Annotated in this window: 55 protein-coding genes, 2 pseudogenes and 1 riboswitch (1 of these 58 running past the window's edge); of the genes and pseudogenes, 24 read left to right on the top strand and 33 right to left on the bottom strand. The window is 43.9% G+C overall.

All coding sequences use genetic code 11. From position 1 onward, the window contains the following. The 3 genes in view from G4V62_RS10080 to cydS are tightly spaced (at most 14 nt apart) and all read left to right on the top strand, a layout consistent with a single transcriptional unit that may run on beyond the window. Positions 1-779: the 3' portion of a cytochrome ubiquinol oxidase subunit I gene (locus G4V62_RS10080; RefSeq protein ID WP_165201811.1), read on the top strand. Its footprint begins 550 nt before the window's first position; the window shows 779 of its 1329 coding nt (coding positions 551-1329); its start codon lies beyond the left edge, outside the window; the stop codon is at positions 777-779. Positions 780-791: 12 nt separating this feature from the next. After that, entirely contained in the window at positions 792-1805 is a 1014-nt protein-coding gene (locus tag G4V62_RS10075; RefSeq protein ID WP_165201809.1) for a cytochrome d ubiquinol oxidase subunit II, read from the top strand. A gap of 14 nt (positions 1806-1819) precedes the next feature. Then, positions 1820-2002: a cytochrome bd oxidase small subunit CydS family protein gene (gene cydS / locus G4V62_RS10070; protein WP_165201678.1), complete on the top strand. Its 183-nt coding sequence runs from the start codon at positions 1820-1822 to the stop codon at positions 2000-2002. Positions 2003-2260: 258 nt separating this feature from the next. Here the strand turns inward: cydS and G4V62_RS10065 are convergent, their stop codons facing one another. The 3 genes from G4V62_RS10065 to G4V62_RS10055 form a co-directional block, all read right to left on the bottom strand. Continuing rightward, positions 2261-3016: a 3-oxoacyl-ACP reductase gene (locus G4V62_RS10065; protein WP_165201807.1), complete on the bottom strand. Its 756-nt coding sequence runs from the start codon at positions 3014-3016 to the stop codon at positions 2261-2263. Between the two features lie 65 nt (positions 3017-3081). Further along, positions 3082-4302 carry a CynX/NimT family MFS transporter gene (locus G4V62_RS10060; RefSeq protein ID WP_165201805.1) on the bottom strand — a complete coding sequence of 407 codons (1221 nt, stop codon included), beginning with the start codon at positions 4300-4302 and terminating at the stop codon, positions 3082-3084. A 7-nt stretch (positions 4303-4309) separates the two neighbouring features. Next, complete coding sequence (locus G4V62_RS10055) at positions 4310-4987, bottom strand: FadR/GntR family transcriptional regulator (RefSeq protein ID WP_165201803.1); 678 nt, start codon at positions 4985-4987, stop codon at positions 4310-4312. Positions 4988-5164: 177 nt separating this feature from the next. Between G4V62_RS10055 and G4V62_RS10050 the strand changes: the two genes are divergently transcribed. Next, on the top strand, positions 5165-5674 hold the full coding sequence (locus G4V62_RS10050) for a DUF1648 domain-containing protein (RefSeq protein ID WP_165201801.1): 510 nt from the start codon (positions 5165-5167) through the stop codon (positions 5672-5674). A gap of 122 nt (positions 5675-5796) precedes the next feature. Here the strand turns inward: G4V62_RS10050 and hag (G4V62_RS10045) are convergent, their stop codons facing one another. The 3 genes from hag (G4V62_RS10045) to hag (G4V62_RS10035) all read right to left on the bottom strand — a co-directional run bounded on the left by hag (G4V62_RS10045) (position 5797) and on the right by hag (G4V62_RS10035) (position 8494). Further along, a complete protein-coding gene (gene hag / locus G4V62_RS10045) occupies positions 5797-6636 on the bottom strand; it encodes a flagellin Hag (RefSeq protein WP_165201799.1) in 840 nt (279 codons plus the stop codon). A gap of 58 nt (positions 6637-6694) precedes the next feature. Continuing rightward, a complete protein-coding gene (gene hag, locus G4V62_RS10040) occupies positions 6695-7558 on the bottom strand; it encodes a flagellin Hag (RefSeq protein ID WP_165201787.1) in 864 nt (287 codons plus the stop codon). A 69-nt stretch (positions 7559-7627) separates the two neighbouring features. Beyond that, on the bottom strand, positions 7628-8494 hold the full coding sequence (gene hag / locus G4V62_RS10035; protein ID WP_165201775.1) for a flagellin Hag: 867 nt from the start codon (positions 8492-8494) through the stop codon (positions 7628-7630). 277 nt (positions 8495-8771) lie between these two features. Between hag (G4V62_RS10035) and G4V62_RS10030 the strand changes: the two genes are divergently transcribed. The 3 genes from G4V62_RS10030 to G4V62_RS10020 are packed head-to-tail and all read left to right on the top strand — an operon-like array spanning position 8772 to position 9998. Further along, positions 8772-9314 carry a TetR/AcrR family transcriptional regulator gene (locus G4V62_RS10030; RefSeq protein ID WP_165201764.1) on the top strand — a complete coding sequence of 181 codons (543 nt, stop codon included), beginning with the start codon at positions 8772-8774 and terminating at the stop codon, positions 9312-9314. Beyond that, entirely contained in the window at positions 9314-9631 is a 318-nt protein-coding gene (locus G4V62_RS10025; RefSeq protein WP_165201762.1) for a DMT family transporter, read from the top strand. The genes G4V62_RS10030 and G4V62_RS10025 overlap by 1 nt, the downstream gene beginning before the upstream one ends. 4 nt (positions 9632-9635) lie before the next feature. Continuing rightward, complete coding sequence (locus G4V62_RS10020) at positions 9636-9998, top strand: DMT family transporter (protein ID WP_165201760.1); 363 nt, start codon at positions 9636-9638, stop codon at positions 9996-9998. 30 nt (positions 9999-10028) lie between these two features. On the opposite strand, the gene G4V62_RS10015 is transcribed toward G4V62_RS10020, so the two are convergent. After that, positions 10029-10571: a GNAT family N-acetyltransferase gene (locus G4V62_RS10015; RefSeq protein ID WP_165201758.1), complete on the bottom strand. Its 543-nt coding sequence runs from the start codon at positions 10569-10571 to the stop codon at positions 10029-10031. Between the two features lie 188 nt (positions 10572-10759). Here G4V62_RS10015 and G4V62_RS19870 point away from each other — a divergent pair. After that, a pseudogene (locus G4V62_RS19870) lies at positions 10760-12288 on the top strand (amidase). 269 nt (positions 12289-12557) lie between these two features. Here G4V62_RS19870 and G4V62_RS10000 read toward each other — a convergent pair. Further along, positions 12558-14582, bottom strand: coding sequence for a heavy metal translocating P-type ATPase (locus tag G4V62_RS10000; RefSeq protein WP_165201837.1), 2025 nt, complete (start codon positions 14580-14582; stop codon positions 12558-12560). 288 nt (positions 14583-14870) lie between these two features. Here G4V62_RS10000 and G4V62_RS09995 point away from each other — a divergent pair, with 288 nt between their 5' ends. Together G4V62_RS09995 and G4V62_RS09990 are read left to right on the top strand one after the other, a co-directional pair. Continuing rightward, a complete protein-coding gene (locus tag G4V62_RS09995; protein WP_165201752.1) occupies positions 14871-16253 on the top strand; it encodes a DUF2254 domain-containing protein in 1383 nt (460 codons plus the stop codon). A gap of 85 nt (positions 16254-16338) precedes the next feature. Beyond that, a complete protein-coding gene (locus tag G4V62_RS09990) occupies positions 16339-17772 on the top strand; it encodes an endo-alpha-N-acetylgalactosaminidase family protein (RefSeq protein WP_165201750.1) in 1434 nt (477 codons plus the stop codon). A gap of 168 nt (positions 17773-17940) precedes the next feature. Here G4V62_RS09990 and G4V62_RS09985 read toward each other — a convergent pair whose 3' ends face one another. The 13 genes from G4V62_RS09985 to G4V62_RS09925 form a co-directional block, all read right to left on the bottom strand. Next, on the bottom strand, positions 17941-18429 hold the full coding sequence (locus tag G4V62_RS09985; RefSeq protein WP_165201748.1) for a flavin reductase family protein: 489 nt from the start codon (positions 18427-18429) through the stop codon (positions 17941-17943). A gap of 449 nt (positions 18430-18878) precedes the next feature. Beyond that, on the bottom strand, positions 18879-19034 hold the full coding sequence (locus G4V62_RS09980; protein WP_165201746.1) for a hypothetical protein: 156 nt from the start codon (positions 19032-19034) through the stop codon (positions 18879-18881). Between the two features lie 4 nt (positions 19035-19038). Beyond that, positions 19039-20529, bottom strand: a complete 1491-nt coding sequence (locus G4V62_RS09975) for a tagaturonate reductase (RefSeq protein WP_165201744.1) — start codon at positions 20527-20529, stop codon at positions 19039-19041. A 21-nt stretch (positions 20530-20550) separates the two neighbouring features. After that, a complete protein-coding gene (locus G4V62_RS09970) occupies positions 20551-22047 on the bottom strand; it encodes a UxaA family hydrolase (RefSeq protein WP_165201742.1) in 1497 nt (498 codons plus the stop codon). 323 nt (positions 22048-22370) lie between these two features. Beyond that, a complete protein-coding gene (gene glpX, locus G4V62_RS09965) occupies positions 22371-23339 on the bottom strand; it encodes a class II fructose-bisphosphatase (protein ID WP_165201740.1) in 969 nt (322 codons plus the stop codon). A 603-nt stretch (positions 23340-23942) separates the two neighbouring features. Then, positions 23943-24710 carry a glycerophosphodiester phosphodiesterase family protein gene (locus G4V62_RS09960; RefSeq protein WP_165201738.1) on the bottom strand — a complete coding sequence of 256 codons (768 nt, stop codon included), beginning with the start codon at positions 24708-24710 and terminating at the stop codon, positions 23943-23945. Positions 24711-24727: 17 nt separating this feature from the next. Then, on the bottom strand, positions 24728-26050 hold the full coding sequence (locus G4V62_RS09955) for an ABC transporter substrate-binding protein (RefSeq protein ID WP_312855476.1): 1323 nt from the start codon (positions 26048-26050) through the stop codon (positions 24728-24730). Positions 26051-26078: 28 nt separating this feature from the next. After that, positions 26079-26897, bottom strand: coding sequence for a carbohydrate ABC transporter permease (locus tag G4V62_RS09950; RefSeq protein ID WP_165201736.1), 819 nt, complete (start codon positions 26895-26897; stop codon positions 26079-26081). A 37-nt stretch (positions 26898-26934) separates the two neighbouring features. Further along, entirely contained in the window at positions 26935-27813 is an 879-nt protein-coding gene (locus G4V62_RS09945) for a carbohydrate ABC transporter permease (protein WP_165201734.1), read from the bottom strand. Further along, positions 27771-28859 carry an ABC transporter ATP-binding protein gene (locus G4V62_RS09940; RefSeq protein WP_165201732.1) on the bottom strand — a complete coding sequence of 363 codons (1089 nt, stop codon included), beginning with the start codon at positions 28857-28859 and terminating at the stop codon, positions 27771-27773. Before G4V62_RS09940 ends, G4V62_RS09945 begins: the two co-directional genes overlap by 43 nt. A 200-nt stretch (positions 28860-29059) precedes the next feature. Further along, positions 29060-30199: a sn-glycerol-1-phosphate dehydrogenase gene (locus G4V62_RS09935; RefSeq protein ID WP_165201730.1), complete on the bottom strand. Its 1140-nt coding sequence runs from the start codon at positions 30197-30199 to the stop codon at positions 29060-29062. Beyond that, positions 30196-30987 (bottom strand): HAD-IIA family hydrolase, encoded by a 792-nt coding sequence (locus G4V62_RS09930; protein ID WP_165201833.1) that lies wholly within the window; start codon positions 30985-30987, stop codon positions 30196-30198. Before G4V62_RS09930 ends, G4V62_RS09935 begins: the two co-directional genes overlap by 4 nt. 462 nt (positions 30988-31449) lie before the next feature. Further along, entirely contained in the window at positions 31450-32049 is a 600-nt protein-coding gene (locus tag G4V62_RS09925) for a hypothetical protein (RefSeq protein WP_165201728.1), read from the bottom strand. Positions 32050-32268: 219 nt separating this feature from the next. On the opposite strand from G4V62_RS09925, the gene G4V62_RS09920 reads away from it, so the two are divergent. Next, positions 32269-32826, top strand: coding sequence for a thioredoxin family protein (locus G4V62_RS09920; protein WP_212508734.1), 558 nt, complete (start codon positions 32269-32271; stop codon positions 32824-32826). Positions 32827-32839: 13 nt separating this feature from the next. On the opposite strand, the gene G4V62_RS09915 is transcribed toward G4V62_RS09920, so the two are convergent. From G4V62_RS09915 to G4V62_RS09905, 3 genes are all read right to left on the bottom strand, one after another. Then, a complete protein-coding gene (locus G4V62_RS09915; RefSeq protein ID WP_165201724.1) occupies positions 32840-33691 on the bottom strand; it encodes a GNAT family N-acetyltransferase in 852 nt (283 codons plus the stop codon). 163 nt (positions 33692-33854) lie between these two features. Then, positions 33855-34469, bottom strand: a complete 615-nt coding sequence (locus G4V62_RS09910; RefSeq protein WP_165201722.1) for a protein kinase family protein — start codon at positions 34467-34469, stop codon at positions 33855-33857. A gap of 274 nt (positions 34470-34743) precedes the next feature. After that, positions 34744-35280 (bottom strand): HD domain-containing protein, encoded by a 537-nt coding sequence (locus G4V62_RS09905; RefSeq protein WP_165201720.1) that lies wholly within the window; start codon positions 35278-35280, stop codon positions 34744-34746. Positions 35281-35733: 453 nt separating this feature from the next. Here G4V62_RS09905 and G4V62_RS09900 point away from each other — a divergent pair, with 453 nt between their 5' ends. Genes G4V62_RS09900 through G4V62_RS09880 form a run of 5 tightly spaced genes read left to right on the top strand, consistent with a single transcriptional unit; the run spans position 35734 to position 40577 of the window. Next, a complete protein-coding gene (locus G4V62_RS09900; protein WP_165201718.1) occupies positions 35734-36612 on the top strand; it encodes a carbohydrate ABC transporter permease in 879 nt (292 codons plus the stop codon). Further along, positions 36609-37424, top strand: coding sequence for a carbohydrate ABC transporter permease (locus G4V62_RS09895; protein WP_165201716.1), 816 nt, complete (start codon positions 36609-36611; stop codon positions 37422-37424). The genes G4V62_RS09900 and G4V62_RS09895 overlap by 4 nt, the downstream gene beginning before the upstream one ends. A gap of 21 nt (positions 37425-37445) precedes the next feature. Beyond that, positions 37446-38786 (top strand): ABC transporter substrate-binding protein, encoded by a 1341-nt coding sequence (locus G4V62_RS09890; RefSeq protein ID WP_165201714.1) that lies wholly within the window; start codon positions 37446-37448, stop codon positions 38784-38786. 31 nt (positions 38787-38817) lie between these two features. Beyond that, positions 38818-39549, top strand: coding sequence for a glycerophosphodiester phosphodiesterase (locus G4V62_RS09885; RefSeq protein WP_165201712.1), 732 nt, complete (start codon positions 38818-38820; stop codon positions 39547-39549). Continuing rightward, on the top strand, positions 39546-40577 hold the full coding sequence (locus tag G4V62_RS09880; RefSeq protein ID WP_165201710.1) for a phage baseplate protein: 1032 nt from the start codon (positions 39546-39548) through the stop codon (positions 40575-40577). Before G4V62_RS09885 ends, G4V62_RS09880 begins: the two co-directional genes overlap by 4 nt. 60 nt (positions 40578-40637) lie before the next feature. Here the strand turns inward: G4V62_RS09880 and G4V62_RS09875 are convergent, their stop codons facing one another. From G4V62_RS09875 to G4V62_RS09855, 5 genes are all read right to left on the bottom strand, one after another. Further along, positions 40638-41105 (bottom strand): metal-dependent hydrolase, encoded by a 468-nt coding sequence (locus tag G4V62_RS09875; protein ID WP_165201708.1) that lies wholly within the window; start codon positions 41103-41105, stop codon positions 40638-40640. 149 nt (positions 41106-41254) lie between these two features. After that, positions 41255-42121, bottom strand: coding sequence for an IolE/MocC family protein (locus G4V62_RS09870; protein ID WP_246218373.1), 867 nt, complete (start codon positions 42119-42121; stop codon positions 41255-41257). Next, a complete protein-coding gene (locus G4V62_RS09865; RefSeq protein ID WP_165201706.1) occupies positions 42105-42914 on the bottom strand; it encodes a phytanoyl-CoA dioxygenase family protein in 810 nt (269 codons plus the stop codon). The genes G4V62_RS09870 and G4V62_RS09865 overlap by 17 nt, the downstream gene beginning before the upstream one ends. A 95-nt stretch (positions 42915-43009) precedes the next feature. Further along, a complete protein-coding gene (brfA, locus tag G4V62_RS09860; protein WP_165201704.1) occupies positions 43010-43213 on the bottom strand; it encodes a ribosome rescue factor BrfA in 204 nt (67 codons plus the stop codon). Between the two features lie 23 nt (positions 43214-43236). Beyond that, positions 43237-43593, bottom strand: coding sequence for a glyoxalase superfamily protein (locus G4V62_RS09855; protein ID WP_165201702.1), 357 nt, complete (start codon positions 43591-43593; stop codon positions 43237-43239). Between the two features lie 266 nt (positions 43594-43859). On the opposite strand from G4V62_RS09855, the gene G4V62_RS09850 reads away from it, so the two are divergent. The 5 genes from G4V62_RS09850 to G4V62_RS09830 all read left to right on the top strand — a co-directional run bounded on the left by G4V62_RS09850 (position 43860) and on the right by G4V62_RS09830 (position 49767). Further along, positions 43860-44867, top strand: a complete 1008-nt coding sequence (locus G4V62_RS09850; RefSeq protein ID WP_165201700.1) for a LacI family DNA-binding transcriptional regulator — start codon at positions 43860-43862, stop codon at positions 44865-44867. Between the two features lie 117 nt (positions 44868-44984). Then, on the top strand, positions 44985-45833 hold the full coding sequence (locus G4V62_RS09845; RefSeq protein WP_165201698.1) for a sugar phosphate isomerase/epimerase family protein: 849 nt from the start codon (positions 44985-44987) through the stop codon (positions 45831-45833). An 89-nt stretch (positions 45834-45922) separates the two neighbouring features. Further along, entirely contained in the window at positions 45923-47296 is a 1374-nt protein-coding gene (locus G4V62_RS09840; protein WP_165201696.1) for a glycoside-pentoside-hexuronide (GPH):cation symporter, read from the top strand. A 22-nt stretch (positions 47297-47318) separates the two neighbouring features. After that, positions 47319-48425 carry a Gfo/Idh/MocA family protein gene (locus tag G4V62_RS09835; protein WP_165201694.1) on the top strand — a complete coding sequence of 369 codons (1107 nt, stop codon included), beginning with the start codon at positions 47319-47321 and terminating at the stop codon, positions 48423-48425. 103 nt (positions 48426-48528) lie between these two features. Next, positions 48529-48660: riboswitch (FMN riboswitch) on the top strand. Positions 48661-48804: 144 nt separating this feature from the next. Next, positions 48805-49767, top strand: coding sequence for a DMT family transporter (locus G4V62_RS09830; RefSeq protein ID WP_165201692.1), 963 nt, complete (start codon positions 48805-48807; stop codon positions 49765-49767). A gap of 115 nt (positions 49768-49882) precedes the next feature. Here G4V62_RS09830 and G4V62_RS09825 read toward each other — a convergent pair whose 3' ends face one another. Further along, positions 49883-50206 carry a hypothetical protein gene (locus G4V62_RS09825; RefSeq protein ID WP_165201690.1) on the bottom strand — a complete coding sequence of 108 codons (324 nt, stop codon included), beginning with the start codon at positions 50204-50206 and terminating at the stop codon, positions 49883-49885. A 238-nt stretch (positions 50207-50444) separates the two neighbouring features. After that, positions 50445-51386 (bottom strand): NADP-dependent oxidoreductase, encoded by a 942-nt coding sequence (locus tag G4V62_RS09820; protein ID WP_165201688.1) that lies wholly within the window; start codon positions 51384-51386, stop codon positions 50445-50447. A gap of 248 nt (positions 51387-51634) precedes the next feature. Here G4V62_RS09820 and G4V62_RS09815 point away from each other — a divergent pair, with 248 nt between their 5' ends. Then, positions 51635-52459 carry a DNA alkylation repair protein gene (locus G4V62_RS09815; RefSeq protein ID WP_165201686.1) on the top strand — a complete coding sequence of 275 codons (825 nt, stop codon included), beginning with the start codon at positions 51635-51637 and terminating at the stop codon, positions 52457-52459. An 82-nt stretch (positions 52460-52541) separates the two neighbouring features. On the opposite strand, the gene G4V62_RS09810 is transcribed toward G4V62_RS09815, so the two are convergent. Further along, positions 52542-53876 carry a (Fe-S)-binding protein gene (locus G4V62_RS09810; RefSeq protein ID WP_165201684.1) on the bottom strand — a complete coding sequence of 445 codons (1335 nt, stop codon included), beginning with the start codon at positions 53874-53876 and terminating at the stop codon, positions 52542-52544. Then, positions 53873-55279 carry a glycolate oxidase subunit GlcD gene (gene glcD, locus G4V62_RS09805; RefSeq protein WP_165201682.1) on the bottom strand — a complete coding sequence of 469 codons (1407 nt, stop codon included), beginning with the start codon at positions 55277-55279 and terminating at the stop codon, positions 53873-53875. Before glcD ends, G4V62_RS09810 begins: the two co-directional genes overlap by 4 nt. A gap of 334 nt (positions 55280-55613) precedes the next feature. Here glcD and G4V62_RS09800 point away from each other — a divergent pair, with 334 nt between their 5' ends. Together G4V62_RS09800 and G4V62_RS09795 are read left to right on the top strand one after the other, a co-directional pair. After that, positions 55614-56999 (top strand): MFS transporter, encoded by a 1386-nt coding sequence (locus tag G4V62_RS09800; RefSeq protein ID WP_165201680.1) that lies wholly within the window; start codon positions 55614-55616, stop codon positions 56997-56999. 223 nt (positions 57000-57222) lie between these two features. Next, positions 57223-57574, top strand: a pseudogene (locus G4V62_RS09795) (transposase); the annotation flags it as partial. Positions 57575-57671 lie beyond the last annotated feature (97 nt).

Raw genomic sequence — 57671 nt, 5'->3', positions numbered from 1 at the left:
CTCACGTCCTTTCTTCTGCCTATCTCACCGCTGCCTTCTTACTAGGGGCGATTGCAGCGTTTCATTTGTTGCGAGGTCGTAACAATGCATACCATAAAAAAGCATTGCGGCTCACAATGACTGCTGCTGCTGTATTCGCGATCGCCACCGCACTTATCGGTGACTTTTCCGGGAAATTTTTAGCTGAGTATCAACCAGAAAAGCTTGCTGCTGCGGAATGGCATTTTGAAACGATGGAGGAAGCGCCGTTAATTCTCGGGGGATATCTCGATGAAAATAATAACGTTCATTATGCGCTAGAAATTCCTTACGCGTTAAGTATTCTTGCCGAAGGAACACCTGGCGCCGAGGTTATCGGTTTGGAAGAGTTCCCAGAAGAGTTACATCCGCCGCTTTTTGTCCATTATTTATTTGATTCGATGGTCTTTATCGGGATGTTCTTAGCTTTGGTATCTATTGCTTATGTCGTTCTCCGGCGCTGGCGCAAAGGCAATGAACACAATAAATGGCTTCTTCGCAGCATTTTCTTAGGCGCGCCTTTAGCATTTATTGCCATTGAAGTCGGCTGGATGTTTGCGGAATTTGGAAGGCAACCGTGGATTTTAGTAGACTACATGCTGACGTCCGAAGGGGCAACAACTTCTGGACACGTTGATACGATGCTTTATTTGTTTGCTGGGCTCTATGTCGTTCTTGCGATCTCTTCAACGCTCGTGTTAACACGTATGTTCAAAAAAAATCCGGTCGAAAAAGAATTGGCAGACCGAGGTCTCCTCTAGGAGGGTGCACTTGTGGACTATGAATTAATCGGCATTATCGTACTATGGACCTTTTTGTTTGGCTATGTTATCGTCGCTTCGATCGATTTCGGAGCTGGCTTTTTCAATTTTTATTCGGCCGCAACTGGACGTAAAGATCACATTAACTCTATTATTCAGCGTTATCTTTCGCCCGTTTGGGAAGTCACGAATGTCTTTCTCGTTTTCTTCTTTGTCGGCATCGTCGGATTTTTCCCGACAACTGCGTATTACTATGGGACGGCGTTACTGATTCCAGGAAGTATTTCAATTATACTCTTAGCTATACGTGGATCGTATTACGCCTTTCACCATTACGGCGATAAAGGTAGCCTTTGGTATCAGTTTTTATATGGAGCGACAGGCCTGCTGATTCCTGCTTCGCTCTCAGTCGTACTGACACTGTCTGAAGGCGGATTTATTCAAGCGGACAATGGAGACGTCTGGCTGGACTACGGCGCATTGTTTACCAGCACTTATTCTTGGGCTGTCGTCTTTTTAGCGATCGTCAGCGTACTGTTTATATCAGCCTGTTTTCTAACGGTGTATGCTGCCAAGGCCAATGATGACAATGCTTTTACGCTCTTACGAAAATACGCATTGTTTTGGAGCGGACCTACGATTTTAGCAAGTTTTCTCGTATTCTGGGCACTCAAAGTGCATAACCTTGAACACTTTGCCAACACGTTAGACCTTTCCTGGATGTTTATTTTGTCACTGCTTTGCTTTATCGGGGCAGTCTATCTCATTTGGAAAAAGAAGTATATGGACTGGTCTTTTGTTCTCGTGATTTTTCAATTCGGTTTTGCTTTTTATGGGTACGGTGCTTCACACATGCCGTACTTACTCTATCCGTATTTAACCGTATCGGATGCAGTCGTCAATAGTGTGATGGCACAGGCGCTCGTGTGGGCATTTATTGCCGGCTTACTTGTCCTCTTACCATCTGTATATCTATTACTGCGACTCTTCTTGTTTGATAAAGACTATGTCCAAGGCAAAAAATAAAGGAGGGTGACTGCATGAACTATTTCTTCATTTTTATCGCACCGTTGCTCGTCGTCGTCCTATCGTTAATTTGGCTGTTTACATGGGCTGCCCGCAGCAGTGAGCCTTATGGAAACATGCCGTTGGAAAACTTAGATACGTCCATGCATCAGACAGAACCTGAGCAAGTGTCACCAAACGACAAGAATGCTAAATGACCTATGTATGCGTAAACGGTAAGATCGTTTCAAAGAACCACGTACCGTACAATTAATTGAACTTAAAGGCTTCAAAGTGTAGACAAAACCAGCTTTTGATTTTGTCTGCACTTTTTTTGCGCCCGATCGCAGCTTCTTAGCTTGTTTCAAAAACGCTCGCGAAGGCAAGCCACCTCAAGTTTTTGAGAGGTAGACTCCAGACGAAAGACTCCAAGATATTCTTATCTCAGAGGCTTTATTTTTAAGTATGGTGCTTTTTTATTGGACGGTCCACCCGCCGTCAATCGGCATGACCGCCCCGTGAATAAAGTCCGATTCATCACTCGCTAGAAATAAGGCCAAGTTCGCAATTTCTTCCGGCTGGGCGTAACGTCCGGCTGGAACGCCTTTAATAGATTCCATGACGGGTGCATCTTCGTCTCGTAAAATCTCTTCCGTCATACCGGTCGAGACGGCACCGGGACAAATCGCGTTCGCTTTAATGCCCTTTTTCCCGTAATCAAAGGATAGCTGTTTCGTATACCCGACGAGTCCATGTTTAGAAGCGGTATAGGCCGCGCCACCGCCTCCGGCGACCATGGCGGCAATGGAGGCGACATTCATAATGGTTCCCTTGCCGCGATCAAGCATTTGTGGCAACACTTCGTTTGTCATCAGATAAGCGCCTTTTAAGTTAATTCCGATGATTTTATCCCATAATGCTTCGTCTGTTTCAAGTGTTGGTGCATAATCGTCAAGCACGCCAGCCGTATTGCTTAAGATGTCAATTCGGTCATACTCTTTGAGGGCAAGCTTGACGAGCGCCTGCACACTTTCCTTTTTCGAAATGTCTCCCTTGAGAGCAAGCGCTTCTCCACCATCCGCCTCTATTTGACGAACTGTTTCTTCAACGCTTTGTAAATTGACGTCGACAGCGACGACCTTCGCGCCTTCTTTTGCAAAAAGCAAGGCTTGCGCTTGTCCCATTCCTGATCCGGCACCCGTGATGAGCGCGACTTTGTTTTGCAGCTTCATTGTTCTCCCTCCATTTGTTTGTGATTACCGTTCTATTTCCACATGGAGGGTATTTTTAAAACAGTTCATGATGACATTTGCACAAATCGATTCCTTCCCGCCAGCCATCCTGCAACACATAAAATAAGCGCTACAAGCATGAGTAACAGCAACGGACCATTCCAGTTTCCAGAAGCTTGATATAACGCACCTGCCAGCGCTGGGCCGGCAGCTGCCAACAAATACCCGACCGATTGCGCCATTCCAGACAGTTCCGAGGCTTCTTCTGCATCTTTCGTTCGTAAGCTAAACAGCATCATGGACAAGCTGAACGCACAGCCGCCAGCAATGCCGAGACAGGCGATGGCGACGACGAGCACGGCCATCCCTTGCCCCCACCATAAGAGAGCAATCCCAAAGAGAAACAGTAAGGCACTGCCAGATAAGAGCACACTTTGCTTTTGGAAACGAGACGCAATGATCGGAATGGCAAACGTAAATGGGATGAGCACGATTTGCTGTAATGACAAGAGCACGCCGGCTTGTGCGGCGGTCAATCCTTTATCGATGAGCAAATCCGGAAGCCATGTGATGAGTACGTAAAATAAGAACGATTGCATGCCCATGAAAAAGGTCACTTGCCACGCGAGCGGTGACCTGAGTAGCGCCGTCGACTGCCGAAAAGTTTGTTTGACGGGTTTGACTTGCTGCCTGGAAGCGCGCCGCCATTGGGGCAGCCAAATGATAAAAGCAATGAGCGCTGGAATCGCCCAAAAGCCGAGCGCACCTTGCCAGCTGGTCGCTTGTGCGAGCGGGACGGATATGCCGGAGCCGAGCGCGCCAAAAACGTTCATGACGACGGCGTAAAGCCCGGTCATGATCCCGATCCTCGTCGCAAAATCACGTTTCATTAATGCCGGCAGCAACACATTGCCGCAAGCGATCCCAACGCCGACGAGCGCTGTGCCGAGAAATAAAAACGACAGCCCACCAACGAGCCGTAACAGTAAGCCAGTGACGATCGCAGCTAAGGCAACGATTAAGACACGCTCCATACCGAACCGTTTTGACCATTTAGGCGCAAAAGGAGAACAGATGGCAAATGCCATTAACGGGATCGAGGTGATGAAGCCGGCAAGACTCGCTGGAAGTGACAGCTTCTCTTGAATGATGCCGAGCACCGGTCCGACCGACGTGATCGGTGCGCGTAAGTTTGCTGACATGACGATCATCCCGATCATAAGTAACCATACGGTCGACGTCTGGATTCGTTTCTTTTCAATGTGTTCAAGCGTATTTGGCTGCATCCTTAGGTCACCTTTCGTCGTGTGTGTGTTCGTGAAAATGCTTGATGTATGCGTCAACGATCGCCGCGGTTCGCTCACTGTCACTCGCTTCAATCGCTTGGACAAGCTGTTTGTGGAGTTCGTTTGTAGACGCAGGTTCTCTGTCTGCGCGGCTTGTAGAGGCGATTGTCGTTAATGTATGTTCGGCAATATAGTCATACAGCTCGATAAATAACGTTTGGTGCGAGGCGCGAACGACACCTTGATGAAAGGCTAAATCCGCTTCGACAAACGCGTCAAAAGACGCCGCTTGGTCGCGTTGCGCGAGCAATTGATAGAGCTTTGCGAGGTCTTCTGCTGTATGATGCAGCGCGGCGAGTCTCGCGCTTTCTCTTTCAATCATATGACGGGTCGTCAAAATCTCCTCATTCGGCAACGTTTGAAACCGTTTGGCGAGCGCGGCACCGAGCACGCTCGCCTGCATGACGTATGTACCGTCCCCCGGTTTGGCTTCTAGCAAGCCGGCATGAACGAGTGCCCGTACGGCTTCTCTTAATGTGTTGCGGCTGACGCCTAGCGCTTCCGCTAATTCCGGCTCAGACGGAATTTTGTCACCTACTTGCCAATCACCTTTTTCGATCCGCTGTTCCATTTGCAGTGCCGCTTGTTCGACGAGCGACACCCGATTCGTACGCTGCCATTCCAAGGGAATCCCTCCAAACATCCGATGTTTATACCTTTGATTATAGCTAAGGCAAATGTACTTGTCGAGCGTATTTGCCGTCTTTGTAAAAAAAGCCAATCGGCAAAAGCGCATTGCCTGCGTGATTGAAGTACTGTATATTTTTGATAATGAATAATTTTCATAAAGGGTGATGACAACATGAACGGTTCATGGAAACGCCCAAAGCTTCATATTCCGAAAACGACAAGTGAACGGATATCGGATATCATCGGATACGGTGTGTGGAGCGCATCGATCGCTTTACTCATCTTCGTCTGGAACGATCTCCCCGATCAAGTACCCGCGCACTACAATTTTGCCGGTGAGGTTGATCGCTGGGGCGCAAAATACGAGCTGTTGATCTTACCTGCCATCAGCTTGCTGCTTGCGGTAATGATGCAAATCTTTGAAAAATATCCTGAGACCCACAATTACCCAAGTCGACTCAATGAAGACAACGCCGAAGCCTTTTATCGACTGAGTCGTAAGCTGTGCAATCAAGTGAAAAACATTTGTTTATTTCTTTTTGCAATCACGCAATACGAATCGATCGCCATCGCACTCGGCTGGTCTATGCAAGGCATAGGCCCATGGTTTTTCCTGCTTTTTATAGGGGGAACGATGATACCGGTTGCCATCGCGCTTGTGAAACAACGGAAGATTCAATGATTCAATAAGGAACGAGAAGAAACCGCAACGACACATTGCGGTTTTTGCTATGGAGAAAAAGGACACCAACACAAAAAACGCAGAGAGCCGAAGCCCTCTACGCAGGGATAAAATGAACCAAATTAACGAAGCAACTGAAGAACGCCTTGTGGCTGTTGGTTCGCTTGTGCGAGCATCGCTTGAGACGCTTGAGAAAGGATGTTGTTCTTCGTGAACTCCATCATTTCTTTCGCCATGTCAACGTCACGGATACGAGACTCCGCCGCAGTCAAGTTCTCAGCAGATGTACCGAGGTTGTTGATCGTGTGCTCAAGACGGTTTTGGTATGCACCAAGCTTTGAACGTTCAGCTGATACGGTTTCAATGGCATTGTTGATTGTAGTGATCGCTGTATCTGCATCTACCTGTGTACTAATTCCAGCACCTTTAAGACCATCTACTCCCAATCCTGCTGCATCCATAGAAGCAATATCTAAGCTAATGTTTTGCGTCGCGTTCGCACCAATGTGGAAAACGATCGCCGTACCACCATTAGCACTGTCCGCATCACCATTTAACAATTTTTTCGTGTTAAACTCTGTATCGCCAGAAATACGATCAATTTCATCAACGAGTTCGTTTAACTCTTTTTGCAGCTCGCCACGGTCAGCATCTGTGTTCGTGTCGTTGGAAGATTGAACCGCTAGCTCACGCATTCTTTGCAGGATACTGTGCGTTTCATTTAAAGCACCTTCCGCTGTTTGAATCAAAGAAATACCATCTTGAGCGTTACGAGTCGCTTGCTCAAGACCACGGATTTGCCCGCGCATTTTCTCAGAGATCGCTAGACCTGCAGCGTCGTCGCCAGCACGGTTAATGCGCAGACCAGACGATAGCTTTTCCATGTTGCTTTGTGTTTGTGTATTGTTGAAAGACAATTGGCGATGAGTGTTCAATGCTGGTAGGTTATGGTTAATAATCATTTTTATACACGCTCCATGTGTTTATTAGCACGTCCATGTGCTTTAATTTAATTCAAACTTATCGAAGAAGCTGAAGAACGCCTTGTGGCTGTTGGTTCGCTTGCGCAAGCATCGCTTGAGACGCTTGAGAAAGGATGTTGTTCTTCGTGAACTCCATCATTTCCTTCGCCATGTCAACGTCACGGATACGAGACTCAGCTGCAGTCAAGTTCTCAGCAGATGTACCGAGGTTGTTGATCGTGTGCTCAAGACGGTTTTGGTATGCACCAAGCTTTGAACGTTCAGCTGATACGGTTTCAATGGCATTGTTGATTACAGTAATAGCACTGTCGGCAGCACCTTGTGTTGAGATATCAATCCCAGCCGTCGCTGTAGCAGGCGTAGTCGCATCAGCAGCAGGGGTCCCAGTGCCGTCATCAACACCCAAAGAGTTTGCGTCCATAGCACCAATTGCAAGTGTAATACTCTGACCTTCGTTAGCACCAATATGGAACGTACCGCTAAAATGGCCACCTAATAAATTTTGCGTATTAAACTCTGTATTGTTCGAGATTCGTGTAATCTCTTGTGCCAACTCGTCTACTTCTTTTTGAAGCTCTGCACGGTCAGCATCTGTGTTCGTGTCGTTGGAAGACTGAACCGCTAGCTCACGCATTCTTTGCAGGATGCTGTGCGTTTCGTTTAAAGCACCTTCCGCTGTTTGGATCAAAGAAATACCGTCTTGGGCGTTACGAGTCGCTTGCTCAAGACCACGGATTTGTCCGCGCATTTTCTCAGAGATCGCTAGACCTGCAGCATCGTCGCCAGCACGGTTAATGCGGAGACCAGACGATAGTTTTTCCATATTACTTTGTGTTTGCGTGTTGTTGAAAGTCAATTGGCGATGAGTGTTCAACGCTGGTAGGTTATGGTTAATAATCATGTTTGTTCACTCTCCATGTGTTTGTTTTTGAGGCACGTCCTTGTGCCTGTATTTTAAATCAAACTCATATTAACGAAGTAATTGCAGAACGCCTTGTGGCTGTTGGTTCGCTTGCGCGAGCATTGCTTGCGACGCTTGAGAAAGGATGTTGTTCTTCGTGAACTCCATCATTTCCTTCGCCATGTCAACGTCACGGATACGAGACTCAGCTGCAGTCAAGTTCTCAGCTGATGTACCGAGGTTGTTGATCGTGTGCTCAAGACGGTTTTGATACGCACCAAGCTTTGAACGCTCAGCTGATACGGTTTCGATTGCATTATTCACCGTAGTAATTGCCGCATCTGCATCAGTTTGCGTTAGAATACCACCTGTACCTGTTGACGGATCAACTTTAAGCGTATTTAATGCGACGCCACCACCGCCGCCATCAGTTCCCATCGCTGTCGTATCCATGTTGTTAATCGTTAGAGAAATATTTTGTGTTGCATTTGCACCGATGTGGAATTTCACATCTGCTGCAGAACCATCAAGCAATTTCTTTGTGTTGAACTCTGTATCTCCTGCAATACGATCAATCTCATCGATCAGTTCATTAAATTCTTTTTGCAGCTCGCCACGGTCAGCATCTGTGTTCGTGTCGTTGGAAGATTGAACCGCTAGCTCACGCATTCTTTGCAGGATGCTGTGCGTTTCGTTCATTGCACCTTCGGCAGTTTGAATCATTGAGATGCCGTCTTGGGCGTTACGAGTCGCTTGCTCAAGACCACGGATTTGCCCGCGCATCTTTTCAGAAATCGCAAGACCAGCTGCGTCGTCGCCAGCACGGTTAATACGTAACCCAGACGATAGCTTTTCCATGTTGCTTTGCGTTTGTGTGTTGTTAAAGCTCAATTGACGATGAGTGTTCAACGCTGGTAGGTTGTGGTTGATAATCATAGCCTTTTCACTCTCCATGTGTTTAGTTTTATAGGCACATCCTTGTGCCTATGTATGGCGAACTCTCAAACGAGAGGTTTTCCACCATTCGAGGAAGTACTTCTCACTCTCCTCAGCACTTATATCGTCATAAACGAGCATAGGTTTAGTTCTTTTTACACGTTTTTTATATCTTTTGTTTTCCGTACAATATTTTTTGATTGACAAAACGGACGTTTTTCGTGTATTTTTACTATACCGTCCAGACGGTTTACTTGTATTGGAGGTGAGTTCACTCATGACGAAAAAGGAACAGTTGCTTGAGGCAGCGTCGCGAGTGATTGTCCAGCAAGGGCTTGATCAGCTGACGCTTGATGCCGTTGCACTGGAGGCTGGTGTCAGTAAAGGAGGGCTCTTGTATCATTTCCCTTCGAAAGATGCACTGATTGAAGGCATGAACCGGAAGGCACTGTCGTTTATGAATCAAACCATTCATGAAGAGATTGAAAAGCTCGCAGATGATGACCCTTACCGGTTTACGAAAGCATTTGCGGAAGCGACGTTAGTGAGCCTCGAGGACCCGAAAGAGCTGAATATGAACTTAGCGCTGTTGGCAGCAGCGGCTAATCAAAATACATTGATCTCTTTATGGCAGCAACAGTATGCGGAATGGCAGCAATTTTTAATAGAAGAATCTCGACAGACGCACCTCGCGCTCACGCTGCGTTTTGCTTGTGATGGCTTATGGTTTAGCTATATGTTTGCCTTGGCGCCGCCAGATGCAGACGAAGCACGACAAGTCATTGAAGGAATTTTACACATGATGGAGGTCGAGGCGTAATGAGTTATCTCTTTCTCGGTCTAGCGATTGTGCTTGAAGTCTTCGGTTCGACGATGCTGAAGCTGTCTGAAGGGTTACGTCACATTCGGCCGACGATCGGTTTTTTTCTCGGCTTTGGCCTTTGCTTTTATTTTTTGTCCTTCGCTTTAAAAAGCTTGCCGCTCGGGATTGTTTATGCAACGTGGAGTGGCGTCGGAACGATCTTAACGGTGATGATCGGCGTCTGGTGGTTTCAAGAACGGCTCTCTGCCAAAAATGTATGGGGGCTTTTTTTTCTGGTTGCCGGTCTGATCGTATTAAATAGTGCGAAAGGGTGAGTTGATGCGAGCGGTGATTTATATGTCCATTGCGATCGGGTTTGAAGTCTTCGGTTCGACGATGCTGAAGCTGTCGGAGGGTTTTACAAAACTATGGCCTTCACTCGGCGTGTTTCTCGGGTTCGGTGTCGCGTTTACGATGCTGTCCCTTGCTTTACGTTACATTCCCTTGTCGTTGGCGTATTCGACATGGTCTGGTGTCGGAACAGCACTGACGGCGCTTATCGGAATCATTTTGTTTCAAGAAAGCTTTGGGATCGTTAAACTCCTCGGCCTCTTTCTCGTCATCGTCGGCATCGTCTTACTCAATGCGCGACAGCCTGCACCCGCAGCACAAGAAGTCAACAGAGAAAAAGCCGCGAGCTAAACGTATGCCGCAGCTTTTTTTCGTCTATTTTTACCCTTGCCATTCTTCATCCAGCATGCCATAGACGACATGATCGACGTAACGGGCACCGAGCCGTTCCGCCTGGCGGATGCCCCCCTCTTTCACAAACCCGAGCCGCTCGGGAATGGCGCGGCTTTTTTGATTGTCTACCGCAGCGCGCACCTCTGCTTTACGAAAGCCTAAATCGCGAAGCGCGTAATTCGTTAACGCCCGAACCGCTTTCGTCATTAAGCCGTTTCCTTGATAGCCTTCACCAAGCCAATAGCCGATATGAGCCGTCCGGTTCGTCCAGTCCAGTTGATTAAAGCTTACGACGCCAGCGACTTCGCCTTCAAACTGGATGACAGCTGTTAAACTCTTATTCTCTGCATAGCCCTTTCGACACGAATCGACAAAAGCTTTTGTATCGTCCACTTTTTTCGTGTGATCGACCCATGGTAAATATTCTCGTAAATATGGACGCGACGCATCCGTTAGTGCGAAAAGACATTCTGCGTCTCGTGGCTCGATCAGGCGTAAAGCGACCTTCTCATCAATCTGGTGGATAAACATACAAAAGCCCCCTTGTTGGATGAAATTGGATTCATTTTATAGAAGACTTTATCAAGCGTCAATAGCGAATGAGATAATTTTTTTCTTCTTAGCTGTGAGATGATATGGTGAGAACGACGCCTCTCATCTGTCAGTATAGTATAATAGAATAGATTTAATTAGAAAAATATGAAAGATATGGTGATTCCATGGATTTACATACGTATGTACAAGCCGACGCAACCGAATTAGCCGATTTCGTTCGTCAGAAAGAAGTGACGCCGAAAGAGTTGCTGACACTGAGTATTGAGCAAATGGAAAAAGTGAATCCCGAACTGAACGCCGTCGTCCATGAGCGTAAAGAAAAGGCGTTAGCCACTGCGGACGAGTCCCCATCCAGTGGTCTTTTTGCCGGCGTTCCGACGTTATTGAAAGACTTGTCTCATCAACTCGAAGGCGAACGCATGACGTCTGGTTCGGTGCTTTTTCAACATATGATCGCAGAGAAAAACGCCGCCTTCGTAGATGCATTGTTACAAGCGGGACTCTTGCCGTTAGGTCATACGAATACGCCGGAGTTTGGTTTGAAAAATATTACCGAACCGCGGCTGCATGGGCCGGCACGCAACCCGTGGAACACTGACTATTCTCCGGGTGGGTCGAGCGGCGGCGCAGCAGCAGCCATCGCCGCAGGTATCGTTCCGGTAGCGGGAGCGAGTGACGGTGGCGGCTCGATTCGCATTCCAGCTTCATTTACCGGATTGTTCGGCTTAAAACCGACGCGCGGCCGTACACCGGTCGGTCCAGGTGTCGGCAGACAGTGGCAAGGGGCGTCGATCGATTTTGTCCTTGCAAAAAGTGTCCGTGACAGCGCGGCATTGCTTGATGTGACGCAAACGATCCAGCCCGCCGCTGCTTTTCAAACGCCGCTGTACCCTGGTGTTTACCGTGAGACGATGAAAGAGCCGATCCCTAAACAATTACGGATTGCGTACAGCACCGAGTCTCCTGTCGGCACACCCGTTTCTGAATGTGCGAAGCGTGCCGTTTTAAAAACCGCTGCATGCTCGAGGAACAAGGACACATCGTTGAAGACATGGCGGCGCCAATCGACGGCGTAGACTTAATGAATCATTATTATGTCATGAATTGCGGGGAAATGGATGCAGTCGTTCGCGGGATCGAACAGGCAACAGACCGTAAACTTACAGAATACGATTTAGAAATCGAATCGTGGATGCTCCATACTGCAGGCACACAGATTACAGCCGCAGAATATTCGCTGAGCCTGGCTGCCTGGGATCGTGCTGCAGCAAACATGGCCCACTTTCACGAGACGTACGACTTTTACATCACACCGGCAACCGCCGCGACAGCACCAAAGGTCGGCGAGCTCACCCGTTCACGCGAAGAACAGGAACAGCTCCGTGAACAAATGCGCACTGCCAAGCAAAGTGAGCAGTTGGCGCTCGTTTACGACATGTTCCTGCCGAGCTTGACGTACACACCATTTACACAACTCGCCAATTTAACCGGCCAGCCAGCTATGTCTCTGCCGCTGCACTTATCTGACGAAGGCTTACCACTCGGTGTCCAAGTGATGGCTGGAAAAGGGGAGGAGCATCGCTTACTCAATTTAGCGTATCATCTCGAGCAATCTGACCTATGGCACGGGATGCAAGGAAATCCTTATATGGCGACCGCTGAACAAAGTACCTCACAAACGAATCGTCGCTAGAGAAATCCGCTCAATTCTGCGGGCTTCAATGAGCCTCGGGGGTAAAAAACATGAAGAGCGCATGACATCAAATGTTTAAACCTTGATGTCATGCGCTTGTTTAGTTTATTCAGGTGTAGTTCCCTTTTCTTTTTTAGCACTAGCTTAAGAACGCTTGCCCACTTAAACGCAATATTAGTTTAAGAAAGGACGGGCGACGGATCAACAGCGAAGGTGACATCGGGACATACGAGCGACACCTTCGCTTGTGCATACAAAACGCATCCCACTTAATCCGCCGTTAACATCCGTGCATTAATCGCTACAACGACGGTACTAATACTCATTAGCACCGCACCCACTGCTGGACTGAGCACGATGCCGATCGGCGCGAGAATCCCTGCTGCCAGTGGTATGGCAAGAATGTTGTAGCCAGCTGCCCACCAGAGGTTTTGCACCATTTTCCGATACGTGTTGCGCGACAGGTCGATGATTGACAAAATGTCTTTCGGGTTGCTTTTGACGAGCACGATGTCCGCTGTTTCGACCGCAACGTCTGTGCCGCTCCCGATCGCAATCCCAAGATCGGCTGTCGCCAGTGCCGGAGCGTCGTTGACTCCGTCTCCGGTCATCGCGACTTTACGGCCGTCCGCTTGAATCGATTTGACTTGATCTGCCTTGTGATCTGGCAGCACTTCCGCGTACACTTCATCCATGTCCAGCTGCTTCGCTACCCAGTGGGCGACCTGCTTGTTGTCACCGGTCACCATAATTGAATCAATATTGCGCTCTTTCAACGTGGCGATCGTTTCTTTTGCAGAGTCGCGGATCATATCGGCCAGTGCGATCATCCCTGCCAGCTCACCTTGGACGAGGACGAATACGACTGTCTTTCCTTCACTGGCCATCCGGTCAAACGCCTCTTCATCGTAAGCAATGCCTTCGTCACGTACGTAGCCAGGGCTCACGACGAAAATATCCTTTCCCGCTACACGGCCGCGCAAGCCTTTCCCTGTCATAGAAGAAAAATCTTCGACGGGCTCAAGATCAAGCTCTTCTTCCTTCGCTTTGTTTAAAATGCCTGTCGCCAACGGATGCTCTGAATGCTGCTCCACGCTAGCGGCATATTGCAAAATGGCTTCGTTTTCCTCACCTTCAACAGGAATAATATCGGTCACACCGAATTCGCCTTTCGTTAATGTACCCGTTTTATCAAAAATCACTGCATCAAGCTTTCGCGCGCTTTCAAAAGGCGTCCGATTGCGGATGAGCAACCCTTTTTTCGCGGACAATGATGTGGACACCGCAGTCACGAGTGGCGCCGCTAATCCTAATGCGTGCGGACAGGCAATAATCATGACCGTTACCATGCGCTCAAGCGATGTATCAAATGTGAACCCGAGGCCAAGCCACGTAAATAAAGTGAGAAAACCTGCGGCTAAAGCGATGTAAAAGAGCCACTTCGCTGCCCGGTTAGCTAAATCCTGAGCTTTTGACTTTGACTCTTGCGCTTCTTGAACGAGTGTAATGACATTGGATAAATACGTATCTTCTCCCGTGTGCTTCACTTCAATCGTCAAACTGCCCTCTTTGTTGATCGAACCGCCGATCACTTCGTCGTTTTTCGCTTTTTCGACTGGGACCGATTCTCCGGTCAACATCGACTCGTCAATTGCGGATTGTCCTTCAAGAATGACACCGTCCACGGGCATCTTTTCTCCTGGTTTGACGAGCACATGATCTCCTGCTTTTAATTCGGAAATTTTTACTTCTTCATCTTTGCCATCCTCGCCAATCCGATGCGCTGTGTCTGGCATAAGTTTGACAAGTTCTTGCAAGGCGTTGGAAGCGCCCATGACTGATTTCATTTCAATCCAATGTCCGAGAAGCATAATGTCAATGAGCGTCGCCAGCTCCCAGAAAAAATCTTTCCCCGGCCAGCCAAAGACAACAAATGAGCTATAGCCGTATGCAACGATAATGGCGAGACCAATGAGTGTCATCATGCCAGGACTCTTATCTTTCACTTCATCGATAATCCCTTTTAAAAACGGCCAGCCCCCATAAAAGAAGACGAACGTGGCTAGCGCAAATAAAACGTATTGATCGAATGGAAATGCCAAGTCGATGTTCAGAAACTGCTGAATCATTGGTGATAATAGCAAAATCGGTATCGTCACAGCGACTGAAATGTAAAAACGTTGTTTGAAATCTGACACCATATGGCTATGATCATGCCCTCCATGATGTCCTCCACTTTGGGAATGGTGGTCATTATGGTGATGATCGTGCCCGGTTTGTTTTTCGTCGCTCATTGACTCCGTGCGTCGATTTGCCTTTTGTTCTGTTTTATCTGCACTTTGATGGTTGTGGTGTGAATGGTTTCCATGATGTTGTTTTGTCACATCGGTTCCCTCCTACGCCAATAGATTTTGCGCTGAGCGCTCTCTCTATTCACGTTATACCCTTATAGGGTATACGAAAACATCCTATTTATATTTTCGTAATTTTTCATCTTTTATTAAAACACATTCAAACACATTGAAGAGGTTATTTTCACTAACGATCGGGGTACGTTCAAAAATGATTGAGGTGATGATTATATGCAACACTTTCAAAAATGTCGCGATCAAATAGTATCATTTATTAAAATGTCAACTCGCGAACGACAACAGCTCCTATTTACAAATCTTTGGATGACGCCAGCCCTGTTTTCAGTATCGTCACTGTTTTTATTTGGTGTCATTGCTTGGGCAGACCTAGTCATGAAAGCAGGGGAAAGCATGCCTTCCGTATTAAGCTCGGGCTTTTCGTTAACACAATCTCTGCTTAGTACACTCACCGGTGGATTGCTGTCACTCACGTCCTTTACGTTTTATGGCGTGCTAACTGCCCTGACGACGTTTTCTTCGCAGTTTTCACCGCGCATCTTAAAAAATTTCATGCTCCATCGCATTACACAGCGGACGCTCGGTATTTTTATAGGAAGCTTTTTATTTGTCCTCCTTTGCCTTTTATTTGTTGAAGATGGAGACGACACCCAATACAGTTTAATTCCTTTAACAGCGACGTTGCTTGCTTTGCTATCTTTAAGCGCTTTTGTCCTTTTTATTAACCACATTGTCAATTGGCTGCAGATTACAAATATGACAAGCTCCATGAAGGAAGAGTCGACATCCATTATCGAAACGTCCATGCTTCAAGAACTAGACCCGTATCGTGTGACCAAAGAAAATGCACAGATTGACCACGTGAAGACCGATCATGCCCGTACGTTATATGCCGACCAATCCGGCTACTTAATTACCGTCAATTTTCGTGATCTTCTTAAACAAGCGGAACAAGACAATCTAGTCATCCAGCTTCAATACAACGTTGGCAATTATGTCTTTGGAACGAACCCGCTTTTATTATATTGGGGTGACACAGACATCGACCGCGCTAAGTATTTGTCGTTTTTCCGCTTTGGCAAAAATCGAACGGAAATTCAAGACATCGAATTTAGTCTCAATAAATTCGTGGAAATTGCCATCCGTGCGCTTGGGAACTACGATCCACGTACCGCGATCCGGACATTTTACGAAATCGGCGACTTGCTCATTTACATTTCGCAAAATGTCAATTTCAGTCCTTATTTAAATGATTCGTTCGAAAAGCTTCGACTGATTTTACAGGAACTAAAATTTGAGGATTATTTATATATCGGCTTTGCCTCCATTCGTCACTATGCAAGAGGAAATGTCGTCGTCACTGTCGAATTGCTAAAAATTCTTGATGCGATTGCTAAAGGGGCTTGCAGGCGTGACCATGAGGCAATCTGGAGCTTTGCCGTATATACAGCACGTGGGTTTGAATACGAATATATGCATAACCTGGATAAGCAAAAATTTTACGATGCGCTACATGATATTGCTGAAACGACAGGAAATGCAGAAGGCTTTGAGGAATTACTTGCATATATTCAAGAGAAAAATCTTCAGCAGTGATCGTCGTCAACACCGTTTGGCGACCGACACCCCAAGTTTGCTTTTTAATCCACAGAAAAATGAAGAACCTATATATTCAAGAGGAGTGATCAACATCAAAAATTCAAAGGGAAATAATGATCAATGGCGTCGTATTTCGGGAGATCCATACGACTGGACTTTAACGCTCGCACCAGAGCGACCATACATCCACGATTATACGAACACCTTGACGATGAAGCTGCTCATGTCAGTACCAGACGGTGCAGGCGGGTCAAACGTATTTTGCACATTTGAACGCGCGCTCCAAACGATCAAGGAAACAGACATACTTACAAGACACATCGCAAAAATCGTCTATCTAGTCGGCTGGCAATATAATGGACACGATGACAAATATCCTGCATGGGATGAAGTCAACCCAGCGTTAAAACGACCAGAAGACAACAGTGCACGGGACAGCTATTTGTGGCTTGCAAAGGAAGCGAAAAAATATAATACGACGATCAGTGTCCATACGAATATGACCGACGCTTACGACGACAGCCCCCTATGGGATACCTATGTCACCAACAATGCGATTGCGCACCATTCAGATGGCTCATTGATGCAAATTGGCAACTATAATAACCGACCTGCCTATCAAATATGCTATCACCATGAATGGGAGAGTGGACTGGCGGTACAGCGCATAGATAAGCTCATCGACCTTCTCCAGCTTGACGACGCCGGCACAGTCCACATCGATGCTTATTTCCCAAGAATGAATCCATACTTTGGTATTAGCGAGGAAGAACAATCGAGCTACATGCGTAAAACAATCCGTTATTTTCGGAATTGCAGGATTGATGTCACAAGTGAAAATTTTTCGCATTTACGAAATGACCCTTTCATTGGGCTGCAGCCGTGGTCGTGGTGGTTCGATCAAACACGTGAACAGCATTTCCTTGAAAGGCCAGCGTCCCTCGTAAGTGGCGGATTAATTCGTGATTACACATTGCCTGGCATTCCACATCGGATTGACTTAGCGTTTTTATTTGGTACGAGTATGCATGGTGAAGATATTTTTTATGACCACGAAAGGACGGCGTTTCGTGATCAGTGGCACGCGTTATTTATAGAAAGATACTGCCTCACGACTCTACGTTACCAATTTTTAAACCAGCTCCAGCGGATCAAACTGGATGGTGAAGCAGAGCGTCGCGTCATATCCTATTCAAACGGAGTGACCGTTCACCTTTACGATCAAACGATTCGACAAAATGGTCGCTTGCTACAGCAAGGAACCAACCTTATTCTTCCAGCCCTCTGGAAAGATGATATTGAATGTATTGCCTATAGCAAGGACGGCTATGACACGAAGACTTGGTCACTTCCCGAAGAGTGGGAACATATCGACTCAGTCAGCATATATCAAATAACACATCAAGGGCTCGTCCTCATCGATCAAAACCGCTCGCTTCATGAGGGTACGCTTGAGCTATCATTAGAGCCAAATACAGCAGTCGTCATTCGCCCTTCAAATGCGCCAATGGACTGAAACGCACCAAAAAAGGAGCGCGTCTACGTGTAGATACGCTCCATCTTACTGTTGGGAAAAGACCTCACACTTGGCAATCATGACCTCATACCCGAGCTTCTCTTCGGATTTTTGCTCGATTACATTTCGAGCTTGGCTGAGGAAAGAACGACTCAAGTCCTTCAACCTCTATGAATGCCACTCACCAGGCATTTTTCGGATACCACGGTGATAATACAGCATTGGATTCTTCTTATTGTTCTGAATATCAATGACACGACCGATGAGAATGTTATGGTCACCAGCATCGACGACTTGATACGTTTCGCATTGGAATACGGCGGCAGCACCTTCGAGCACCGGAAGTCCATGTTCAGAGACATTCCACGCGCACGAGGCAAAGCGATCAATATCTTTTTTAGCAAATGTCCAACAGACGTCCTCCTGATCCTCGGCAAGCACGTGAATAGCAAAACGCTTTGCCTGTAAGAAAGTCGGCCTGGAATTTACATTGTGATCGATTGACCAGAGCACGAGCAACGGATCAATCGAAACAGAAGCGAATGAATTAACGGTTAAACCAACCGGTGAACCCCCCTCTTCTTGAGTGGTCACGACGGTTACACCCGTCGGATATTTAGACATGACATCCTTAAAGGTTTGTTGATGATCTGTCATCGAAAAAAACTCCTCCCCTCTTACTGACTATGTATACACGAACCGCTCAATATTGTTATATATGGTTGCGATTCAAACGTGTGATTGAAAATTAATCTCAATGTAAGTTATATCAAAGTTAACTAGACAATTGCAAAAAAGAAGACTTATTGAGACAAAGAAGCTAAATTAACGTTATCCCATCTACTTTCTCGGGTTTATTTTATCTTAATTGAACCACTACGTGCAACTTTTTCTTTTTATATAAAGAAAAAGAGTGAAAATCGTCATTGATTCTCACTCTGTCAATCTAAAGAATACTTTCTCTAATAAACTAGCCAGTATGAATTTTAACCGAAATTCTATGTCTATTTACTTACCATCGTATCAATCTCTTGTCTCCGGTTTACTAGTATTCTGGCAATACAAATTCATCTTCTGTTTCTATGATCCATTTTTTCAAAGATCATTTATTTTTTTCTTTCTTTTTTATATAAACTATTGTGAGCTAAATTCACTTGTTCATAGGGATCTTCATTCAGGTTGAACATTAACCATGGTACACCTTCAAAACAGACATATTTCCATCCATCCACAGTAACGACTCCTCTCCATGGTTTATCCACGTTGTCAGCTCTTCAGCCGTTTCTCAATCGCTCCCCGCACTTTTAACCTTCTAATATCCTCCAGTCCTGCAGTGACCGTTTCAGATAACCCTTCCACATCAGCTAACGACATGCCCCATAGCTCTTTGGCCGCTAAAATCGCCTGAACGAGCTCACGAATGGTCAGTTCACCTTGGTCATATAAGCCCCATTGCTCCTCAAATAAATCGATCGCTGCGTCGCTATCCCGAATTTGATACGTATCACTGCCACGTTGTCCTTTTAAGAAGGCGCCCTCTCTTGCGATCGGCTTTTCATAAGCGATCAATCCGGCGAGCGACAAGGACAGGAGCGGCGGAATTGCGTCGTATTTTGACACATAGGCATGAAATAAAGGCAGTACTCTTGTCCGCCATTTTTGCGTCGCATTCATCCCTAAGTCGGTAAGATTGTGTTTCGTAAATGGATTTTCAAAGCGCTCCAACACGGCAACGGCAAATGCTTCTTTTTCCGTCGCTTCTGCCTTAAAGACAGGAATCAGTTCTTTAGACATCGCCTCTTCAGTAAACGATCGCAGCAATGAATCGTTCATCACTTCCCCGACGGTATCAATACCGGCAAGATAGGCTAACGCAAACATTGACGTGTGTGGGGCGTTTAAAAGCGCCACCTTCATGTCACGATACGGCTGAACGTCTCCGTAATGGACGTTGATGCCCGCTGCTTTTAAAGGCAGCACATCCTCCAATCGCTTTTCATCATCATCAATCGCAAATAAATGATACGGTTCACCAATCACGATAAGATCGTCTTGATACCCTAGCCTTTTTTCATACGCTTCTTCTTGCCCTTTTGGAAAACCAGGAACGATTCGGTCAACGAGTGTGTTACAAAATGTGTTTTGAACAAGGAGCCATTCGACAAACCCGGCAGATAACTCCCAATCTTCTGCCTTCTTTAACACGATTTCTTTCAATAAATCACCATTCCCTTCAACAAGCTCACAAGGAATGATAAACACTCCCGACAGACCTTGCTGAAAGCGGTGCTCTAGTGCAAGTGTCAACTTCCCAGGAAATGACAAAGGCGCTTTCCCGGGCTCCATATCTTCTTTTTCATAAACAAGGCCTGCTTCGGTCGTGTTGGAAAATATGACGCAGATGTCGGGAGAAGCAGCAACGTCAAGGACGGACTGCCACGCTTCGTATGGGTTAATCCCTCGGGAAATGGCTGTGATCACTTCTGCCTGGTCGACTGTTTCCCCTTGATCCATCCCTTTTTGAACGAATGTATACAGCCCTTCCTGCGCATTCAGCTTCGGCACGACTTTTCCATGTGGTGTCGGCTGTATGGCGACAATCTGCCCTTGAAAAATGCCTTGTTTGTTCATCTTCTGAACCATCCAGCCTGTGAAACCGCGTAAAAAATTCCCTTCGCCAAATTGGAGGATTTTTTCTGGATACGACGGCACAGGCTCTTGTTTCAATGTTTCATACACTTGTTTATTTAATTGCATCATTCAATCCCTCCATGGCGATTATAAAATAACGCCGTCTTTAAAAATCGATATTTCTTTGTAGCCATATTCTTCATTTCGCGCCAAAACATCTCCGGAGGCCAAGGCAATGAGATAATCGAGCAAATCGTTTGTCACCTTTTCGACCGGCTGACCGTCTAAAAGTACCCCCGCATTAAAGTCGATCCAATGTTTTTTCTTCTCGGCAAGTGCTGAATTGGTCGACATTTTAACAGTAGGCACCGGTCCCCCAAAAGGTGTGCCGCGTCCAGTCGTAAAGATGACAATGTGAGCGCCTGAAGCAGCGAGATTGGTGACCGATACAAGATCGTTCCCTGGTCCTTGCAATAGGTTAAGCCCTGGCGTCTTCAACCTTCCACCATATGGAAGGACATCGACGACTTCAGAAAAACCGCCTTTTTGCACACAGCCTAAGGATTTCTCCTCAAGTGTCGTGATGCCGCCGTCTTTATTTCCTGGCGAAGGATTTTCATATACTGGCTGATCGTGCCGAATAAAATACTGTTTAAAGTCGTTAATGAGTGTAACGATGTTATCAAATGTTCGTTCATCCTTCGCTCGTTCCATGAGGATCGTTTCAGCACCAAACATTTCTGGTACTTCGGTGAGCGCAGTCGTCCCGCCATGTTCAATTAATACATCAGACAACGCACCAACCAAAGGGTTCGCGGTAATGCCGGAAAAGCCGTCTGATCCACCACACTTCAAGCCAACCTTTAATTTGGACAATGGAACAGGCGTACGTTCAAAGGTGCGCGCATACGCCCAAAGTTCATCGAGCAGATCCAACCCTTCGGTAAATTCATCGTCACTGTCTTGAACGCCAAGAAATTTTACCCGCCTCTCATCTATATCACCGAGAACATCCTTAAATGCACTTAGATGGTTGTTTTCACATCCAAGCCCTAAAACGAGAACCCCCGCTGCATTTGGGTGATGGACGAGGTTACTCAAAATGGTTTGTGTGTATAACAGGTCATCGCCAAGCTGTGAACAGCCAAAAAGGTGGGCGTAATGATAAACGCCGTCCACCCCTTGGCCGCGCATTTTCCGATCAGCCATCGCCGCCAGACGTTCAGCCGTTTTGTTGATACATCCGACGGTATTTATGATCCAAATTTCATTACGAACGCCAACGTCCCCATTCGGACGCGGGTATCCGATAAACGTTCGTTCACTCGTCTTAGTCTTCGCTTTCTTTGTGCTAGTAGGAGTATAATCGTATGTCAACGTGCCTTCCAGCTTCGTTTTCATATTGTGGGAATGTACCCACTGCCCTACCTGAATCACTTGTTCCGCTTTGCCAATTGGATAACCGTATTTTATGATGTCATCATCTGCTTCTATCTGATCAATGGCAATCTTATGTCCTGCGGGGATGTCTTCCTGTATGGAAAATGTTCGTTCGTCCATCTGGAATGAAGCGCCTTTTTCCATAGGAACAAGCGCCACAACAACATTATCACGATCGTTGACTCGGAGAACACATTCTTTCATATTCACACCTCCATAAATTGGCCGAAATCGATTTCATTTTCATGGATGTACAGGAGCAATGTCCTTACTTAGAAGATTCTCTTCACAGCGATCAGCTTCACGTTTCTCTAGTAAGTTCCTATTCTAAACATTTTTCTTCAAAGATCACACTTGCACGATCGTCTTTTTACTTATATCTATTATAAAGTGGTCACGGAGAAGCTATTTCGCAATACCGTTTTAAAACTGAGCCGACTCGTGAACCGGCTCAGCTTGTACCCGCTTTCACAATCATTGCTAGACTAACGACATGAACACTTCGTCAATGTATACTATTAGTTAAATCATGGCTTAATGACAAGGTCAGGCTTCTTTTTCAAACTATGCTTTCCTTCAATAAAACGCAGCGTTCCAGATTTAGCGCGCATGACGAGAGAATGAGTTGTTCCACTGCTTCCTTTATATTGGACACCTTTTAAAAGCTCGCCATCCGTAATACCTGTCGCAGCAAATATAGCATCATCGCCACGAACGAGGTCATCCATAAGCAAAACCTTTTCAGGATCATCCAGCCCCATACCTTTACAGCGTTGCCATTCCTCATCGGTCTGTGGCATCAGCTTTCCTTGCATTTCTCCACCAAGGCATTTCATCGCTACAGCAGCAATCACACCTTCAGGAGCGCCTCCAGATCCGAGCATAATATCGACACCCGTGTCATCAAACGCTGTATTAATTGCCGCAGCGACATCCCCTGCACCAATGAGCTTAATGCGCGCACCGGTATCCCGCACTTCTTGGATCAGCTCTGCATGACGTTCTCGTTCTAGAATCGTAACGACGAGATCATCAACATCTTTGTTTTTGGCCCGTGCTACAGCACGCAAGTTGTCGATTACAGGCGCATTGATGTCGATTAAACCGACTGCTTCTGGACCAACAGCGATCTTTTGCATGTACATATCTGGCGCATGAAGCATATTTCCATGATCCGTCACAGCAAGCACAGCTAACGCATTCCATGCTCCTGTAGCTACAAGCTCAGTACCTTCGACTGGATCAACGGCTACATCTACTCTCGGACCGTAGCCTGTACCTAGTTTTTCCCCGATATAAAGCATCGGAGCTTCATCCATTTCTCCCTCGCCAATCATGACGGTTCCTTTCATTGGTACTGTGTCAAATACATCCCGCATGCTACTCGTCGCAGCGCCATCCACTTCGTCTTTTAACCCAGTCCCCATCCAACGCGCAGCAGACAAAGCTGCCGCTTCTGTAACACGAACCAACTCCATTGATAGACTTCGTTCCATTTGCATAAACCCTTTCTTTCTCATAGTTCAGACAATGAGGTTTTTCTTGATTGATCGAGGGGTACATTCTTGTGTGGTATTATACCATGGATGTGTACAGCAATCTCTTGCATGGACAAAAAACTTCATGATTTTCACTACCCTACATGATGCCTAACCTAAAGTTAACAGCTTTATCTCCATCTAATTTCTACAAGTTTCCATTTTCTCTGATCCATGGAGCAAAGAAATATAGCACCCTCTCTTCTTATTTCTACAATTTCCCCGGAAATAACTTACGTTTATTCTCATGAGAGAGAGTCTAAAAACTGAGAATGATGTTGAACTAAAGAAAACCAACATGTTTTGGTTCCAATTGAGCCAAAAATGTTGGTTATATTATCCTCTTTCATGGTAAACCGAAAAATCGTTATAGACGTTCGTTCACTGCCATTATTCAGATGATAAATGAATAACCGTCTATTGATTAGCTACTTGTCTGTCTTAGGTTTCAATTGAAATAAAACTGTGCCTATTTTAATTCGTAAAGCTGAGAAAGATGTAGATTCAATTGTTATTTAGACTTGGTCATGAATGTGCCCAAAAGAAGCGCCCTTTCGTTCATTATCCTTCATCTCGAATGATTCGGCGAATCTCCAGCGCTGGTGTGAGGTTGTTGACAGTCATCAATTTCACACCGCATCCAAGAGCATAATAGACTTGCTGTTCACTATCTGGGCAATAACACCAAGCAAGGATGTCTCGCTCTTCAAATTCTTGAACGAGCTTTGGTGTCAGTAAATCCATACTGATTCCTGCTGCCCACATCTTAGAATACGTACCTTCGTCCCCATGAACGAAATGCAACATCTGATTAGCGGGAAATCCTTGGGTTTTCAAATGATATTCGTCATAGATATAACTCAATATATTTGCATCAAAAGAGGTGAAGACGCAACGCGACAGATAACCATACTCCCCTAAAATGGCTATCGCATCATCCGCTGTTTCTTTAGCACTTGGGTCTGGCTTAATCTCAACATTAAATAACACATTAGGGTATTGTTTAAGAAACTCGCATACTTCTTCCAAAGAAGGAATTTTTAAGCCCTCGTACTCTTTGGCAAACCAACCGCCGGCATCTAACTGTTTTAGCTCATTCAAAGTGAATTGATCGACGCTGCCAGAACCGTCTGTTGTACGGTCGACTGTTTTATCATGCACTACGACGACAACCCCGTCTTTTGTACGTCGAAGATCAAACTCCAACATATCTGCTCCAAGCGCTATTGCTTTTTTGAACGATAAGATCGTATTTTCCGGATACTCTGATTTCCATCCTCTGTGAGCCGCCAAAATCATAGAAGTATGATGTTTAAGCTGTTCAATCATTGAGCTTCATCCTTTTGTTATGAATTCAAAAGCCTCTCTGCTTCTTTTTTGAAAGCATCAAGCGTTGGTTGAATGGGTTCATCGTCATACATCATCGCTTCAATCGCCTTGAAAAATTCCTGCATCACTTGTGGCCAAGCAACATGTTTATTCGTATCGATCGCATATTCAAGTTGTTCATAACCGGTCTTACGTAAAGGCTCCTCATCCCACACTGCTTGTACTTCCGGTGATTTTGCCATTGTCTCTGTAATTGGGAGGTAACCCGTATCAATAATAAATTGTTGTGACCCACCTGCATCTGTCATCATCCAATCAACAAATTCCCAAGCCGCTTCTTTATTTTTGGAATCCTTCATCATAGCGATGTTTGCCCCTCCTGTAGGAGCTGCATACACTTCGTCCTTTGGCAACAAAGCGGTAACATAGTCAAAGTCTGCGCTATCCAATAGACCACCAATGGCACCAGTAGATTGAAACATTAAGCCTACTTTACCACTAACAAACATCTGATTAGCAATATTTCCAGAGTCTTTAGCAGGTGGATAATATAATGCTCCTGTACTCTGCAGTTCCTTCAAAAATTCAAACACCTTTACTCCTTCGCCTTGGTCAAAACCGATTGACGTTCCCTCGTCATTAAAAAACTTACCTTCCGCCTGTGTAATCATTGCAATTGGGTACCATGTGTCATAAGGCATCGTTAAGCCATAACGCTCAAACTCACCATTTTCTGCTACGACTAGTGCATTCGCAACATCTTTCAACTCTGCCCACGTTTGTGGAATTTCCAGTCCTTGTTCATCAAGCATTGTTTTGTTCACATGAAGAATTGGTGTTGAACGATTGAGCGGCAAAGATACTAATTGCTCATTAAAAATTGAATGCCCCATTAAACCAGGTATAAAGTCATCGACATTTAAGTTTGTTTTTTCCATATGAGGCTGTAAATCTTCTAAAACGTCTGATTCAGCAAACATCTGTACGTAAGCACGCTCTAACATCGTAACGTCTGGGGCTGTTCCTGCAGCAACCCCTTGCTGGAGCTTTGTCACATTATCATCATAACTGCCTTGAAAAGTACCAACAACTTCAATTTCATCCTGCGATTCGTTAAAACGTTCAATGGCGTCATTCAAGAAATCACCAGTTTTGCCACCTGCAGAGTGCCAAAACTCTACAGTTGTTTTTCCCTTGCTTCCCTCAGCACCTTCAGCTTGCGTTTGCGCTGCTTCTCCGCTAGATCCCTCTGTTTTTTGACCAGAGCAAGCTGCGAGTACACCAACGGTAAGTATCAACATCGTCATCGCCAGAAAGAGTCTTTTAAACTTATTGTTCACGCTATTTCCCTCCTGTTTTTCATCGTTGTTATTTTATTCCTGAATACATAAACGCCTTAATGATATGTTTAGAACAGAAAAAGTACATGATAAGCAAAGGGACAACCAATACGACGTTACCTGCCATAATAATGTGCCAATTACTAATTCCTTCTGTTTCCCTCAGCATTTCAATTCCTAATGTAAGAGGGCGGACTTCAATTGAATCAGTCATGACTAAAGGCCAGAAATAATCGTTCCAATGGCCGACAAAGCTAAACAATGCGATTGTGGCAAGGGCAGGTAATGACATGGGAACCATTATTTTCCAAATTATTTTCGATTCCATAGCATTATCCAAGCGAGCGGCTTCGATGATTTCCTCGGGAATTTGTAAAAAGTATTGACGTAAGAGGAAAATCCCGAATGCATTCGACATAAACGGAACAATCTGCGGCAACAATGAATCAATCCAGCCCCACTCCGCCATCATGAGATAAACCGGTATAAAAGTGACTTGCCCCGGAATCATAAATGCAAGTAAAACAAGACTAAATAAAGTTCTCTTTCCACGGAATTGATATTTCGCAAAAGCATAAGCAGCCGGGATCATAACGATCATTTGCAAGACCAATATACTGAACGTGATAATGAAGGAGTTCATCCCATAAATGTGAAATGGCCCGGAAGTCATCGCGTCTACAAAATTTCCCCACTGCAACGACTCTGGAATGAGCGTAGGCGGAAAAGCCATTGTCTCTTCAAAGCTCTGTAATGAAGTAGAGATCATCCATATAAATGGAAAGATAAAAATGAGCAAAATAGCTATTTTCAATAAGATGCCTATAATGTTCTTCAAAGGCTTCATCTCCAAGTGCGCCTCCAATCCCTCCAAAGCATATAACTTATTGGTAATGCACTTTTTTAGCCAACAAGCGGAAGTAAATGATCGTCAACACTGAAATAATGATCATCAAAAGTACTCCTGTGGCTGAGGCATAACCTATATTGTTCGTTCTAAATTCATAAATATAATAGACAAGAGTTGATGTAGAATCGTTTGGGCCACCGCCTGTCATAATATTAACGGTCTCAAATACTTTAAAGGAACCGATCGTCATAATGACAAGAATAAAGAACAATTGCGGTGAGATCATTGGTAAGGTAATCTTTGTAAACACACTCATTCGCTTACCATTGTCCAACGCCGCTGCCTCATAAATACTCGGTGAAATGCCTTGTAAAGCAGCAATAATGATTAAAGCAAAATAACCGATGTTTCCCCACACAGCTACAATAATGACTGACATTAAAGAAGTGCTTGAACTTTGTAACCATGCAGAAGAAGGCAATCCTAAAGTTGTCAAGCCAAAGTTTAGTAGCCCGTGATTTGGCTCCATCATTAACATCCACACTAATGAAATTGAAACGGTAGAAATAATATGAGGTGTAAACATTCCCGCTTGGACAACTCTATTAAAGCGAGATTTCTGGTTAAGCCATATCGCCACGATAAGAGCTAACCCCATCGTTATAAAAACGACGGCTGCAGTATAAATCGCAGTATTGGACAACGCATTATAAAAGTCGCCACGAGTCAAAACTTGTTTGAAATTTTCCAGCCCAATAAATTTGCTCTGATCTGGATTAAGCAAGTTGTAGTCATGCATACTTAAATTCATCAAGTAAAACACCGGGTAAATCACAAACAGGATAATGCCAACCATAGCGGGCGTAATCATTACGTATGGACGAGCAATTTCCCATGCGCTTTTTTTATGCAAGTTTCTTCACTCCTTAACACGTCTAAGTACTCCTTATACCGAGCTTGATCACCACCTATCCGTTGTTCATCAGCAGCAAAGAAATATATTTTCGAGGCATCAACACCTAAGTACACTTCCTGATCTACAGAAAAAACATTTTCTGCACTCTTGACCATAAAAGTATGACCATTGCTTCTCACTTGATAGAGCGTTTCAGAGCCGAGCATTTCTCTAGTGACAATCACCCCTTTCACAGAATAATGAAATTCTCTTGGTTCACTGGACAACACTGCGCTTTCCGGACGAAAGCCGAATTTGACATCATCGACGTGCAAGTCAGTGACATTCATCGGTGGCATTCCGATAAATTGAGCAGAAAACAAATTGTTTGGCGTATGGTACATTATTTCTGGTGGAGCCACTTGTTGTATCTTGCCTTGATTCATGAGGACCACTGTATCAGCCATCGACATCGCTTCTACTTGATCATGGGTGACGTAAACAAAAGTTGTTCCAAGTTTTTTGTGCAACTCGATTAACTCAAGTCTCATCTGTGCACGAAGCTTAGCATCTAAATTAGATAGGGGCTCATCCATCAAAAATACTGAAGGCTTTTTAACCATCGCACGTGCCAAAGCCACCCGCTGACGCTGACCACCTGAGAGCGTAGATGGTTTGCGATCCAAAAACTCATACAGGCCAACCGTTGCACTCACACTCTCTACAAGCTGTGTTCGTTCTGACTTAGGTATTTTATTATTCTTTAAGCCAAATTCAATATTGTCGCGAACTGACATTGTTGGATATATCGCATAATTCTGAAAAACCATTGCCACGCCCCTTTTACCAGGAGCAACACGAGTGACATCTTTGCCTCCAATAAGAACGGATCCAGATGTCTGAGACTCGATTCCCGCAATCATGCGAAGAAGCGTCGTTTTCCCACACCCCGAAGGACCTACCAGTACGGTGAACTTGCCATCCTCAATATTTAAATCCAAATCTTGAATGACTGCTTTTTTATTAAACGATTTCGTCACTTGTGCAAACTCAATTGATGACATCTCCGTTCCCTCCTAATCACTTATGCAGACAAAACCATGCTTTGCAAAACAGATTGAGAGCATGGCCCAATGATACCCAAACTGCTAACAACACCGACTCCTCCGACTGCTTTTTTTTGTTGGAATTTGCTTATTCACGCTCGTTATTATATAAACATTTTTTCAATGAGGTATTGTGGTTACGTTAAGAGTAAGTAAATTTAAAATTTCTCGTTATAAGCTCTTAATAGTGTATATCTTTTCGGTCGAACCAAATGGGCTTCGCGCAAGCTTCTCTCAAATAACTCCTGGCTAAGAGTCAGTTCTTCCGGTGTTGTAGGATTGCCTACTTTAAGTAATAAATGTCTAAGGTTTTCTTCGGTTGGTATAATCAATATATCTTGATAAATATCTTCCCAACATTTACGAACGATGCCACTCCATGTTTCAGGACCTTCTTTTGCTATCAAATGATACAATTTAGCAATTTCCATGCAGGCAACTCCTACTTTAGCCCCGTGCAACAACTGCTTTTCACCTTTGCGAATATACTCTTCCTCCCAATAATGCGAGAGATGATGTTCGGCACCAGAGGCAGGGTGGGAGCGACCAAAAAGCAACATGGCCAAACCAGAATTAATTAAGGAGGTCATTAAGGTATGTATCCCTTCCTCTTTCATCGCCGCGATGTCATCTACCTGATCTACGCATTGTTGTAACGCAAAAGAAGTGATCTCCGCCGCTTCCTTCATGTACGGTTCACCCGCTACCAAATGTCCAAACTTCCAATCAAATAAAGATGTGTATTTTCCAAGAATATCACTAAAACCTGCAGCAACCATTTCTTTTGGAGCTTCCATCAATACCTCAAGATCTGCAAAAACGGCTCTGGGACAAACGGCTTGAATTGTTGTTTTTCTTCCTCTGAGCAAAATTGGAGCTCCGATAGAATTAAACCCATCCACGGAAGGCGCCGTTGGGTAGGAGATAAAAGGTCTTTGTGTCGTATAAGCAGCATAGCGTGTAATATCGTGTATCGTTCCACCACCTACAGCGATCAGCACCTGTGGAACATAGAGTTGAACATCTAGGATCAGCTGTATAAGTGATGCTTCATTAGCGATGATATCTCCATGTTCATTAGGCTTTATTTCTGTTACACAAACACCGATCCCAATACCTTCCAAGTGGTTCTGCAACATTTCACCAGCCGCCAAATATGTTGTAGCATCAGCAACAATCATGACTTTTTTATAATTTTGTTCAAATAAATATTCACTTGCTAAACGAGTAGCTCCAGCCTCAATTTTTATGGCGTCTACATCTACTATTTTTTTTATTTTTTCTAAAACTGCTGTCATAGGCATTTCCATCCTGTTGTTAAATATTCATTCAAATCACCCAAATAATTCCAAATCCAATCTGGCTGCCACTTGCTCTGTTTCACATTTTCTAGCTGCACTGAACCCGATAAAACAAGAGCTGTCTTTATCCCAAAACGTTTTCCTAAACAAATATCTGATGCTAAGCTGTCTCCGACGACCAGACACGATTCAGGTGACTGCCCTAACACTTTCAATGCCGCTTCCACCATGTAGTGAGATGGCTTTCCAATCACTACATCGACTTCTTTTCCTGTTGAAGCGACGACCGCGCCAATCATTCCAGCAACATCAATTGAGTCTCCATCTTCTGAAGGAAAATGCGTATCCGTATTTGTTGCTATGATTCGCGCCCCGTGCCTAACAGCGCGAAAAGCATCATTCAAATCTTTATAAGTGACCGACTCGTGCAAAGTAATTAGTAACCAGTCCGCTTCCTCCGGACGACTCGCTATCCTTACCTCAGCTTCAATCAGTTCATCCTTCAGTCCTTGTTCCCCAAAAACCCAGACCGCACTTGAAGCAAAATAAGCCTTCAAATCGTTTGCTGCTACAGTAGACGAAAGAAGAATCTTCTCTTCCGATACATCTAGCCCCATTTGACACAACTTGCTATAGCACATTTTTCTTAAGATATTGCCCCTGTTACTTAAAAACACAACTTTTTTTTCTAGTTTTTTCAAATGAAAAATCGTTTCGAAAACCCCATCGATGAGGTTATTGCCTCTGAAAACTGTTCCACCCAAATTAATGATAAATCCGTCTATTTTCTACTCTCTCCCAACATTTTTGTTTATTATTGCTTATTCATGCTCTTTAAGGATCGATTAAATTATATATTTGCAACATTTTGCTCATATTAAATTGAAGTTAACAGTTTGTAAAGATATATCATCACCTTTTCGAATGATTTATTAAAATAAACCATTGGCAAGCACACCCATCCATCATCCGTTAACTGTCTCTTTTTTTAGAGAGAATATTCAATCTCTTTAACTTAGAATGACATATGTTATCAAGCCATGACGAACATGAGCAAGTTGATAAGCTTGATGTAAAAACTCTTGCAATAATATGTGGTTTGACAGTACCGCTAAATCCTCTTGGTTAACTATGACCATGCAGCAGCTTTGACAATAAAAGTGTCCCTGACATAGAAAAAACGCCTACAACAAAAATCTGCCCCGATGGAAGCCTTCCGGACAAATTCTAATGTTGGCGCCTAAGAGTCAAAGCCCTTGCAAATAAGCAATACTCTGCTCAATGCTTACATGAATATAATCTAGCATGCCTTCCCATGACAAAACTTCAAGTTGTGTATCGTCTTCTCTATGTAAATCTTCTTCTAATCTTTGATATGTTAATTGCATTTGTAATTCATCGATATGACTAAATATGGTCAAAATCGGCTGTTTTAAAACGTCATTTAAGCTCTCGCTTAGAGCAAAATGATGTAGAAGTGGCTGATTTAGTCTCGTAAAATCACGATGGTACATGTCCGTTAGCTCACTGATCTTTGACGTCTGATTTCGTAACCATGGATGATAGAGGTGCGTCAACCAAATGTGGTCAGTGACAAGGTGAGTAGCGTATCCTTTCAATTCAGGATGGCGGCTAATGTCCATATAACGCTTAGCAAATGAAGAGAATGAAATAAACTTGGTGTCTTCTCCACCGTGACGATCATAAAAATGTAAGGCTTCCTTCTCCCTTAGAGTTGAAGCAGCGCTCGGAGCAAGTGCACCAGCAAAAAAGGTAGACAGATCCGTTTCTTTTCTTCTTCTAGCTACCTCTAACGCAACAATTGCATGCATAACTCGTGAACCCACAGTGACCCTCCTACATCTCTATTCAGTATTAAAGCACTTAAAAGACGACGCCCGCTCCATTTACGCAACAAAAAGCGCCATATGCTGTGTTTGTTAATAAATACACAGTACCACATTATTGAGCTTTTTTTGAAGAATTTCTCAAAAACACATCCTTTCACCTATTCTTTTAGACACATTTCACCTAAGATAGAACGAAGAGTGAAAGGAGTGACAAACATGGAATTAACAGATTGGTATGAGAAAGGTACATCCTTTTCTAAGTACGTTGAAGAAATGAGTGTCAATAAAGACGCGCTGAACCAGATTTATAAGCACGTATCTTTTACACCTGAGGATGAAATGGTGTTTCAACAGATGAGAGGCAAAGGTTGGAGAGGGATTGTCTTAACAGCAGATTGGTGCGGTGATGCGTTGCTGAATATTCCTATTTTTCAACGCATTGCTGAAGAAAGTGACATAACGTTGCGCTTTTTAATTCGTGATGAGAACCTTGAGTTAATGGATCGCTATTTAACAAATGGCACGTCTCGTGCGATTCCTAAGTTTATTTTTATCAATTGTGCTGGTGAAGAGCAATTTGTTTGGGGGCCTAGGGCTTTAGATGTTCAAAAACTTGTTGTTGCTGAAATGTCTTCTCTTCCTCCAAAAGAAGACCCTAGCTTTAGCGACAAACAAAAGCAGCTGATTATGAAAATAAACGAACGTTACACGTCTGATTCTTCCCTTTGGCGGGCCGTCATTGACGATATCAAGCAGTTTTTCACTACAAAATAAAAAACCAGCGGCTTTAAGCTTCTGGTTTTTTGTATTTTTGGTTATCATTTTCACTTTTGTAGTAATAGTGCTGAGCACCAAACTGCGTGAAGCCTGCAGACGTGTACAAACGTAGGGCTTGCTCATTTTCAGCAACGACTTCTAAGCAAATTTGCCTGCCTTGTTCGACTTCCTGCTGAACAAGGGCTTGCAAAGCTGCCCGTCCTAAGCCGCGCCCACGCTGTTTTTGATCAATAACGAATCCGTATAACCATGTCTCATGCTCAAGGTGCTCGAGCCTCATTTTCCCGATTAGACGATCGCTCTTCTCAATGATAAAAGTTCCCTCATATACATTTTCATGGACGGTATATAATTTTTTCGCCTCTTCATAAGACATAGCAAACCCTTGTTGATCCATTTCGAGAATAAACGGGATATCACCCTCACTCGCTTTACGCAAAAAAACCTTGTCTTCATTGCTTAAATCATCGATTTGTGAACAACTCATTTCATACTCCGTGAAATCAAGGGACCATTCTAAAGCTTTCACAAATGCTCTCCCACTCTTTGACCCTTCAGGAACGTTCAAGAGCTTGCGCTGCGGTACATTAGCCCAACCAAGAAGCGCTTGATTAAGTAAACGTTTGCCAATCCCTTGGCGGCGATTGTTCGGATGAACCATTCCACACATTTCAAGCTTATTCCCAAAATCATACACACCTAAAAAGCCGATGAACTGTGCGCCGTCCCAGGCAAAATAATCATATGTATCGTCACTCGGCCGCTCGCTCAACATGTCCCAGTTTAATTTCAATGAGCAACGATCATGCTGCTCAACCATTTGCTGCAATTCGCGAACCTGTGCTTGTATCGTTGTTTCCATATATATACTAACCTCCACTTCTTGCGCTAAAAGGCGAGTGAAGACAACGAGCGTAATATCGTTTAATAGATGAAAGCCTAGCAAACAAAAAAATTACCGCTGCCTCTACGCGTTTACACAAAATAACTTTGAAAAAACCCTTCGGCAGCACCGTTCACTATATTTAGCGAAAACGGGGCAACCTTTTTTTCTTATATAGCTCAGCGACGATTCTCATCACACGAACTGGCCACTTTTTCGGCACATACCGCTTTTGGTACAACTGATAAAATGCTTTCTTTAAGTGCGACCATTGCTGACATTTTTTCTTTTGCCTAAATCTTGCAACATCAATCAATTTTACACTTCCGTCAAGGGTAACAATTAAATTTTGCAGATGAATATCCGAAGGGTTTAAGCCACGCTCACGTGCTCCCTGTAAAGCTCGATCCACTTCTTTGATATGCGCCTCTGTAACCCGCCGACCTGTTGCCATACATGTATAAAACGTAAATCCTTCTACATAATCAATGACAAGATATCCCTCGCCAGATTCATGCAAAGTCGGAAAATACGAAATGCCGGCAAGCTGTTGATAAATCTCAGCCTCCTCTTGCGCTATCTTTACAAAAGGTGGGTAAAACACTTTTAGCACACGATTGGTACCAGCAATCCGAAAGACACAGGCGCTTCGCCCTTGCCCTACAAGCTGCAGCCGTGCGTCTTTTTGTTCGACAACCCAGCTTTTACCTTCAAATTTAAAAAGAACACTACGCACTAGCTGCTGTGTCGGTTTCATCACTGACACCTCTTTCACTTTCAGTCTCCACAACGCAAACGTTTTACATCTATTCCATTCTTATGCCACCCAGAAAAGACCTCACAGGTATGCCTAAAAAAAGAGACCTCACCGAAAAAACGGTAAAGGTCTCGCAAACAACAAACGTTGCCAGCAACGCCGGGGATCGCTCCCGAATTGACGACGTTACTGCAAGAGCTACTCCCCTATACAAAGGTTCCGAACTAATTTTTATTACTATATCGAAAAATCATAATGGCGTCAATAAATCCATTCAGCTCGTTTGCTGCTGCCTAGCGTCTGTCAGCGAACGGTCAACTAGTCGATCAAGGTGCCGAATGCGCTGCAAGGCTGTGGTCATATCGGTACGACGATAATGATGCGCGCCTCCTGGCTCTTCATCTGCTTCATCCGCTTCATGAACGATCCGCTGCAATGGACTCCGTTCAAAAGATCCTTCCGGCAAATATGAATCTGTATGCAAAAGGATAGCAACAGCAATGGCCTTTGCGTCACTCGGTTTTTCACCCAGCTGGACAAGCAATTTATGCGCTCTCGTCGCGCCCTTAATCGCATGAATATCATTTTGACGATATAGCTGATAGTCCCATTGCCCATCTCTATACCATTGGTGATGTCCTATATCATGAAGAAGGGCTGCTTTCACCGCTAAGTCAGTATTTTCACCTTCTCGAAGAGCGCGTCTCAAGGCATTTTCAGCTACAGTGATCGCATGAGCGATTCCCGAACGCCCAAGATATTTCTGTGCCACCGGATGTAAAAACACTTGTTCCAGTGTAACCTGTCTCATAGCTTGGCCAACCTCCTTTCTCTATAGTATATTCACAAAGCTCGAAAAGTGTATTAAGATATTTTAACACTTTTTCGATCATTAAACAATTATTTTTGATTTTACTTTGAATGAACACCTTATCATTCGTTACCCTTGATCGACCTTAAACAAAACTGGACATTGTAAGCTTATGATAATGCAGGGCATCCTCATTTTATATGGATATAAGTAACAAAGAAGCGAATACATTGACAAACGCTGCAAGACAAATATTCGTTTATGGTTGATTTATCTTTTCATTAAATTGTTTAGACAATTCATTGACATCATATAGGTGCCCAGTTAAAATGAGTTTAAATGAACATTTAAGAACATTAATAAGCACATATTTGCATATAAATCTCAAAAAAATCTTGAAATGATTAAAAATAAACAATCAACTTACTTTGGATAGAGAGGATGCCAAGGATAATGAATTCAAAAAGAAAAGATTTTCGTAGCGCTTTGCTTTACTTATCACCTGCATTGCTTATCTTTATTATTTTTGTATTTTACCCAATATTGAAAACTTTTTATTTAAGTTTTTTTATTACGGATCGGCAGAGAAATCCGGTGTTTTTTAATGGCATACAAAATTATGTTGATATGCTCCAATCGCCTGATTTTATCGAAACGATGATCGCTACGCTGCTATTTATTTTATATATTGTCCCTGGAACAATCATGATTTCATTGTTTCTTGCCGTCTTGGCACACGGCAAATTCAAAGGAGCAAAAATATATAAAATCATTTTTTCGTACACATTAGGGGTTTCAGTCGCTGCAAGCGCTGTTATCTTTCGTTTCTTTTATCACCCCGAAAACGGCTTGTTTAATGAGGTGCTAAGTTGGCTAAAAATTGAAAAAATAGGCTGGCTGATCGATTCAAATTGGGCGCTTTTCTCGATTTCTATCCCAACCATTTGGATTAGCATTGGTTTTAATTTCATCGTACTCACCGGAGGATTACACAATATACCAAAAGAGCTGTATGAAAGTGCACAAATAGACGGGGCAGGCTGGTGGAGACAATTCAAAAATATTACAATCCCCCAGCTTTCACCGGTTTTGTTTTTCGTCACTGTCATTTTAGTCATTAGCTCCTTTCAATCATTTGCGCAAATTGATTTGATGACTGGCGGAGGACCTTCAGGTTCAACCAACCTTATCGTTTACTCCATTTATCAAGATGCATTTGTTCGCTACGATGTCGGTTCTGCTTCTGCACAAGCGATATTCCTTTTCTTAGTCATTTTAATTGTCACGTACTTTCAATTTAAATTTGGAGAGAAAAAGGTGCATTATCAATGAGTTTAAAAGAAAAAGCCCTTAGACAGACATTGCTATTACTATCTGCAGCCATCATGCTCTTTCCCTTTGTCTATGCATTTTTAATCAGCCTCATGAAACCGGATGCGTTTAATAATGCGATATCTCTGATTCCTTCCGAACTGACCTTGCAAAATTATTTTGATGTCATCATTGATGTACCGATTTTAAAGTTTATTGTAAATAGCTTCTTCTTTGCATCTATCGTTACAATTGGTCATTTAATCACTAGCAGTTTAGCAGCATATGCATTTGTCTTTATTCCCTTTCCTGGAAAGAGTGTTTTCTTTATGCTCGTTTTATCAACAATGATGATTCCGTGGGAAGCGACGATAATTCCTAACTATGACACGATCATCACACTCGGGTGGATCGATTCTTTCACTGGCTTAATTGTTCCTCATTTAGCTCTCACATTGGGAATCTTTTTATTAAGACAGCATTTTATGACGATACCTAAGGAGTTGCACGAAGCATCGCAATTGGATGGTTGTTCACGCTTCCGCTTTTTTTGGCAAATGGTCTTGCCTTTGTCCAAGCCTATGCTTGCCGCCATTGGCACATATTCTTTTATTACAACGTGGAACCAATATTTATGGCCGTTACTTGTGACAAATAGTAATGAGATAAGAACCGTGCAAATTGGCTTAAAAATGCTTATCTCACAAGAAGAGCAAAACTCTTTTCCTATTATTATGGCCGGCATCATTCTCATTTTACTCCCGACCTTAATTATATTGCTGATAGGACACAAATATTTACAAGAAGGCTTGACGACGTATTCTCAAAAATAATCCGCTGGAGGCTTGATGAAAATGAAATTGCAGAACATTGTTGGATTGCTGGTTTTTACGCTACTGCTCGCTGCCTGTGGTTATCCCTCAAGCAGTGAACCGATGACAGAGGATGGAAAAACGGTCGTCACTTTTTGGCACTCAATGAGCGGCAACAATCTTAATGTGTTAGAAGACATCATTACAGATTACAATAGTGAACAAAGTGAAGTCATTGTCAAACCAGTGTTTCAAGGAACGTATCGTGAGGGCTTCAGTAAAATTAACTCAGTGATTGGAACAGATGACGTCCCAGCACTTATGCAATTAAACGAGGAATCGACCAAACCGATGATCGATATGGGTGAAATTAAACCGATGCAAGACTTTATTGATCAAGATAACTTTAATATAGAAAACTTTGAACCTGCGATTCTCGGCAGATATGAAGTAGACGGAAAGCTGTACTCTATGCCATTTAACCCTTCTGTTGCGGTTGTTTATTACAACAAAGATGCTTTTAAAGAAGTCGGCCTTGATCCGGAAAATCCACCACATACGTATAGTGAATTTGCCGAGGCGGCCGAGCTGCTCACGACGAAAAATGGCTCTGAAGTTGAACGCTATGGGATTAATATCCGTAATTACGGCTGGCATTACGAACAGCTTGTCGTTAACCAAGGCGGATATACCGTTAACAATGAAAACGGGAGAAGCGGTACACCGACAGAAGCAACAATTCATAATGAGGAAATGAAACGAGCGATCACGTGGATTAAGGAGATGTATGATCAAGGAACTTTTGTAAACCTTGGACGGAATAATGATGACGTCAAAGAATCATTTTTCGCCGGGAAGGTAGCGATGATCGTTGATACATCCTCCAATGCCGTTCCAGCAATTGAAGATGCATCTTTTGATCTCGGCATTGCAAAATACCCTGTTGCTGACGGGGTTGAACCGCACGGATCTGTCATTGGCGGCGCATCTTTATGGATTTTTGACGACATTCCAGAAGAAACCCAACATGCCGCTTGGGACTTTGTCCAATATTTACTAGAGCCGGATACACAAGTCAAGTGGACAACAAATACTGGCTATTACCCTGTCAGTACCGATGTATATGAGAATGAATTGTACAAAACACATTTAGAGAATTATCCACAAGTACAAGCAACCTTAGACCAGCTTCACTTGGCTGAGGTCTCCCCGGTAACACAAGGTGCTTATATCGGCGTCTATCCTGATATTCGCATTATTATTGAAGATCAGGTAGAAAAAATATTAGAAGGCTCTCTCACGATTGATGAAGCCCTTGATCAAGCCAATGATGAAGTGACAGAAGTTTTACAGCAGTATCAAAAGATCCAAGAAAGCCAGTAACCAACAACCTCTATAAAAAGGATGATTAACCTTGAAAATTAAAGCACTTGCGCACCGTGGCTACCCGACGAAGTACGCTGAAAACACGCTTTCAGCGTACCGGGCTGCTTTTGACCTCGATTTTGAATATGTAGAAATTGATGTTCATTTAAGCAAAGATGGCGTCCCTATTTTAATGCACGATATCACTGTCGATCGGATGACGAATGGACAGGGCTTTATAAAAGATTTCACATATGCCGAATTACAAGCGCTCACTGTCGGAAGCGATGAAAAAATTCCGACGCTTAAGGAAGGCTTGATTTTTTGTAAAAATCGTATGAAGGTTGCCGTTGAACTAAAACAACAAGGGGATCGTTATCCTGGCCTGGAAGAAGCAGTGCTTAAGGAGATTACGGATGCAGGTATGCTTGATCAAGTTTATGTCAATTCCTTTGATCATTTCGCGATTATGAAAATGCGTGAGCTTTCAAACGACATCGAATTGGGCATTATTCAAACAGGAGCCACTCCGGCGGTCTTCCCATTTATGAAGGAAATAAACGCGACATACTTATCGGTTCGAATTGAATTTCTAACCGATGAATACGTTCAAAAATGTAGAAATGAAGGCGTGCAAATCGTCGTCTGGCCTGTCGATGCCGATTGGCAGTTTGAGATTTTCAGTCGACATCCTGATATCTTATGTACGACGAATGACTTAGCAAAATTTAAAGAAATGTATGTACGATGGACGTCAGCATTAAAGGAGCAATCTTTATGAAAAAAATCTTCAGTTACAGCATGGCTGCACTTTCACTACTGTTTCTACTTCCAAACACAGCATTGGCCATGCCACCAATTGAGCAGTCAAAAATGTTCGATTTAACTTCAGAAGACACTGAATTAATTCGCGAAAAAGCGTTGCACAATAACACTGTCATTCAATCGTTCGCTTTTGATCATGTGAACAAACACATCTATACCGTGCAGTTGATGGCCGGTGGGCAACAGCTGCCCGACGAGGATGAACCAGTAAGTGGTCGCGACCGCGACTTCCGAGGAGATCTCACGTTAACGAAATTGAACTTGCAGGGCGAAATAGAAGGACATATGTTTTTAAAAGAATTCGGTCACGGTGTTTCTATTGGTATTGAAACAGAAGGAGACAACACGTTTATTTGGACGGAAACCGACGCCATTTCTAATGATGGCAAACACGGATGGGGATCAAAGCTAGCAAGATTTCCTTTTGAAGATGGGCAAATTCTACATGCTGACAACCCTCAACTGGAAAAATTCGAGCTTATCCCTGACGTTGATCGTACGACCGTCAACATTGATATGGCGTATGGAAACTTAACGATGCGTTACCGAGAAAATGGCCAATTCAACTTTGCTGTCTTCCCCTTGGACCAAGTAAAACAGCATAACGATACGCCGATTTACAATGTCGCTCAGCCAAGCGGTCTCGGGACTTTTCAAGGCTTTGCTTCCTATGGACGATTCTTATACTTATTAGAAGGAAATGCCTATGGAAAAGGAGATTCCGAAAAACCAACTGGCAACACGAAAATCACCATTGTCGATCTTGCTGATGGATCCGTCGTCGATCAGCACTTGATCTCAGCTGGAAGCGACCTTCGTTTTCGCGAACCAGAAGGAATGAGCATTTATCTTCCAAACCCAAATACGCCAAATCGAGCAATGTTAACCCTCGGTTTTGCATCTACCGTTTCCGAAACCAATTCGGCAAAATTAGCGAGCATCTATGGTTATGATCAACTCATCCGTGTGGAAGCACAAAAATAGCGTTAAATTGTTGTGATATAAAAAAACAGGTCCTTCGTATTGAAGAGACCTGTTTTTCCATTATTGTACAGCTAAACCCGCATAGCCGATATAGCCAATTAAAGCCATGAGCACGAACCACTCCACGACCCCACCTGTTTTCGTGTACAGTGGAAAACGAATCCGCCAAGGAATAGGCCAAAAGAGCTGAATTCCCTTTGCCGTCAATGCATCCAGCAACAAATGACTGCTGACACCAGCTGCGTAGCCGTACGCATAGGCCGGATCAGGGGCAAATAAATAAAGTAGCCAGCTGCCCACGCCGAGGAAAAGCAAGCTGTGCGTCACTGTTCGGTGACCAAAAAGGCTGCTAACGAGCCACGAAACAATTTTCAGCTTGCGACCGATACGGGACCCTCTGTGGCATATATCTGGCAGCAATGCACAGAGTGTACTTAAAATTAATACCGGTCCGGGCGCTGCATCTGTCACTTGAATGACTGCAACCCCTGCGGCAATTCCCCCGAACAAATGTGTTTTTCCTGTCATACAGAACGCCCCTTCTAACACCAATACGTTTCTCTTTTCTATTGAAACAAAGGGCCTTGCAATTCAAAGAAAGGCACATATGTTCCCAAGAAATTGTACCGTACATTTCCTGTTTTGGGAAGCAGCTTTTGAAGAGTTCATCTCTATCTTTATACGCTCACTGAGACTTCCTCATCAATGTCTTTCCATAGACGTCTAGCGATGTCTGCGAGCTGTAAAGATTGTTTCCAACGAATCGCCTTCTCATCCGTCGCTTCGTCAACCAACGCATACGGTGGCGGACCTAATTCACAAACAAAGGGAAAACACCCTGAAGAGTGACGGGTTCGCCACGCTCTCATTCCAGATTGCCACCAGTGTGAAAAGTCGTTTAAACGTTCATGTCCACCGTCCGCGTTCAAACGAACTTGAATCTGTTCACCGTTTGAAATTCGCCCATGGATGCACTCAGTCTGCTGTAACAACCGTTGAAAATACACTTCTGCTTCTTGAGAGACGACGTGCATTTCTCCTGTCAGTACGTAATGAGAAAAATCAATCGTTAATGGCAGGTCGGGTAGTCTCTCTACATACTCTACCGTTCGCAATAGGTCTTGTGTAATTGTTCCACGGTGTGTTTCTACCAAGACAGGCAATTTCGCCTGTCTTGATAATGTGTGAATTCGGTCGAGAAGTGCAATCGCATGTTCTCCTGTACAAAAAGGGGCCTTCACTTGTGCATTGATCAAGCTAATGTCTCCCGAATATTCAAGCGCCTTATCTAAAAAAGCTTCCATGTCATGGGCATTGGTCGGATAGGCATTGATACTGAAAGTAAGGCTATGCTGTTCCATCCATTCCTGCCATTGGCTTGCCTTTTCCGGTGGCGGCAAAAACCCATTGATCCCCGTAAATCCATCTTCTGCCACACGCTTGATTTTTTCTTCATCACTCCACTCGCCCGCTTCATCCCCCATGCCAGAGAGCGTCCACCAAGCCATTTGAACGTCTAGTTTTTGCTTAATGAGGGTAGACATCTTCAAATTCAACACCACATGGTCCGCCGTCTGGGTTCCCTTTTAAATCGAGCGTTTGACCATCTCTTCTGTACAGCGGGTTATAATGCTTGCTAATTTCTTCGGCTGATCCATTCGCATAATGGCAAATAAAAGCTCTCCGGTAACGATCCTTCGTTTTATTACGATAAGAACCGTGGATTAAGTTGCCGTTGAAGAAAAGCACATCACCAGCTTTCATATTCACTGGTACTGCTTTCTTTCCTTCAGGCGGCTTCACATAATGATGGGTAAATGATTCAGAACGATCAGCCAATTCTGGGCAGACAATCTCATCCTCATTCGTTTGCGGCACAACGAGTAGCCCGCCATTTTCTTCATCAACATCATCAATTGCCGTCCACGCAGCCACACAGTTCCCTGGCTGCACTTTCAAGTAAAAGTTATCTTGGTGCAGTGCCTGCCCCTTAGAGCCTGGTGGCTTATAATAAAACATGCTCTGAGCGGCGAGCACATCCTCTGCATACAAATCTTCCAACACATCAAACACTCCAGGATGAAGCATATAATCACGTGCTACTTCGTTAAAGCGATGTGGATGCATCACACGCGGATAACGTTTTAGCGGATCGTTCTGTTCTGCCGAAAAATCAGGCTCAAAATGCCCTGGAATGGTTTGATGACTGATCTCTTCAAAAAGGTCATGAATGCGCTTAACATCTTCCTCAGAAAACAAGCCGCGAATGATGACATACCCTTCTTTTTCAAAGGCTTCCTTCTCTGCAGTCGATAGTTTTTTCAAAGCTTGTGTCACAGTTGTTTCCTCCTTTTTGTCTATGTTGAGCTTATTGTAGCGTGGCAATTTTCTTAAAAAAACCACAAATCTGGCTAAGCTTTTTCGGAATCTGGCTAACCTGCAAAATAAAAAAACTCATCCTTCTCCTGAGAGTAAGAATGAGTTTTATGCTTCGATCGATATAAGTAGTCTCTCTTCGTTTTTGTTTTCCTCGTGCGCAAGTCTTGAAAAGCATACGCACTACGGTTGCTTTCCGGGTTCCTCCACCCTTCTCGAATCCTTTTTTTGCGTTGTTTTTTTGCTTTTGATTTTGCCATGCCATTTCCACTCCTTTTGTATATCATTCAATTTTGAAAAAGATCAGACGGTTCCCTGAAGGATCGGTGACAATACACTCTTTCCCTCCTACTCCGTCTTGAAGCCCAGGCCGTGCAAAGGCAGCCTGTTGTCGAAGGAGCGCTTGTTGAAAAGCTTCCACATCTTCAACACCAATACGTAAGGTTGAGCCAGGAATTGCATCACCATAATGCTCAGATAAATGTAACACACACTTCCCTTGCGATACTTGCATATATAGAGGCAAGCCTTCTTCAAAGCGATGCGTCCAATCGACTGTGAATCCAAGGAAGCGTTCATAAAAAGCAAACGTACGCTCTTCATCAAAAAACCGCAAAATCGGAACCGGGGCATCGAGCATAGGGTACCCTTCCTTCCTAAGGATATGTCGTTTACACACCATTGGCATTTGCTGCAAAAAAGCTGTTTCTTTCTTCTTCGTTTTCTGCAGACCAATGAAATCATCTAAATTTCACAAAACATCTCCACCTAAATGTAGCTCAACTGACACCATAGATCAAACCTACTTTTTTTGCTTCGCAACTGCAGAACTACATTCTATCAACTATACTTATACATACACATTGATTTGACAATACTTAGTGTTTTTAGTTTGGAGATGAACACATGGAAAAATCTAATATGACGATTCGTGACGTTGCAAAAAAAGCAGGTGTCTCTGTTGCAACCATTTCTCGCGCATTAAATAATAGTCCTTTAATCAAACAAGAGACGAAAGAAGACATTTTAAAACTGATTGACGACCTAGGCTACACGCCGAATTCCCTCGGACGTGATTTACGCACAGCGAAAACAAAACGGATTCTCGTCCTCACACCTTTACTTGTCTGGCCAATTTTAAGAGATGTCTTTGATGGAATTGAGACAGCCGCACGTCAAAAAGGATACACACTAATCGCTTGCCCGACCTCTTCAAATAAAAAGAAAGAATGGGAACAACTGCAAATGCTGCAAAACCGGCTGGTCGATGGTGTCATTATCTTAAACTCAAGTTTATCGAAAAAAGAGCTGACTGATCTCGGTAAAACTCATCATGTTGTCCAATGCTGTGAGATTAAAGAGACAGATTTTACAGTTTCGATTTCAATCGATGAGGAGCAAGCAGCGTATGATGCTGTGAAATATTTACTTTCATTAGGTCACGAAAAGATTGGCATGCTGTCAAGTAAATCGGTCAATTCAGCACGGCTGCGGCTGAAAGGTTACAAAAAGGCGCTTGCCGATCATAAAATCTCTTTTGATGAACAACTGATTCAGTACGGGCAACTGTCCTATGAAGACGGCGTCCACCTGACAGAACGTCTACTTCACATTCATCCGCGACCGACAGCGCTTTTTTGCATTAGTGATGTGCTCGCCACTGGAGCCGCAAAGACTCTGCAAAAAGCTGGTTTCAAAGTACCTGAAGAATTCTCCATTGTAGGATTCGATAATACACAGGAAGCTGTTATGGCATCGCCGGAATTGACGACGATTTCTCAACCGACATTTGCTATCGGTACGGAAGCTTTTAATACGCTGTATCATAATATACATTCAGAGACAAAAAAATATCCTACGATTAAATTACCCCATCAGCTTATTGAAAGGTCATCAACAGCTCCTTTGCAATAACGACCCACTGTTTGCATTGCAATTAATTAGATTTCCTTCTTGCAATGACAAACAGTGCAAGTTATAATTGTAAACGATTACAATTTGTAAACGTTTACAATAAAGGAGGTTTTTCAAATGGAGCTTGGTTTACAGCTGTATTCTGTCAGAGAAGAGCTTGAGAAAGACTTTTTAGGGACTCTTGAGAAGGTAGCACAAATCGGTTATACCAATGTCGAACTCGCATTCCACAACGTAGAAAATAACATTAATATCGGTGGAATGACAGCTAAAGAATTTAAAGAACAGTTAGACCACTTTGGGCTTAAGGCCGTATCAAGCCATGTGCACCCAATTGAAAAAGTGAATTGGAGAGATATGATCGCTTTTAATCATACGATTGGGAGCTCTGCACTTGTTTGCCCGATGAAATTTTTTAAAGACAGAGATGACGTTCTGCGATTTTGTGAAAATTTGAATGATTACGGAAACCTCTGTGAAAAAGAAGGGATTTCATTTTACTATCATAATCACTTCCAAGAATTTCAAAAGTTTGGTCAAGATAGCGCCTTTGACATAATGATCGACAATACAGACCCTAGTCTCGTACGGTTTGAATTTGATACGTATTGGGCCTTACGCGGTGGTGTTGACCCGATCCACTACTTAAAAAAGTTGGACTCAAGATGTGACCTCATTCATCAAAAAGACTTACCAGCCGGTGTTTCACCAGTCAATGCTTTTGAACGCTTAGATACAAACGAGCCAGTATCGATGGAGACATTCATTCCTTTTTCCAAGCAAGAATACTTTACAGAAGTCGGTCATGGTGTAATGAACATTGATGATATTTTACAGACAGCAAAAGTTCTTGGTTATGCAAAGTATGTTTTTGTTGAACAAGATTTAACATCGTTAAATCAAATCAAAAGTGTCGAAAAGAGTTTTAAACATTTAGCTTCGCGAACCCACTTTTCATATAAATAAAAACATTTTCATTGAAAGGCAAAGCACATCCGTATTCCACCTCAGACTGACTGCTTTTCATAAGGCTAAGCATAGAGGAGATGAAATCAATGAATGTTTCACAAAACTCATTTAAACAACCGTCGAAAAAACTGTCTTTTATAGAAAAGTTAAGCTACGGATTTGGTGACTTAGCTTCAAACTTTGTCTGGGGCATGACAACGAGTTATTTACTCTTTTTTTACACTGATATTTTCGGTCTTGCTGCCGGTGCTGTTGGTACACTCTTTCTGTTAACAAGAATATGGGATGCTGTGAATGACCCGCTCATGGGCATTCTTGTTGACAAAACAAACACAAAACATGGAAAAGCGCGACCATATATTCTTTATTTGGCGATTCCTTTTGCGATCATTAGTGTACTAACATTTATTACCCCTGATTTTTCTTATACAGGTAAGCTCATTTATGCTTATGTCACTTACACATTACTCGGCATGATCTACACAGCCATTAACTTACCATATGGTGCATTAATGTCAATGATGACGCGAGATTCTGAGGAAAAAGCTAAGTTAAGCAGCTTTCGCATGATGGGGATGGCGACAGGGGCTATTCTCGTGTCTGTGTTAACCCTTGAGCTTGTCGATTTTTTCGGTAATGGCAATCAGCAGTTAGGATTTCCTATCACGATGGGGGTCTTTTCACTCATTGCGATCGGTTTGTTTATGATGACATTCCGCCACTGTAAGGAACGATACGCTGAATATCAGACAGCGGATCATGAAGTTGATGTCAAAAAGTCTATGACCAGCTTGATGAAAAACGGCCCTTGGCGCATCGTTTCATTAAATGCCTTAATCTTATTTCTCCGTGTGGGTGCCATGTCAGGTGTATTAATTTATTACATTACCTACGTTTTAGAACGTCCTGGATTGGCTCCCCTTTATCTTGGACTGTTAAATGCAGCATATTTCGTTGGTGCTTTTTTCGCTCCTTCATTGCTGAAAAAGCTTGGCAACCGAAACGGAACCATTGTCGCTACCTCAATGGCGCTTTTACTATTTATTTCCTTAATTTTTCTTGAAAGTGCACCACAATTGTTATTTGCAAGTCTCTTCTTTTTAGCCAACGCTGCGATAGGGATCGGCAATGCTGCAACACTTGCGATGCTGGCGGACACTGTTGACTATCAGGAATATAAATTCGGCACACGGTCCGAAGGCACTTTATACGCCTCTTATAGTTTTGCAACTAAATTAGGCATCGCCTTAGGCTCAGCATTTGTTGCTTATGCTCTTGACTTTGCTGGCTACACCCCTGAGGCCTTAACAGAAGGTGCTCTATCGATGATTCGTTTTCTCATGTTTGCTGCCCCAATTGTCTTTACTGCTCTACAAATTTTCGTTTTATTCTTTTATAAGCTCGATCGCACACATGCAAAAATTGTCCAACATCTTAAAAACAATACAATAACATCCTAAATCCAGAAAGGTGATACACAAGATGAAAAAAGTAAACATAGGTATTATTGGCTGCGGAAACATTAGTCCGATTTATTTTGAAGCTGGACAAAAATTTGACATCTTAAACATTGTCGCTTGCGCTGACCTCGACTTAGAGAAAGCTCAAGAAATGGCAAAGCGATATAACGTTCCAAAAGCATGCTCAGTTGACGACATTCTTGCTGATTTAGAAGTTGAAATTATCATCAACTTAACCATTCCAGCGGCCCACGCAGACATTCATCGAAAGGCGCTTGAAGCTGGGAAGCACTCCTACGGTGAAAAGCCTTTGGCCATTGAGGTAGACGACGCAAAATCCTTAATCCGACTCGCTGAGGAAAAAGGACTGCGCCTCGGCTCTGCCCCGGACACCTTTTTAGGCGGAGGTCTTCAAACGGCTCGAAAGCTTATTGATGATGGTTGGATTGGCGCCCCGATTGCGGCTACTGCTTTTATGACGCATGAAGGACCGGAAATTTTTCACCCTGGGCCTGACTTCCTCTACCAGTATGGCGCGGGACCAATGTTTGATATGGGGCCTTATTATTTAACAGCACTTATCCACTTAATAGGGTCTATTCAACGGGTTACAGGGTCTACGGCTACACCTGTCAAAGAACGAATGGTTAAGAACGGACCGGATTATGGCCGCACGTTTCCTGTCGAAACACCAACGCATATTGCTGGTGTGCTCGACTTTGAAAATGGTGCAGTGGCAACACTTGTAACAAGTTTTGATGTTAAGGGGAGTAAACATCCATTTCATATTGAAATTCACGGTACCGACGGCTCTATGGTTGTTCCTGATCCAAACACCTTTGACGGACCTGTCTATGTAAAAAAATCACACCATAAAGCTTTTATCGAAGTGCCGCTTACTCATGGATTTACTGAAAATAGCCGAGGTCTAGGGGTATTGGATATGGCTTATGCAATTCAAAATGAGCGCGAGCATCGAGCTACAGGTAAATTAGCACTACACGTCTTGGAAGCGATCCATGGGTTCCATATAGCCTCAAACAACGAGAAGCATTACCATATGACGACAAAAGTCGAAAAGCCGACCGCATTTCCACTTGATCAGCCTGTCAACGGGTTAAAAGGATAAATGTCAGCAGTTCCAGTTTTCGCTATTTGAAGCAAAACACTGGACAAATAAAAGATTCACACATATGATGGTATTACAAATTTAAACTAAATCACATTTGAATATGGATCTTCGGGGCAGGTGAAAGTCCTGACCGGCGGTGACAGCCCGCGACTCCAATGAAGCGATGTTTCATTGGACTGATCTGGTGAAATTCCAGAGCCGACGGTAAAAGTCCGGATGGGAGAAGATCAAAATAAACGTGTACGCTCGTCGTGTATCCTTTTTTAAGGTTGCTGCTAGCGACAGGTTTATTTGGTCAGCTCTGTTTCCCCGTGAAGCAGAGCTGTTTTGATTTTCGAAGAAGCCGTATTCAACCGAAAGGGTTGAAGACACCAAGATGGAAGAAAAAACACGTCATCACATGTTCTGGCTCATTGTCCTCGGCGCTGCTTTTTGGGGTGCTACTCCCGTCTTTCGTATGTTTCTGTTGGAATCGATGACTTCTACACAAATTGTGCTTGTCGAGCATATCATTTTGGCACTTGTGACAGCACCAATCTTGTATAAGCATCGAAAAGAGCTGTCCCGTCTCAGTTTGAAGCACTTAGGTGCGCTGCTTTTTATCGCTTGGGGAGGCTCGGCGTTCGCATCGCTGCTATTTACAAACGGTCTCACTTATGGTGATATCAATTCTGTCTTGCTACTACAAAAAATGCAGCCCATCTTTGCTATTTTACTGGCAAGGATCGTCTTAAAAGAAAAATGGCCGCGTCGCTTTTCATTTCTTTTTCCAGTAGCCCTGATCGGAACATACTTTTTAACGTTCGGCTTTTCTCTGCCGCTGTCTGATTGGCGTGACGTGTTAAATATCGGTAGCTTATTTTCATTAGGGGCGGCTGTCCTTTGGGGAGGTTCCACAGTGATGGGACGTGTTCTTTTGACAACCCTCTCCCACGAAACAGTTACATCGTTGCGGTTTCTATTAGCGCTTCCCCTTCTCGCCATTTTAGCTTCATTTTCAGGAGAAGTTTGGGCGTTGCCTGCAGACTCGTTTGCACAGGCAATGATCGTCACCAACCTCGTGATTTCAGCGCTTATCCCAGGACTGTTCAGCATGCTTCTTTATTATAAAGGGCTTGGCACAATGAAAGCTTCTGTTGCGACATTAGCTGAATTAAGCTTTCCAATGACTGGCTTGCTCGTTAACTGGCTTGTTTTCCAACAAGTGGTTACACCTGCACAACTGCTCGGTTTTATGCTCATCTGGCTGTCTCTCTTCTTTCTGTCACGCCAAAAGGATGCTGCCCAGCCTGCTGAACAAATTCCAGCAGCAAAATCACTCGCAGCCTCTGCCCGATAAGATCGTGTCATAGAATATGTCTAGATGCTAAAAACAGCCTTTGCGACTGCTAGGCTGTTTTTTTCATTTAGATACAATCGTTTTGTCTAGCTCATTGATTAAAAGTACTACGCTATTATGGCTGCCGTTCAAAAGAGCTATATGTCTTCATCGGTTTTTCTTTTACGCCTTCAAAGATCAGTACAAAGGCACTGATGATATGCATAATCATGCCGACAAACGGAATCCAGGCGATACATGACGTTACAATCCCAAACAAACTGCCTGCTGTAGGACCGCCTTCTTTTCGTGCAATCGCAAGTGTAATAACATGAAGGATTAAGCCGACAAATAAAGGCGTGTAAAGAAAGCCTACGACGATCAAACCACCAAGAATCGGGATTCCAAGAAGAGCCTCATAAATCCCCGAAATCAATTTCATCAGCCGGTACCGTTGCATGATTAAGTAAATCCCCTTTCCACTCCACAGAAGCCACAAAAGCCCATCTATCATCGTTTCTACTATAGTATATACGAATCTAAATTGTATTTGGTTGCAAACCCTCTAAAATTTCTTTGTAACAAAATGAGGAAAAACGATAAAAAGCCAGCCATAAAACACTTAGGCTGGTCATTTTTATCGTGATTGATCTTATTAAAAGATTTAGAGCTGTAAAACATAATGGCATGAATACTTATTATCCCTGCATAGCAATTATAATTTTTCCGCGAGCGTGCCCCGTTTCACTTAAAGCGTGTGCTTTTTGCACTCCTTCACTTGATAACTCAAAGGTTTCTGCAATCAACGGACGAAGCGTCCCATTCTCTAAAAATTTTCCTAGTTCCTTGAGCTGTTCTCCATTTGGTTGTAACCAAAACCCACTTGCAGAAATTCCGGCGTTTTTAGCCTCATCAGCATCCGGTTGTCCCGTAATTGAGATGAGACGACCGCTCCCTTTTTTCAACACTTGAAAGCTTTTATTCATGACTTCGCCACCAACAGTATCAAACACGACGTCCACGTCGTTCACCACTTCTGAAAAATCGGTAGTTTTGTAGTCTATCACTTCATCAGCCCCGAGTTCACGGACAAATGAGGCGTTTTTTGCACTGCATGTCGTGATGACGTAAGCACCCTTTGCCTTTGCCAGCTGAATTGCCAAATGACCAACACCACCTGCACCTGCATGAATAAGAATCTTTTCGCCTTCTTTAAGGGCGGCATGATCAAACATACCTTGCCATGCTGTTAACCCAGCAAGTGGTACGGCAGCAGCTTCTGTCATACTCACATGTTGAGGTAATTGCGCCAAAAGATGAGCATCGACAACTGTAAATTCTGCATACGTCCCGAAGCGTGTTGTCTGAGGTCTTGCAAACACCTCATCCCCAGGCTTCCATTCGTCTACGCCTTCGCCTACCTCTTTAACAAATCCAGCGACATCCCACCCTAAAATTATGGGAAATTCCCAGTCCATCATCGATTGTAAATAACCTTCGCGAACCTTCCAATCGATTGGATTGACTGATGTTGCCTTAACTTCTACTAATACTTGGCCTTTACCTGGAACTGGCTTTTCTATGTCACGTTCAACTAATTGTTCTTTGCCACCGTACTGCTCAATTACGACCGCTTTCATGGGATATTCACTCCTCTTTTTAATGCAATATTCTAAAATAGTTTTCCCTTGTTCACTCAAATTCAATCTAAACGAAGATCACAATTTTGTGTCAAAGCCGTGTCAATGTTAAAATCAAGTCAGCACTACGACACAGCTTCATTCATATCAACAAGGGAAAACCGCTCGAATGTAGTACAGACTGTTTAATGATATAATATTAGCAGAGATTTTTCTTCATATAGGCTTCGTAAAAGGGGGAAGCGTTCGTGACTGACATCAGCCAAACGATCTTAACTCGAAAGGGCGCTCGAAAAGGGAGTGAGCTCGCGCAAAATGTGCTCGTATTGCTTAATGAAGGAAAAATAGAAAGCGTCAATCTTGTTGAATGGCAAGCGGTTCACCACCCAACTTTATTAAAACACGTCCTTCCAACTCAAGTGACCGCTGAAGAGCTTGCAGCCATGTCCTCTGAATTGACTGCTCAGAAAGCCGAAACAGGTCTAAAAGCGATTCGTCTTATCGGACAGCAGCTTCATCAAATCATGAAAGATCAAAGTTTACATAAACAGGAAGCATTGCTTGCCTTTTGCTCCAAGCATACTTCAGACAGCGTTCGTTGCTGGGCTGCCTTTTTACATCAGTTGCAACATCATTCATTAGAAGAAAAACTAGCGTACATCTACCCATTTGCAGCAGACCATCATTTCGGTGTACGAGAAATTGCTTGGATGTCCGTTCGGCAAAATCTTGCTGATGAAATGGACCGGAGCATTGCACTGTTAACCAAATGGGCGCAAAGCGATGATGAAAATATTCGTAGATTTTCAAGTGAAGTGATTCGTCCCCGCGGCGTATGGACAAAACATATTGACCTGTTAAAACAACAGCCAGAGAAAGCTGCCCCTATTCTCGAGCACCTCAAATCAGACCCTTCAACTTATGTACAAGATTCTGTAGGGAATTGGCTGAACGATGCGAGTAAGACACAGCCTGAATGGGTGCTGCACCTGTGTGAACGATGGGATAAAGAGTCGAAAACAAAAGCAACCGCGCGCATCATTAAAAAAGCGAAGCGAACGATTGAAAAATAATACGAGGGCTGCAACATACACGGTATAACGTACGCTCAGCCCTTATGTTGTTACTCGGACATGGTGAGACAGCGGTCAACTTTTATGCAAGCAGCTGTACCTGCTCGCGCACATCCTTAGCAATACACTCCCACAAGAAGTCTGCTAGATGGAGCGCTTCGACGTTCTCATCCTCACCATGCTGCTCAATGCCAGCCTTCATTTGTAACAGACAGCCAGGGTTCGCAGTGACGATGATTGCTGCTTTCGTCTCATTCGCATGCACCATTTTATCAGCGAGAATAGACGCCGCCATATCTGGCTGAACGATGTTATAAATGCCTGCAGAACCACAGCATGTGTCCGCTCCTTGCATCTCAACATATTCTGTGTGCGCAATTGACTGGAGAAGAAACCTTGGCTCTTTAAACACACGCTGACCGTTGCGCAGATGGCAGGAATCTTGAAAGGTGATCCGCTCACCTGTGCCTTGAAGGGGCACCTTTTCCGTAAAGTCGTGCAAAGTCAGGATGCTCGAAAAATCGTGCATTTTGCCGGTAAACGTCTGTGCCCTTCGTCGCCAATCTTCTCCTTCCTGGGCAAGCAACGTATCATACTCTTCAAGAAATGCACCACAGCCGCCAGCATTTCCTACGATATAATCCGCTTCCGACTGTTCAAACGCTGCGATGTTCCGCTTTGCCATAGCGATCGCTTCTGTTTTTTCTCCTGCATGACCGTGGAGCGCACCACAGCACCCTTGTTGCTTTGGCACCGTCACCTCACAGCCTGCAAGCTGTAACAGATGAATCGTATGCTTGTTCGTTGCATGGAAGAGCGTATCCATCAAGCAGCCTGCGAAAAAAGCGACTTTGGCTTGCGTTTCCCCGACAGCCCGGTATACCTCCGCATGCTGTCGTTCCGTTTTCGGCAACACGTCCGGAAGCGTTTTTTCCATCTCCTTCATCCCAGCAGGAAAAAGGGAGAGAAAACCTAGCTGACGTGTCAACTGTTGGAGGCCCGATTTCTGATAGAGCCGTAACGCCCCTACGGTTTGCTCCATCCGTTTCTTTTTCGGAAATAACTCTTTAAAAACCATTTTCTTGAGCGGTCCTTTCGCTTCATACTCGGCAAAAATGGCTCTCGATTCTTCAAGCAAATGACCATACGTGACACCGGCTGGGCAGGCTGGCTCACACGCCCGACAGCCTAAGCAGACGTTGAGCGATTCTTTCATTTCCTCCGTCGGCATCATTTGCCCATCATGAACAGCCTTCATTAAGGCAATTCGTCCTCGAGGAGAATGCAATTCATCTCCACCCGTTTGTAAATACGTTGGACAAGCCGGTAAACAAAACCCGCATCGCATGCAGTTCATCAGTTCTCCTTCATCCAACCGTCTGTTAAATGCTTGTTGGATGTCCGCTGCGTGTTTCATGACAATACCACCCTTTTACGCTCTTCTTTCGCAAACATTTTTCCGGGATTCATGATGTTTTGCGGATCAAAGCTATGCTTTAACGACTTCATCACCTGTACCCCTGCGTCACCTACTTTCCAAGCTAAATAGGGTGACTTCATTTCACCGACGCCGTGTTCGCCGGTAATCGTCCCACCAAGATCAATCGCCTTGGCAAAAATATCTTCAAACGCCTGCTCTACACGCCCCATCTCCGCTGCATCTCGAGCATCGGTTACGCACGTCGGATGTAAATTTCCGTCGCCTGCATGCCCAAAAGTACAAATCGCCACGCTGTGCTGTTTAGCAATCTCGGAAATCGCATTGACCATTTCAGCCACGCGTGCTCGCGGAACAGTGGCATCTTCTAAAATGGTCGTCGGACGCAAACGGGCTAGCGCTGATAAGGCACTGCGCCGAGCCGCGCGCAGCTGTTCCGCTTCGGCTTCCGTTGTCGCAACAGATATATTCACGGCTTCAGCCGCACGGCAAATGGCTATCATCTGTTCGATATCTCTTAAAACGACGGCTTCGGCACCATCTTGTTCAATCAATAACACCGCCTCAGCTTCTGTTGGGAGTCCTACATGCGTGTACGCTTCAACAGCTTTCATCGTCCCTTGATCCATAAATTCGAGCGTCGCTGGTATGATTTTATTTGCAATAATCTGTGAAACAACTCGTCCCGCCGCCTCAATAGAGGTAAATGAAGCCAATATCGTTTTCTTCGTTTCAGGGACAGGCAATAATTTTAATGTCGCCTCGGTCACAATACCTAAAGTGCCTTCTGATCCGACTAACAATTTGGTTAAGTCATAGCCGGCAACATCTTTCGCCAGTTTCCCCCCTGTCCGAATGACGTTACCATTCGCAAGGACAACTTCCAAACCTAGGACATAATCTTTTGTGACGCCATACTTGAGTCCCCTCAATCCGCCAGAATTTTCATTAATATTGCCTCCGATCGTTGAAATAGACTGCGATGACGGATCAGGCGGATAAAATAGACCTATGTGTTCTGCTGCCTGATGAATCTCTTTCGTAATGACTCCTGGCTGAACCGTCATCGTTAGATTTTCCGGATCAAGCTCAAGAATTTGCTTCATGCGCGTAAACAAAAGGACGACGCCACCTCGTGTTGGGCACGTCCCGGCACTCAAGTTCGTGCCTGAGCCGCGAGGGACGATAGGAATGCGGTGTTTCTGACAATAGCGAACGATCGCAGCAACCTCTGCTGTCGTTTCCGGAGACACGATGCAATCAGGCATTGCTTGAAAACCCGGGGTGCCGTCGTATGAATAAACGAGACGATCTGCCTCAGAAAAACGGACGTGTTGTTCTCCGAGCAATTCCGAAAAATATTGAATAGCTTCTTCATGCATGAGAACAGCTCCTTTCAATAATTCTTATACTTCAGATAATAACTTATAGCTCTTGTCCGAAAATCAGTTTTATCAAAAATATATGAGAATGATATTTTATTTCATTATACCTCGTTTAACGATATCGCAGATAGAATAAACCTTTAAAAATAACAAAACGAAAATCCAACGAAGCTTTATTGACATCTTGCCATATGATACGATTCATACTAAGGTATTTGAATTAGAACGGACGTCGTGTTTTGTTGCTTAAAAAATCAGTAGAGGTGTAGGCAGTGGTAAAAACAATTGATGTAACCTCCTAAAAATACACATATTTTTTAGGAGGATATATATGAAAATACAACATCATAAATTATTGATTTTCGTGCTTGCTGCATCTGTGTTACTATCCGGTGTCTCTGTTGATATGGTCACTCCCGTTCTCAGTATGATTGGTGGAGATGTGGGCGGCTCTGAATCGCAAATTAGTTGGGTTGTCAGCGGGGTAGCGCTCGTCTTGGCGATCGCCATTCCATTCTATGGACGAATCTCTGATTTCGTTGAAGCTAGAAAGCTCTTTACAATCGGTGTCTTGATCTTAACGATCGGCAGCTTGATTTGTGCATTGGCACCAAACCTAGCTGTATTGGTTTCTGGAAGAATGATTATGGGGGCTGGAATGGCGTCTATATCGGTCGTCTCGATTGTCGTCATTTCACGAGTATATCCCCCTGGACAGCGTGGTGCTGTTTTAGGCATTATTGCTGGAAGTATTGGAATCGGGACAGCGCTCGGTCCCATTTTTGGCGGAATCGTCGGGCAATGGTTAGGCTGGCAGTCACTATTTTGGGTCACTTTTACAATAGGCATTTTGCTTGTAATCGGGGCGCAAATTTCCATGCAAAAAATCGAACCATTAGATGCTGAAGATCGCTCATTTGACATGATCGGCGGCGTTTCTCTTGGGCTTGCCATCGGCTTATTTTTATATAGTGTAACTTTAGCCGAAACAAGTGGATTTTTCTCAGTTTCTACGATCACGAGCCTCAGTGTATCACTGCTTGCTTTTATTGTTTTGACGATTCGGATAGCAAAAGCACAACGTCCATTTATCCCACCTGTCTTATTAAAAAACGGGATGTATGTTCGTGCGGTGTTTATTATCTTCTTAGCAATGTTCGCGTATTTTCCGATCCTTGTTTTTATCCCGCTGCTTGTCGTGGAAGTTCATCATTTGGCACCAGCAGAAGCAGGGTTATTACTCCTTCCAGGTGGAGCTACGGTTGCGATTTTATCACCTATCGTCGGTCATTGGTCAGACCGGATTAAACCAAAATATCTATTAAGTGCAGGTTTAATCACAATGGTCGTGTCTACGCTTTTCATGTCATTGTTTGCTGGAGCTTCTCCACTATGGATGGCTGTTGGTGTATTCGGCGCCGGGCTAGCGTATGCGCTAATTAACTCTCCTGCGAATAACTTCGCCGTATCAACCTTAACAAAGGAACAAGTTGGGGTCGGGATGGGTTTGTTTCAAAGTGCGTTATTTCTCGGGACAGGTGTCGGCTCGGCTTTAATCGGCGCCTTTCTCTCAGCTCGTCGGGAAGCAGAAAGTGCATTAAACCCGCTTTATTCCTTTGAAGCTAGCCATTATTCGGACTTGTTTTTAGCGATTGCTTGTGTCGCCGTCGTCGCGCTATTCATTACACTGAGTTTACCAAAGCATCAACCAGATTAACCTTAAATAAAAACGTCGATTTCCGTATGTGCAGGAAATCGACGTTTTAAATTTACATCTGACTAGCTTGACAAACAAATTCCATTCAATTCTACGATCTGAGCTCCTACGAAAAATATGAAATCGCTTGTTAGTGATGAAGTGTATTGGGCAAAGAAGCTACGGAGACGTGCGTGGGTTTGAAGACAAGCTTACTGTCATTGGCGACTTCATTAATCATTCATTAGAAAAAACAGGTTCTTCTGTCGGTATTGACGTTGGTCATATTTGGCAACCCTCAATGGTTTCGCACATTAGAAGAAAAACTAGCAAAAGAACAACGTATTCTGTCTAGACGACAGAAATTAGCATTAAAACGAAAATGTAAATTAGATGAAGCAAAGAACTATCAAAAGCAAAAACGTAAAGTAGCGCGGATTCACGAAAAAATAGCGAATGCAAGAACAGATTATTTGCAAAAAATCTCGACTGAAATCATCAAAAACCACAAGTTAGCTAAAGCGATCAGCGAAGTATCATGGTCACAATTCAGAGCAATGTTAGAGTATAAATGCAAATGGTATGGCAAACAATTAGGTCGTGTCTGAAAACTCGTCACTGTGTCAATTTGAAAATTGCAGCTACGTATACAAATGCTAGGAAGGACGTGGCCAACTTGTCGTAACGAGTAGC

This window comes from Litoribacterium kuwaitense, assembly GCF_011058155.1.
GTDB lineage: Bacteria > Bacillota > Bacilli > Bacillales > DSM-28697 > Litoribacterium > Litoribacterium kuwaitense.
This window is presented reverse-complemented; position numbering and strand designations above follow the sequence as displayed.

What these genes read in the sequence shown, in the direction of transcription:
- cydS (WP_165201678.1), top strand. Translation starts at nt 1,820, where the DNA reads ATGAACTATTTCTTCATTTTTATCGCACCGTTGCTCGTCGTCGTCCTA.
- G4V62_RS10065 (WP_165201807.1), bottom strand. Translation starts at nt 3,016, where the DNA reads ATGAAGCTGCAAAACAAAGTCGCGCTCATCACGGGTGCCGGATCAGGA.
- G4V62_RS10060 (WP_165201805.1), bottom strand. Translation starts at nt 4,302, where the DNA reads ATGCAGCCAAATACGCTTGAACACATTGAAAAGAAACGAATCCAGACG.
- G4V62_RS10050 (WP_165201801.1), top strand. Translation starts at nt 5,165, where the DNA reads ATGAACGGTTCATGGAAACGCCCAAAGCTTCATATTCCGAAAACGACA.
- hag (WP_165201799.1), bottom strand. Translation starts at nt 6,636, where the DNA reads ATGATTATTAACCATAACCTACCAGCATTGAACACTCATCGCCAATTG.
- hag (WP_165201787.1), bottom strand. Translation starts at nt 7,558, where the DNA reads ATGATTATTAACCATAACCTACCAGCGTTGAACACTCATCGCCAATTG.
- hag (WP_165201775.1), bottom strand. Translation starts at nt 8,494, where the DNA reads ATGATTATCAACCACAACCTACCAGCGTTGAACACTCATCGTCAATTG.
- G4V62_RS10030 (WP_165201764.1), top strand. Translation starts at nt 8,772, where the DNA reads ATGACGAAAAAGGAACAGTTGCTTGAGGCAGCGTCGCGAGTGATTGTC.
- G4V62_RS10025 (WP_165201762.1), top strand. Translation starts at nt 9,314, where the DNA reads ATGAGTTATCTCTTTCTCGGTCTAGCGATTGTGCTTGAAGTCTTCGGT.
- G4V62_RS10020 (WP_165201760.1), top strand. Translation starts at nt 9,636, where the DNA reads ATGCGAGCGGTGATTTATATGTCCATTGCGATCGGGTTTGAAGTCTTC.
- G4V62_RS10015 (WP_165201758.1), bottom strand. Translation starts at nt 10,571, where the DNA reads ATGTTTATCCACCAGATTGATGAGAAGGTCGCTTTACGCCTGATCGAG.
- G4V62_RS10000 (WP_165201837.1), bottom strand. Translation starts at nt 14,582, where the DNA reads ATGAGCGACGAAAAACAAACCGGGCACGATCATCACCATAATGACCAC.
- G4V62_RS09995 (WP_165201752.1), top strand. Translation starts at nt 14,871, where the DNA reads ATGCAACACTTTCAAAAATGTCGCGATCAAATAGTATCATTTATTAAA.
- G4V62_RS09985 (WP_165201748.1), bottom strand. Translation starts at nt 18,429, where the DNA reads ATGACAGATCATCAACAAACCTTTAAGGATGTCATGTCTAAATATCCG.
- G4V62_RS09975 (WP_165201744.1), bottom strand. Translation starts at nt 20,529, where the DNA reads ATGCAATTAAATAAACAAGTGTATGAAACATTGAAACAAGAGCCTGTG.
- G4V62_RS09970 (WP_165201742.1), bottom strand. Translation starts at nt 22,047, where the DNA reads ATGAAAGAATGTGTTCTCCGAGTCAACGATCGTGATAATGTTGTTGTG.
- glpX (WP_165201740.1), bottom strand. Translation starts at nt 23,339, where the DNA reads ATGGAACGAAGTCTATCAATGGAGTTGGTTCGTGTTACAGAAGCGGCA.
- G4V62_RS09960 (WP_165201738.1), bottom strand. Translation starts at nt 24,710, where the DNA reads ATGATTGAACAGCTTAAACATCATACTTCTATGATTTTGGCGGCTCAC.
- G4V62_RS09950 (WP_165201736.1), bottom strand. Translation starts at nt 26,897, where the DNA reads ATGAAGCCTTTGAAGAACATTATAGGCATCTTATTGAAAATAGCTATT.
- G4V62_RS09940 (WP_165201732.1), bottom strand. Translation starts at nt 28,859, where the DNA reads ATGTCATCAATTGAGTTTGCACAAGTGACGAAATCGTTTAATAAAAAA.
- G4V62_RS09935 (WP_165201730.1), bottom strand. Translation starts at nt 30,199, where the DNA reads ATGACAGCAGTTTTAGAAAAAATAAAAAAAATAGTAGATGTAGACGCC.
- G4V62_RS09920 (WP_212508734.1), top strand. Translation starts at nt 32,269, where the DNA reads ATGGAATTAACAGATTGGTATGAGAAAGGTACATCCTTTTCTAAGTAC.
- G4V62_RS09915 (WP_165201724.1), bottom strand. Translation starts at nt 33,691, where the DNA reads ATGGAAACAACGATACAAGCACAGGTTCGCGAATTGCAGCAAATGGTT.
- G4V62_RS09910 (WP_165201722.1), bottom strand. Translation starts at nt 34,469, where the DNA reads ATGAAACCGACACAGCAGCTAGTGCGTAGTGTTCTTTTTAAATTTGAA.
- G4V62_RS09905 (WP_165201720.1), bottom strand. Translation starts at nt 35,280, where the DNA reads ATGAGACAGGTTACACTGGAACAAGTGTTTTTACATCCGGTGGCACAG.
- G4V62_RS09900 (WP_165201718.1), top strand. Translation starts at nt 35,734, where the DNA reads ATGAATTCAAAAAGAAAAGATTTTCGTAGCGCTTTGCTTTACTTATCA.
- G4V62_RS09895 (WP_165201716.1), top strand. Translation starts at nt 36,609, where the DNA reads ATGAGTTTAAAAGAAAAAGCCCTTAGACAGACATTGCTATTACTATCT.
- G4V62_RS09890 (WP_165201714.1), top strand. Translation starts at nt 37,446, where the DNA reads ATGAAATTGCAGAACATTGTTGGATTGCTGGTTTTTACGCTACTGCTC.
- G4V62_RS09880 (WP_165201710.1), top strand. Translation starts at nt 39,546, where the DNA reads ATGAAAAAAATCTTCAGTTACAGCATGGCTGCACTTTCACTACTGTTT.
- G4V62_RS09875 (WP_165201708.1), bottom strand. Translation starts at nt 41,105, where the DNA reads ATGACAGGAAAAACACATTTGTTCGGGGGAATTGCCGCAGGGGTTGCA.
- G4V62_RS09870 (WP_246218373.1), bottom strand. Translation starts at nt 42,121, where the DNA reads ATGTCTACCCTCATTAAGCAAAAACTAGACGTTCAAATGGCTTGGTGG.
- brfA (WP_165201704.1), bottom strand. Translation starts at nt 43,213, where the DNA reads ATGGCAAAATCAAAAGCAAAAAAACAACGCAAAAAAAGGATTCGAGAA.
- G4V62_RS09855 (WP_165201702.1), bottom strand. Translation starts at nt 43,593, where the DNA reads ATGCTCGATGCCCCGGTTCCGATTTTGCGGTTTTTTGATGAAGAGCGT.
- G4V62_RS09850 (WP_165201700.1), top strand. Translation starts at nt 43,860, where the DNA reads ATGGAAAAATCTAATATGACGATTCGTGACGTTGCAAAAAAAGCAGGT.
- G4V62_RS09845 (WP_165201698.1), top strand. Translation starts at nt 44,985, where the DNA reads ATGGAGCTTGGTTTACAGCTGTATTCTGTCAGAGAAGAGCTTGAGAAA.
- G4V62_RS09840 (WP_165201696.1), top strand. Translation starts at nt 45,923, where the DNA reads ATGAATGTTTCACAAAACTCATTTAAACAACCGTCGAAAAAACTGTCT.
- G4V62_RS09835 (WP_165201694.1), top strand. Translation starts at nt 47,319, where the DNA reads ATGAAAAAAGTAAACATAGGTATTATTGGCTGCGGAAACATTAGTCCG.
- G4V62_RS09830 (WP_165201692.1), top strand. Translation starts at nt 48,805, where the DNA reads ATGGAAGAAAAAACACGTCATCACATGTTCTGGCTCATTGTCCTCGGC.
- G4V62_RS09825 (WP_165201690.1), bottom strand. Translation starts at nt 50,206, where the DNA reads ATGCAACGGTACCGGCTGATGAAATTGATTTCGGGGATTTATGAGGCT.
- G4V62_RS09820 (WP_165201688.1), bottom strand. Translation starts at nt 51,386, where the DNA reads ATGAAAGCGGTCGTAATTGAGCAGTACGGTGGCAAAGAACAATTAGTT.
- G4V62_RS09810 (WP_165201684.1), bottom strand. Translation starts at nt 53,876, where the DNA reads ATGAAACACGCAGCGGACATCCAACAAGCATTTAACAGACGGTTGGAT.
- glcD (WP_165201682.1), bottom strand. Translation starts at nt 55,279, where the DNA reads ATGCATGAAGAAGCTATTCAATATTTTTCGGAATTGCTCGGAGAACAA.
- G4V62_RS09800 (WP_165201680.1), top strand. Translation starts at nt 55,614, where the DNA reads ATGAAAATACAACATCATAAATTATTGATTTTCGTGCTTGCTGCATCT.